At 66.7% G+C, this 55365-nt stretch carries 52 protein-coding genes and 11 pseudogenes (2 of these 63 only partly in view); 33 read left to right on the forward strand and 30 right to left on the reverse strand.

Annotated features, from left to right (window positions below; genetic code table 11):
• On the forward strand, nt 1-440 hold the 3' portion of the coding sequence (locus tag KZO24_RS15720; RefSeq protein ID WP_036525632.1) for a LytR/AlgR family response regulator transcription factor. 316 nt of this gene lie to the left of the window's left edge; the window shows 440 of its 756 coding nt (coding positions 317-756); its start codon lies off the left edge, out of view; the stop codon is at nt 438-440.
• Between the two features lie 65 nt (nt 441-505).
• On the opposite strand, the gene KZO24_RS15725 is transcribed toward KZO24_RS15720, so the two are convergent.
• On the reverse strand, nt 506-829 hold the full coding sequence (locus KZO24_RS15725; protein ID WP_008830926.1) for a UrcA family protein: 324 nt from the start codon (nt 827-829) through the stop codon (nt 506-508).
• A gap of 181 nt (nt 830-1010) precedes the next feature.
• Here KZO24_RS15725 and KZO24_RS15730 point away from each other — a divergent pair, with 181 nt between their 5' ends.
• Genes KZO24_RS15730 through KZO24_RS15740 form a run of 3 tightly spaced genes read left to right on the forward strand, consistent with a single transcriptional unit; the run spans nt 1011 to nt 3182 of the window.
• The gene (locus KZO24_RS15730) at nt 1011-1364 is read left to right on the forward strand and encodes a hypothetical protein (RefSeq protein ID WP_486486572.1); all 354 of its coding nucleotides are present in this window, start codon (nt 1011-1013) and stop codon (nt 1362-1364) included.
• 49 nt (nt 1365-1413) lie between these two features.
• Nucleotides 1414-2298 (forward strand): diacylglycerol kinase family protein, encoded by an 885-nt coding sequence (locus tag KZO24_RS15735; protein ID WP_271182608.1) that lies wholly within the window; start codon nt 1414-1416, stop codon nt 2296-2298.
• Entirely contained in the window at nt 2298-3182 is an 885-nt protein-coding gene (locus KZO24_RS15740; protein WP_285019624.1) for a metallophosphoesterase family protein, read from the forward strand. Before KZO24_RS15735 ends, KZO24_RS15740 begins: the two co-directional genes overlap by 1 nt.
• A 170-nt stretch (nt 3183-3352) precedes the next feature.
• On the opposite strand, the gene KZO24_RS15745 is transcribed toward KZO24_RS15740, so the two are convergent.
• The 5 genes and pseudogenes from KZO24_RS15745 to KZO24_RS15765 all read right to left on the reverse strand — a co-directional run bounded on the left by KZO24_RS15745 (nt 3353) and on the right by KZO24_RS15765 (nt 7892).
• Complete coding sequence (locus tag KZO24_RS15745) at nt 3353-3667, reverse strand: hypothetical protein (protein ID WP_271182610.1); 315 nt, start codon at nt 3665-3667, stop codon at nt 3353-3355.
• A 129-nt stretch (nt 3668-3796) separates the two neighbouring features.
• Nucleotides 3797-4330 (reverse strand): CarD family transcriptional regulator, encoded by a 534-nt coding sequence (locus KZO24_RS15750; RefSeq protein WP_008830931.1) that lies wholly within the window; start codon nt 4328-4330, stop codon nt 3797-3799.
• A gap of 330 nt (nt 4331-4660) precedes the next feature.
• Nucleotides 4661-4999, reverse strand: a complete 339-nt coding sequence (gene fdxA, locus KZO24_RS15755; protein WP_486486573.1) for a ferredoxin FdxA — start codon at nt 4997-4999, stop codon at nt 4661-4663.
• Nucleotides 5000-5017: 18 nt separating this feature from the next.
• Nucleotides 5018-5323, reverse strand: coding sequence for an RNA-binding S4 domain-containing protein (locus KZO24_RS15760; protein ID WP_008830933.1), 306 nt, complete (start codon nt 5321-5323; stop codon nt 5018-5020).
• A gap of 23 nt (nt 5324-5346) precedes the next feature.
• A pseudogene (locus KZO24_RS15765) lies at nt 5347-7892 on the reverse strand (helicase-related protein).
• Between the two features lie 167 nt (nt 7893-8059).
• Here KZO24_RS15765 and KZO24_RS15770 point away from each other — a divergent pair.
• The 7 genes and pseudogenes from KZO24_RS15770 (at nt 8060) to KZO24_RS15800 (ending at nt 15196) form a co-directional block, all read left to right on the forward strand.
• Entirely contained in the window at nt 8060-9697 is a 1638-nt protein-coding gene (locus tag KZO24_RS15770; RefSeq protein ID WP_285019620.1) for a M23 family metallopeptidase, read from the forward strand.
• A gap of 213 nt (nt 9698-9910) precedes the next feature.
• Nucleotides 9911-10906, forward strand: a complete 996-nt coding sequence (gene hemB, locus KZO24_RS15775; protein ID WP_271182613.1) for a porphobilinogen synthase — start codon at nt 9911-9913, stop codon at nt 10904-10906.
• A complete protein-coding gene (locus KZO24_RS15780; protein WP_271182614.1) occupies nt 10899-11462 on the forward strand; it encodes a GNAT family N-acetyltransferase in 564 nt (187 codons plus the stop codon). Before hemB ends, KZO24_RS15780 begins: the two co-directional genes overlap by 8 nt.
• 144 nt (nt 11463-11606) lie before the next feature.
• A pseudogene (locus tag KZO24_RS15785) lies at nt 11607-13845 on the forward strand (spermidine synthase).
• Nucleotides 13842-14402 (forward strand): gamma carbonic anhydrase family protein, encoded by a 561-nt coding sequence (locus KZO24_RS15790; RefSeq protein ID WP_271182616.1) that lies wholly within the window; start codon nt 13842-13844, stop codon nt 14400-14402. Before KZO24_RS15785 ends, KZO24_RS15790 begins: the two are co-directional and overlap by 4 nt.
• Nucleotides 14402-14683: a DUF167 domain-containing protein gene (locus tag KZO24_RS15795; RefSeq protein WP_271182617.1), complete on the forward strand. Its 282-nt coding sequence runs from the start codon at nt 14402-14404 to the stop codon at nt 14681-14683. The genes KZO24_RS15790 and KZO24_RS15795 overlap by 1 nt, the downstream gene beginning before the upstream one ends.
• A 123-nt stretch (nt 14684-14806) precedes the next feature.
• A complete protein-coding gene (locus tag KZO24_RS15800; RefSeq protein WP_271182618.1) occupies nt 14807-15196 on the forward strand; it encodes a pyridoxamine 5'-phosphate oxidase family protein in 390 nt (129 codons plus the stop codon).
• Nucleotides 15197-15236: 40 nt separating this feature from the next.
• Here KZO24_RS15800 and KZO24_RS15805 read toward each other — a convergent pair.
• From KZO24_RS15805 to KZO24_RS15830, 6 genes and pseudogenes are all read right to left on the reverse strand, one after another.
• Nucleotides 15237-15574 (reverse strand): annotated as a pseudogene (locus KZO24_RS15805) (globin domain-containing protein).
• Between the two features lie 99 nt (nt 15575-15673).
• Nucleotides 15674-17263, reverse strand: a pseudogene (locus tag KZO24_RS15810) (cisplatin damage response ATP-dependent DNA ligase).
• Between the two features lie 184 nt (nt 17264-17447).
• Nucleotides 17448-18451, reverse strand: a pseudogene (locus KZO24_RS15815) (ligase-associated DNA damage response exonuclease).
• 168 nt (nt 18452-18619) lie between these two features.
• A pseudogene (clpA, locus tag KZO24_RS15820) lies at nt 18620-20991 on the reverse strand (ATP-dependent Clp protease ATP-binding subunit ClpA).
• 173 nt (nt 20992-21164) lie between these two features.
• A complete protein-coding gene (locus tag KZO24_RS15825; RefSeq protein WP_036525606.1) occupies nt 21165-21383 on the reverse strand; it encodes a DUF1192 domain-containing protein in 219 nt (72 codons plus the stop codon).
• A 184-nt stretch (nt 21384-21567) separates the two neighbouring features.
• On the reverse strand, nt 21568-22536 hold the full coding sequence (locus KZO24_RS15830) for an MlaA family lipoprotein (protein WP_271182621.1): 969 nt from the start codon (nt 22534-22536) through the stop codon (nt 21568-21570).
• Nucleotides 22537-22725: 189 nt separating this feature from the next.
• Between KZO24_RS15830 and KZO24_RS15835 the strand changes: the two genes are divergently transcribed.
• Both KZO24_RS15835 and KZO24_RS15840 read left to right on the forward strand, forming a co-directional pair.
• Nucleotides 22726-23727 (forward strand): NAD(P)H-quinone oxidoreductase, encoded by a 1002-nt coding sequence (locus tag KZO24_RS15835; protein ID WP_271182622.1) that lies wholly within the window; start codon nt 22726-22728, stop codon nt 23725-23727.
• Between the two features lie 199 nt (nt 23728-23926).
• Nucleotides 23927-24634, forward strand: coding sequence for a DUF1013 domain-containing protein (locus tag KZO24_RS15840; RefSeq protein ID WP_486486574.1), 708 nt, complete (start codon nt 23927-23929; stop codon nt 24632-24634).
• A 167-nt stretch (nt 24635-24801) separates the two neighbouring features.
• On the opposite strand, the gene KZO24_RS15845 is transcribed toward KZO24_RS15840, so the two are convergent.
• Genes KZO24_RS15845 through KZO24_RS15865 form a run of 5 tightly spaced genes read right to left on the reverse strand, consistent with a single transcriptional unit; the run spans nt 24802 to nt 26402 of the window.
• Complete coding sequence (locus tag KZO24_RS15845) at nt 24802-25248, reverse strand: bactofilin family protein (protein ID WP_008831387.1); 447 nt, start codon at nt 25246-25248, stop codon at nt 24802-24804.
• A gap of 1 nt (nt 25249) precedes the next feature.
• Complete coding sequence (locus tag KZO24_RS15850) at nt 25250-25579, reverse strand: M23 family metallopeptidase (RefSeq protein WP_486486575.1); 330 nt, start codon at nt 25577-25579, stop codon at nt 25250-25252.
• Nucleotides 25495-25794: a hypothetical protein gene (locus KZO24_RS15855; protein WP_486486576.1), complete on the reverse strand. Its 300-nt coding sequence runs from the start codon at nt 25792-25794 to the stop codon at nt 25495-25497. Before KZO24_RS15855 ends, KZO24_RS15850 begins: the two co-directional genes overlap by 85 nt.
• Before the next feature lie 13 nt (nt 25795-25807).
• Nucleotides 25808-26065, reverse strand: coding sequence for a hypothetical protein (locus KZO24_RS15860; RefSeq protein ID WP_486486577.1), 258 nt, complete (start codon nt 26063-26065; stop codon nt 25808-25810).
• A gap of 31 nt (nt 26066-26096) precedes the next feature.
• Nucleotides 26097-26402: a hypothetical protein gene (locus KZO24_RS15865; protein WP_486486578.1), complete on the reverse strand. Its 306-nt coding sequence runs from the start codon at nt 26400-26402 to the stop codon at nt 26097-26099.
• A 243-nt stretch (nt 26403-26645) separates the two neighbouring features.
• Here KZO24_RS15865 and KZO24_RS15870 point away from each other — a divergent pair.
• The 11 genes and pseudogenes from KZO24_RS15870 (at nt 26646) to KZO24_RS15920 (ending at nt 36084) form a co-directional block, all read left to right on the forward strand.
• Nucleotides 26646-27936, forward strand: a pseudogene (locus KZO24_RS15870) (glutamate-5-semialdehyde dehydrogenase).
• Between the two features lie 8 nt (nt 27937-27944).
• Nucleotides 27945-28609: pseudogene (locus KZO24_RS15875) on the forward strand (nicotinate-nucleotide adenylyltransferase).
• Between the two features lie 113 nt (nt 28610-28722).
• Nucleotides 28723-29124, forward strand: coding sequence for a ribosome silencing factor (rsfS, locus tag KZO24_RS15880; RefSeq protein WP_008831383.1), 402 nt, complete (start codon nt 28723-28725; stop codon nt 29122-29124).
• Nucleotides 29125-29236: 112 nt separating this feature from the next.
• Nucleotides 29237-29662, forward strand: a complete 426-nt coding sequence (locus tag KZO24_RS15885; RefSeq protein ID WP_008831382.1) for a 23S rRNA (pseudouridine(1915)-N(3))-methyltransferase RlmH — start codon at nt 29237-29239, stop codon at nt 29660-29662.
• 109 nt (nt 29663-29771) lie between these two features.
• Nucleotides 29772-30149 (forward strand): reverse transcriptase-like protein, encoded by a 378-nt coding sequence (locus tag KZO24_RS15890; RefSeq protein WP_486486579.1) that lies wholly within the window; start codon nt 29772-29774, stop codon nt 30147-30149.
• Nucleotides 30150-30865: 716 nt separating this feature from the next.
• A complete protein-coding gene (locus KZO24_RS15895; protein WP_486486580.1) occupies nt 30866-31570 on the forward strand; it encodes a murein hydrolase activator EnvC family protein in 705 nt (234 codons plus the stop codon).
• Between the two features lie 305 nt (nt 31571-31875).
• Nucleotides 31876-33228, forward strand: a complete 1353-nt coding sequence (locus KZO24_RS15900; RefSeq protein WP_271182627.1) for a S41 family peptidase — start codon at nt 31876-31878, stop codon at nt 33226-33228.
• Between the two features lie 19 nt (nt 33229-33247).
• Nucleotides 33248-33733, forward strand: a complete 486-nt coding sequence (locus KZO24_RS15905; RefSeq protein ID WP_271182628.1) for a disulfide bond formation protein B — start codon at nt 33248-33250, stop codon at nt 33731-33733.
• Between the two features lies 1 nt (nt 33734).
• A complete protein-coding gene (locus tag KZO24_RS15910; protein WP_486486581.1) occupies nt 33735-34256 on the forward strand; it encodes a demethoxyubiquinone hydroxylase family protein in 522 nt (173 codons plus the stop codon).
• Nucleotides 34257-34418: 162 nt separating this feature from the next.
• A complete protein-coding gene (locus KZO24_RS15915; RefSeq protein WP_271182630.1) occupies nt 34419-34994 on the forward strand; it encodes a hypothetical protein in 576 nt (191 codons plus the stop codon).
• A gap of 235 nt (nt 34995-35229) precedes the next feature.
• Complete coding sequence (locus tag KZO24_RS15920; RefSeq protein WP_271182631.1) at nt 35230-36084, forward strand: sulfite exporter TauE/SafE family protein; 855 nt, start codon at nt 35230-35232, stop codon at nt 36082-36084.
• Nucleotides 36085-36270: 186 nt separating this feature from the next.
• Here KZO24_RS15920 and fabI read toward each other — a convergent pair whose 3' ends face one another.
• From fabI to KZO24_RS15935, 3 genes are read right to left on the reverse strand one after another with little or no spacing between them, the layout of a single operon-like run.
• Nucleotides 36271-37074, reverse strand: coding sequence for an enoyl-ACP reductase FabI (fabI, locus tag KZO24_RS15925; RefSeq protein WP_036525594.1), 804 nt, complete (start codon nt 37072-37074; stop codon nt 36271-36273).
• Nucleotides 37075-37095: 21 nt separating this feature from the next.
• The gene (locus KZO24_RS15930; RefSeq protein ID WP_271182632.1) at nt 37096-38037 is read right to left on the reverse strand and encodes a YihY/virulence factor BrkB family protein; all 942 of its coding nucleotides are present in this window, start codon (nt 38035-38037) and stop codon (nt 37096-37098) included.
• Nucleotides 38027-38962, reverse strand: coding sequence for a DnaJ C-terminal domain-containing protein (locus KZO24_RS15935; protein WP_271182633.1), 936 nt, complete (start codon nt 38960-38962; stop codon nt 38027-38029). Before KZO24_RS15935 ends, KZO24_RS15930 begins: the two co-directional genes overlap by 11 nt.
• 170 nt (nt 38963-39132) lie before the next feature.
• On the opposite strand from KZO24_RS15935, the gene pdxH reads away from it, so the two are divergent.
• Complete coding sequence (gene pdxH / locus KZO24_RS15940) at nt 39133-39756, forward strand: pyridoxamine 5'-phosphate oxidase (RefSeq protein WP_271182634.1); 624 nt, start codon at nt 39133-39135, stop codon at nt 39754-39756.
• Entirely contained in the window at nt 39753-40688 is a 936-nt protein-coding gene (locus KZO24_RS15945; protein ID WP_271182635.1) for a cation diffusion facilitator family transporter, read from the forward strand. Before pdxH ends, KZO24_RS15945 begins: the two co-directional genes overlap by 4 nt.
• Nucleotides 40689-41234: 546 nt before the next feature.
• On the opposite strand, the gene KZO24_RS15950 is transcribed toward KZO24_RS15945, so the two are convergent.
• Nucleotides 41235-41837: a hypothetical protein gene (locus KZO24_RS15950; protein WP_486486582.1), complete on the reverse strand. Its 603-nt coding sequence runs from the start codon at nt 41835-41837 to the stop codon at nt 41235-41237.
• 289 nt (nt 41838-42126) lie between these two features.
• On the opposite strand from KZO24_RS15950, the gene KZO24_RS15955 reads away from it, so the two are divergent.
• Together KZO24_RS15955 and KZO24_RS15960 are read left to right on the forward strand one after the other, a co-directional pair.
• Nucleotides 42127-43119, forward strand: a complete 993-nt coding sequence (locus KZO24_RS15955) for an adenosine kinase (protein WP_008830882.1) — start codon at nt 42127-42129, stop codon at nt 43117-43119.
• Nucleotides 43120-43132: 13 nt separating this feature from the next.
• Nucleotides 43133-43654: a 3'-5' exonuclease gene (locus KZO24_RS15960; RefSeq protein WP_271182637.1), complete on the forward strand. Its 522-nt coding sequence runs from the start codon at nt 43133-43135 to the stop codon at nt 43652-43654.
• Nucleotides 43655-43759: 105 nt separating this feature from the next.
• On the opposite strand, the gene KZO24_RS15965 is transcribed toward KZO24_RS15960, so the two are convergent.
• Both KZO24_RS15965 and purD read right to left on the reverse strand, forming a co-directional pair.
• Nucleotides 43760-44245, reverse strand: a complete 486-nt coding sequence (locus KZO24_RS15965; RefSeq protein WP_271182638.1) for a hypothetical protein — start codon at nt 44243-44245, stop codon at nt 43760-43762.
• On the reverse strand, nt 44238-45521 hold the full coding sequence (gene purD, locus KZO24_RS15970; protein WP_271182639.1) for a phosphoribosylamine--glycine ligase: 1284 nt from the start codon (nt 45519-45521) through the stop codon (nt 44238-44240). The genes KZO24_RS15965 and purD overlap by 8 nt, the downstream gene beginning before the upstream one ends.
• A gap of 5 nt (nt 45522-45526) precedes the next feature.
• On the opposite strand from purD, the pseudogene xseA reads away from it, so the two are divergent.
• From xseA to KZO24_RS15990, 4 genes and pseudogenes are all read left to right on the forward strand, one after another.
• Nucleotides 45527-47016 (forward strand): annotated as a pseudogene (xseA, locus tag KZO24_RS15975) (exodeoxyribonuclease VII large subunit).
• A gap of 27 nt (nt 47017-47043) precedes the next feature.
• Nucleotides 47044-47247 carry a DUF2093 domain-containing protein gene (locus KZO24_RS15980; protein WP_008830887.1) on the forward strand — a complete coding sequence of 68 codons (204 nt, stop codon included), beginning with the start codon at nt 47044-47046 and terminating at the stop codon, nt 47245-47247.
• Nucleotides 47248-47257: 10 nt separating this feature from the next.
• Nucleotides 47258-48148 carry a M23 family metallopeptidase gene (locus tag KZO24_RS15985; protein ID WP_271182641.1) on the forward strand — a complete coding sequence of 297 codons (891 nt, stop codon included), beginning with the start codon at nt 47258-47260 and terminating at the stop codon, nt 48146-48148.
• A gap of 482 nt (nt 48149-48630) precedes the next feature.
• A pseudogene (locus KZO24_RS15990) lies at nt 48631-49332 on the forward strand (esterase-like activity of phytase family protein); the annotation flags it as partial.
• Here the strand turns inward: KZO24_RS15990 and rpmB are convergent.
• Nucleotides 49310-49594, reverse strand: coding sequence for a 50S ribosomal protein L28 (gene rpmB, locus KZO24_RS15995; protein ID WP_008831830.1), 285 nt, complete (start codon nt 49592-49594; stop codon nt 49310-49312). The pseudogene KZO24_RS15990 and the gene rpmB overlap by 23 nt on opposite strands.
• 113 nt (nt 49595-49707) lie before the next feature.
• On the opposite strand from rpmB, the gene KZO24_RS16000 reads away from it, so the two are divergent.
• Nucleotides 49708-50163, forward strand: a complete 456-nt coding sequence (locus KZO24_RS16000) for a nucleoside deaminase (RefSeq protein ID WP_271182642.1) — start codon at nt 49708-49710, stop codon at nt 50161-50163.
• Nucleotides 50164-50194: 31 nt separating this feature from the next.
• Here the strand turns inward: KZO24_RS16000 and KZO24_RS16005 are convergent, their stop codons facing one another.
• The 6 genes and pseudogenes from KZO24_RS16005 to KZO24_RS16030 form a co-directional block, all read right to left on the reverse strand.
• Nucleotides 50195-50908, reverse strand: coding sequence for a ribonuclease T2 family protein (locus KZO24_RS16005; RefSeq protein WP_285019603.1), 714 nt, complete (start codon nt 50906-50908; stop codon nt 50195-50197).
• Nucleotides 50905-51765, reverse strand: a complete 861-nt coding sequence (gene nadC, locus KZO24_RS16010; RefSeq protein ID WP_271182645.1) for a carboxylating nicotinate-nucleotide diphosphorylase — start codon at nt 51763-51765, stop codon at nt 50905-50907. Before nadC ends, KZO24_RS16005 begins: the two co-directional genes overlap by 4 nt.
• Nucleotides 51766-52096: 331 nt before the next feature.
• Complete coding sequence (locus KZO24_RS16015) at nt 52097-52894, reverse strand: LytR/AlgR family response regulator transcription factor (RefSeq protein WP_271182646.1); 798 nt, start codon at nt 52892-52894, stop codon at nt 52097-52099.
• Between the two features lie 46 nt (nt 52895-52940).
• Nucleotides 52941-54103 (reverse strand): annotated as a pseudogene (locus KZO24_RS16020) (sensor histidine kinase).
• A gap of 36 nt (nt 54104-54139) precedes the next feature.
• Nucleotides 54140-54838 (reverse strand): DsbA family protein, encoded by a 699-nt coding sequence (locus KZO24_RS16025; protein WP_248006054.1) that lies wholly within the window; start codon nt 54836-54838, stop codon nt 54140-54142.
• Between the two features lie 181 nt (nt 54839-55019).
• Nucleotides 55020-55365, reverse strand: partial view of a M48 family metalloprotease gene (locus tag KZO24_RS16030; protein ID WP_271182648.1) — the final stretch only. The gene runs 1016 nt beyond the window's last position; the window shows 346 of its 1362 coding nt (coding positions 1017-1362); the start codon falls outside the window, past its right edge; it ends in the stop codon at nt 55020-55022.

Below are 55365 nucleotides of genomic sequence, written 5' to 3' on the forward strand. Positions count from 1 at the left end.
ATGCGGTGGACTATGTCCTCAAGCCGGTGGCGCCTGATCGCCTGCAGCGCGCCGTGACCCGCGTGGTGTCGCGCCGGGGCGAGCGGGCTCAGGTTCCGGCGCTCAGCCAGTGGCTCGACGAATTCTGGGTGCCGCACCGATCCGAACTGGTGCGCGTGCCCGCCGCCGAGGTCCAGCGCATCGATGCCGAGCGCGATTACGTGCGCCTGCATGTGGGGACGCAAAGCTACCTGCTGCTCCAGACCATCACGAGTCTGGAGGAGCGCCTCGACCCTGAGCGGTTCATCCGTATCCATCGCAGTTGCATCCTGCAGCGCAGCCACGTTTCGGGCTTGCGTCACGAGGGGCTTGGCGTCTGGTCGGCGGAAACGGCGGACGGAGAGGCCTTGCGGATCGGTCGAACGTATCTTCCCGGCGTAAAGAAAATGGCGGGCCGCTAAGCCCGCCATCAGGATTTTTCCGGGTCTTTTCTTCTTTTGGGACCTGGATTGATGGGGTTTAAGCCTTAGCCGCCGAGGCGGGTGTCGTCGGCCTTGTCGATCGCGGCGGCGACCTGCTGCTGCACGTTCAGGCGGGCCTGACGGTAGCACTCGGTGTCGACGTTGCTGTCGATGTGGGTGCCCGTCGTCGGGCGGCTGACGCGGCAGACGCTGCGGGCGGCCTTGTTGATACGCTTCTGCAGCATGCCCTGCCCTTCGACGGTGCCGAGGTCGAGGTCGGCGTAGCGGACTTCGACGCTCTTGGCGAAGGCGGCCGGGGCCGAGAACAGGCCGACGGTGCAGAGGGCTGCGGCGGCGAAGATGGCGGTCTTGGGTGCGGTCTTGAACATGGTATTTTCCTCCTCACGGTGTGAGCCGTGGGGAAGAACTGTGTTCCGTCCGGCTCGATGAGTGTGATGTGCCTCACATCCGGCACACGATCACGCGAAGGTCGATTGCGGGCAGAAGTGATCCGACGAAGGCGCAGGCGGACGGACCAACGACATTTGTAGTCGACGAACGACATGCAAGATGATGACGCGTCGTGCGCCACGGGCGATCAGATCGTGCGCAATGCGGTGGCGCTGCCGCCGCGCAGTCGATAGACTGGCCGCACATGACCCCCTGATCCTCGTATTCTGCCTCAGGATCGTCAATTTCGCCGCGCACAAGGCGCTGCTCGAAAGCAACCACCCGATGCTGATGCATGTGCCGTGGTTCTTCCAGGCGCTTGGCGGGCGGCTGAGCCTCATCGTCGAGTTCGTGATGCTGGTGGGTGTGATGATCGTCGCGGCGTCGGGATCGACCGGCTGGGCGCTGCTCTACGCGCTCTATACTGCCCTCAATGGCGTGTCCGCCTGGCTGGTCTTCAGCGGGCGCGTTTGAAGGGAACTTCGCCGGGGAACCCTGCCCCGGCTCGGGCGCTTGTGCGGGCATGACTTCAAACGGCACATCTTCGGCAAAGGTCTGGCTCGTCTGCAACGCGGCCAGCGGCAGCAACAACGACGCGGCGGTGGAGGAACTGCTCGCCGCCTTCGAGGCGGCTGGCCTCGGCTCTGACCGGGTGCTGCGCTTTCCCGACGATCCCGCCCCTCAGCCCGCCGATCTCGATGCGGCGGGCGTGGACATGCTGGCGGTATTCGGCGGTGATGGCACGACGCACTCGGTGGTCATGGAGGCCTATGGCTGGGGCGGTGCCGTGCTGGTGCTGCCGGGCGGGACGATGAACCTCCTCGCCAAGCGCATGCACGGCGACGTACCTGCGCCCGAGATCGTCGCGCGACTTTCCGGCGCGGCCCTGAGCACGGTGCGTCCGCCGGTGATCGTCTCCCGCCACGGCATCGGCCTCACCGGCGCGCTCGCCGGGCCGGGGACGGTGTGGAACGAAGTGCGCGAGGCGATGCGCGCGATGAACGTGATCGATTTCGTCGCCTCGACGCGCGAGGCGATCGCCCAGTCCGCGAACGGCCCGAAAGTCATGTGCGCCGAGGTCGGTAGTACGGAGGTCGACGGGGGACGAGAGGAAGGCTATGCCGCGATCACGGTTGTTCCCAAGGACGACGGCCTGCGAGCGAACGGCTATTATGCCGAGTCGCTGGGGGACTACGCCGGGCAAGGCATCGCCCTGCTCAACCGTAACTTTCGCGACGGCCCGCACGACGAACTGGGCCGTCACCCCAGGCTGCGGCTGGTCTGCCCCACGGGCGAGCCGATGGGCCTGCTGATAGACGGCGAGCCGTTCGACGGCGCCGCCGAGGAAATTTTCGAACTGGGCACCTGCGAGGTCGACCTGGTGACGACGAAGGAGTTCGACGGATAATGCACGGCAAGACGGCCTCGATGTACAACGGTCCGTTGCGGTTGTTCCATCTGAGCGACATCCATTTCGGGTTGGTCGATCAGCAGGCCATCGACTGGGCCAAGGCCTGCATCGATCGTGAGATGCCGCATGCCGTCGCGATCACCGGCGACCTGACCATGCGTGCCCGCCACCCCGAATTCCAGGCCGCGTGCGAGTGGATTCAGGGCTTCGACGTGCCGGTCACGGTCGAGGTGGGCAATCACGACATTCCCTACTTCAACCTCTACCAGCGTTTCTTCGACCCCTATCGCCGGTTCAAGGCGATCGAGCGGATGGTCGAGACCCAGCTGGACCTGCCCAACCTCGCCATCGTGCCGCTGCGCACGACCACGCGCGCGCAGTATCAGCGCTTCCCCTGGTCGAATGGCTGGGTGACCGATCATGCCCTGAAGCAGACGCTGGCGCAGATCGACGCCCTGCCCGAAGGCACGCGCGTCCTCGTCACCTGCCACCACCCGCTGCCTGAGCGCCGCGCGGACGGTAAGCTGCTGACCATCAACGGCACCCGCACGATGAAAGTGCTGGCCGGGCGCAAGGTCATGGCGGTGCTCTCGGGTCATATCCACGACCCGTTCGACCTGACCGAGCAGACATCCGCCGGGCCGCTTCGGATGATCGGTGCGGGCACGCTGTCGAAGCGCATTCGCTCCACACCGCCTAGCTTCAACGAGATCGTGATCGACGGCGACCAGATCCGGGTGACCGCGCGCAATCTGGAGAAGGTGCCGACCCCGGCGATGCAGATCGACGAAGTGCCGGAAAACGCTCTACCTCCGCGCGAACCGGGTGAGCCGGTGTCGCCGGTCGGCAAGGTGCCGCCGGTCGATCCGCCGGTGCATTGAGGCTCGACTAAATCGGGGCTCCGATACGGCGCATCCCCACCCCCTCGTCATTGCGAGCGTAGCGAAGCAATCCAGGACGGTTTGATACTGCCCTGTATTGCTTCGCTACGCTCGCAATGACGAAGTTTGTTGATGTAGTGACGGAAGAGCCACCGCCCTTCCCAGCGCGATCAGATCGCCTTTTCGCGCAAGTCCTGCATCGCGCCGTAATCGTTGCGCGCACGGTCGCAGGCGGCTTCGGAACCGCGCTGGCAGTCGCGGGTGTTCTTCTCGTAGCTGCGGTTGAGCTTGCCCAGTTCCTCATCCCGCTTGCGCAGGGCGCGGCCGCGCTTTTCGTCGGATTCGGACTGGCTGGTGGTGGTCCAGTCGACCGCCTTGCCCGCCACGCGTACCGGAGCGGTGACGATGCTGGCGGCGGTGCGAACGCAGCCCGAGAGCATCGGCAGGGCCATCAACACGGCGAAGGGGACGACAAGACGCTTCATACCGCCAGCTTCACACGCACCAGATGACAGCGCAATGAACAATCGTCTCCAAAACGCCGGACTACAAACGACAGGGGCCGCTCCCTTGCGGAAGCGGCCCCATGGTTCCACGTGGAACGCCTGAAAGGATCAGGCGGTCTCGGCGGTGTCGTAGTACTTGGGCGCGTGCTCGTTGAGGATCGCGAGGATCTTCTTGAGCGCGGCCTGCTCGTCGGTCTTTTCCATCGCCGCGAGTTCGCGGGCCAGGCGCGACGAAGCGGCTTCGAAGATCTGACGCTCCGAATAGCTCTGTTCGGGCTGGTCGTCGGCGCGGAACAGGTCGCGGGTCACTTCGGCGATCGACACGAGGTCGCCCGAGTTGATCTTCGCTTCGTATTCCTGGGCACGGCGCGACCACATGGTACGCTTCACCTTGGGCTTGCCCTTGAGGGTATCGAGCGCTTCGCGCAGGGTCTTGTCCGAAGACAGCTTGCGCATGCCGATCGATTCGACCTTGTTGACGGGAACGCGCAGGGTCATGCGCTCTTTCTCGAACCGCAACACGTAAAGCTCGAGCTGCATCCCGGCGATTTCCTGCTTCTGCAGCTCAATAACCCGACCAACACCGTGCTTCGGGTAAACGACGTAATCTCCAACATCGAATGCATCGATCCTGGTTGCCATGTATCGTCCTTTCACCTGCAGGGTTCCAGTTTGTTCAAATCGGGAGATAACCGGGGGTGCGACAGGGAGACAGATCGTCTCCGCGCCCGGTCAGATCACTCTCCCAACCGTCTGCTTTCGAACCCTGCCTCGCAATGAAAATGCCTGCCGAACGAGCAGAAGGCTCGGGCAGTTGAACGATTATATAGCAGCAATATGCCAAAAAATCCAGAGGCGCGTAAACGTTTCCGTTTCGCGCCTCATGGGTCTTCCGTGGCTCTGTTGCACAAAGCGCAAACCACGGGAATCTGCGGGTTTTGGTCGGCGAGCCTCAGGCCCGCCGCAGCAGGATCAGTCGCCTTCGCCGGGCTCGGGCGAGAAATACTTTTCGAACTTGCCTTCCTCGCCCTTCATCGCGTCGGCATCGTCCGGCGCGTCCTTGCAGGTGGTGAGGTTGGGCCATTCCGCCGAATACTTGGCGTTGATCTCCATCCACTGCTCAAGGCCGCTCTCGGTGTCGGGCAGGATCGCTTCCGCCGGGCATTCGGGCTCGCACACGCCGCAGTCGATGCATTCGCTGGGGTTGATGACCAGCATGTTCTCGCCTTCGTAGAAGCAGTCCACGGGGCAGACTTCCACGCAGTCCGTGTACTTGCACCTGATGCAGGCGTCGGTGACGACATACGTCATGAGTGCGGTATCCTTCCTTCAGGCGTCATTCGATTCGGGCGCAGCTATGGGATCGACGGGCCTGCCGTCAAGCACTCTGTAGCAGCTGACAGCTTCGCTATAGGGTCCGCGCCGTTCGGGCAAGGATAGGACTTCTATCACCCGCACGCCTCCAGCTATCGGAAGCGTCAGCACGTCGCCCGCCGCGATCTTCTGGTGGGCGCGGTCGATGCGACGGCCGTTGAGCCGCATGTGGCCCTCTTCGGCCAGCGTCTGCGCGACCGGCCGGGTCCTGGCGAGGCGCAGGAACCACAGCAGCTTGTCGACGCGCATCCCTGTCGCCATCGGTCCTCCCTACCGCACCCGGCCTACCGCACCATGTCCGCAAGCGCCGCGAAGGCGCCGTCGCGCCGCACCGGGGCCGCGCGCTCGGGCTCGGCCTGGCGGCGGGGCGGACGCCAGCGCCAGCGCACCGGGGCGGGCGGCCCGTGCTGTCCTTCCGCCAGCGCGCGCGGCATCAGCGGCTGGAATCCGCCGAGCCGGAGCAGCCGGGCATAGCTGGAGGTCGTCAGTCCCATCGAGACCGCCCGCGCCGGATCGAGCGCGAAGCTGCCGCGCTTTTCCGCCGCACGAAGTTCATGCGCCTCGCGCAGCAGCTTCTCGGCCATGTCGAGGCGTAGCAATTGCTTGCCAAGCGCGCGGTAGCCGGGCGGCGGGCGATGGTTTCCGGCGGGCAGCACCGGCGGCATGTCGGGAGCGGGCGCTCCGCCCTCTTTCTTGCCCGATACTTTCGCCAGCTGCCGCCACAGCGCAATGACCGGCGTGCGCAGCATGGCGGGCACGAAGAGGTCGAGCGCCCCTACCCGCACGCCCAGCCGCGCCAGCATCGTGCGGCGCTGCTTGTCGAGTCGGTCCAGCCCCGATTCCTCGCGCGCGGTCATGCCGCCGCGCTCGACCAGGGTGATGAGCAGCGCGCGCAAGTCCGACCCGGCGTCGGTCGCGCGGCTTGCCTCGTCCAATTTGGCGAGCGGGGCGAGTGGCTTCAGTGCCGCCTCCAGCCACACTTCCAGCGCGGCGACGAGCGCCTTGCGCGACACGTCGGGCACGGCATCGAGCGCACGGTCGGGCACCATCACCGGCGCCAGCAGCAGAGCGGCCGGGCGCGAGGCTCGCCAGCTTCTGCCCGTCCCAGACAAGCGCGCCGTCGGCCAAGGTGATCGCGGCGGTGCCTTCGTGAATGCCCGTGACCAGCGCATCGGCACGCGTGCCGAGCAGCGTGGACAAGTGCTTTTCCGCCGCCGCCAGCAGCAGCTTGCGATCAGACAGGCGCGCGCCGGGATCGACCTGGAAGGTGAAGCCGCGCAGCAGCCGATGTGCTCGCCCTCGACCAGCACTTCCTCGTCTTCCAGCCGGACCGAGAGCAGTCCGGTATCCGGTCCCAGCTTCTTCATCAGAACGGCCGTCCTGCGGTTGATGAATCGTTCCGTCAGCTTTCCGTGAAGTGCGTCCGAAAGTCGAGCCTCAACCGCACGGGCGCGGGCGGCCATTTCATCGCGCGCGAGTACCCAATCGGGACGCTGGGCGATGTAGGCCCACGAACGGATCGCGGCGATGCGGCCCTGCAGCGTGTCGATGTCGCCGCCGGTGCGGTCCAGTTGCGCGATCTGCCCGGCGACGAAATCGGCCCCGAGTTCGCCGCTGCGGAGGTCCTGCCACAGCCGCGCGACGAAGCGCGAATGCGTTTCCACCCCCTGCTGGCGAAAGTCCGGCAGACGGCACACGTCCCAGAAGCGGCGCACCTGCCCGAACCCGCGCACGGTGTCCGCCACCGGCCCCTCGTCCGCGAGGCGCTTGAGCACGGCGAGGTCGATCGCCTCGGGCGCAGGCGCGAGTTCGGGGCGCAGCGGCGGCGTTTCGAGGTCGGCGATTAGGGTGGCGAGGCTGTCGAAGCGGGGCTCGGGCTCGCGCCAGAACAGCTTGGTCAGGGGCGCGAAGCGGTGTTCCTCGATCGCGTAGATTTCTTCTGGGTCGAATTCAGGATCGTGGCCGCCGGTGCCGGTGAGCGTGCCGAAGCTGCCGTCCTTCTGGTGGCGCCCTGCCCGCCCGGCGATCTGCGCCATCTCGGGCGGCGTCAGGCGGCGGTGGCGACGGCCGTCGTACTTGGAGAGGCCCGCGAAGGCGACATGCTCGACATCGAGGTTGAGGCCCATGCCGATCGCGTCGGTGGCGACGAGGTAGTCCACCTCCCCGACTGGTAGAGCGCCACCTGGGCGTTGCGCGTCTGCGGGCTGAGCGCGCCCATCACCACCGCCGCGCCGCCCCGGAACCGGCGCAGCATTTCGGCGATGGCATAGACCTGCTCGGTCGAGAAGGCGACGATGGCGCTGCGGGGCGGCACGCGGCTGAGCTTCTTCGCGCCCGCGTGAGTCAGGGTGGAGAAGCGCGGGCGGGTGACGACCTCCACCCCGGGCACCAGTGCCTTCACCAGCGGCTCGGCGGTGGAGGAGCCGAGGATCATCGTCTCCTCCCTGCCCCGTGCGTGCAGCAGGCGATCGGTGAAGACATGGCCGCGCTCGCGATCCGCCGCCAGTTGCGCCTCGTCGATGGCGACGAAGGCCATCGAGCGTTCGGACACGGGCATCGCCTCGGCCGTGCAGAGCAGGTAGCGGGCGTTCTTCGGCTCGATCCGCTCCTCGCCAGTGATGAGCGCGACGCTGGCCTCGCCCTTGATCTTGACTACGCGGTCGTAGACCTCGCGCGCCAGCAGGCGCAGCGGGAAGCCGATCATGCCGCTGGAGTGGGCGCACATCCGCTCGATCGCGAGGTGTGTCTTGCCGGTGTTGGTCGGGCCAAGCACCGCCTTCACCGCGCCGGGAGCGTCCTTTAATGCCGAGCCGTTCCGGTGCTGAACCATTATGCCGGTGAATGTGGCACCGCAGCCCGCCGCTCGCAAGACTCGGGGTATCCCGCAGACCCCCTGAATCCACAGTCTTAGGATGTTCGTAACCTTGTTCGGGCAGGGAAATTGCGCGAGGTCCGCCGCCGCGGACCAAAGGGTTGCAACGAGGGAACCGCGCGAAGGTGTTCAAGCCGCAGCAGCGCGATCGCGACGATCGCGCTGAAACTCAGAACCCGGACGGGCTGACGCCTGCGGCCACGCGGCGCGACGATGCCGTGCTTCTGGTGTTTCCCGCAGAGCAAGGCCGTTCTCGGCCAGCGGTCCCGGATCAGGTCCGGGACGACGAAGCTTCACCCCGCCCTTCCCTGCGCGCCCGGGTCGAGAACTGGTGCCACCGCATCGAACTGGCCCCCGACCTTGCCGCCGACATCGGCAGCCGCAAGTGGCTGCGCGGGCTCGCCACGATGCTGGGCCTGAGCGGCGCTGCGCTGGCGCTGCTCCCCGGTTTCAGCGCGGTCGAGGCTGCGGCGACGATGCCGCTCGACGCCAGCCAGCAGGGCGAATTCCGCAGCCAGTCGATCGCCCCGCTCGCGCTGGGGGCCGACACCGGCCGCCACATGGGTGCGACGCCGCTGGTCAGCCCGCTGACCGGCGCGCCCGAGCGACCTACCGTGCAGCTGACCTCGACGCTGGGACAGGGCGACACCCTCCCCGGCCTGCTCCAGCGCGCCGGGCTGGGATCGGCCGAGGTGGCGCAAGTGACGCAGCTTGTCGGCCAGGTCGTGCCGGCCGGAGAGATCGGTTCGGGCACGCAGTTCGACATCACGCTGGGCCGCCGTCCCGCCGAGGGCGCGGCGCGGGCACTCGATTCGCTGTCGTTCCGGGCGCGGTTCGACCTCGATCTTTCCATCGAGCGCGGTGCCGGTGGTCTTATGGCGGTGCGCCATCCGATCCGGGTCGACGAGACCCCGCTGCGCATTCGCGGCACCGTGGGCTCCAGCCTCTACCGCTCGGCGCGCAATGCCGGGGCGCCGGTGGCGGCGATCCAGTCGTACCTGCGCGCGGTGGACAAGTACCTCAGCCTCGACAGCGATCTGCGTTCGGGCGACGAATTCGACATGATCCTGTCCTACAAACGCTCGGCCAAGGGCGAGCGCGAGGTGGGGGACCTGCTCTATGCAGGCGTCGCGCGGGGCGGGAAGCCGCAACTGCAGCTGATGCGCTGGGGCAATGACGGGCAGATGTTCGCCGCCAGTTCCATCGGCCAACCCCGCGCCGTGCCGATCGGCCAGCCGGTGGCGAGCACGCGGATCACGTCGCCCTATGGCGGGCGGCGCCATCCGATCCTCGGTTATGTGCGGATGCATGCCGGTATCGACTTCGGCGCGCCTTATGGAGCGCCGATCTATGCGGTGGCGGACGGCGTGGTGACCTTCGCCGGGCGGCATGGCGGGCACGGCAACTACGTGCGGCTGCAGCACGGCGGCGGTCTCGGCACCGGCTACGGCCACATGAGCCGCATCGCCGTCAGCAATGGTACGCATGTGCGAGCCGGGCAGGTGATCGGCTATGTGGGCTCCACCGGGCTCTCGACGGGACCGCATCTCCACTTCGAGGCCTATCGCGGTGGTCGCACCATCAATCCGGCGGGAATCGCGGTGATGCAGCGGCCCGAGATCGACGGGCGCGAGCGCGATGCCTTCAAGGCGCGGCTCAATGCACTGCTGGGCGTGACTCCGGGTGCGGCGCTGGGATCGATCGAGCCGGTGGCGAGCGATCCGGTCGAGACCACGCGCGAGATCGACAAGCTGGGGCGGTGATGCCTTATCCTCCCCGTTGCGCAGCAATGGGGAGGGGACCGCCGACGAAGTCGGTGGTGGAGGGGAGCCGGCCCCTCCGTCAGCCCTGCGGGCTGCCACCTCCCCATCGCTTCGCGACAGGGAGGATCAAGGCAGTCCCGCGCACCCCAACCCGCGCAAATCGCAACCCTCCCCCGATTGCCCCCGCCTTCGTTTTCCGGCAAGCACCCCGCCATGACCGGCACATATCCCCACACCCGCCTCCGCCGTACCCGCGCCACCGCCTGGAGCCGCGCGCTCCATCGCGAGACGGTGCTGACCCCGGCGGACCTCATCTGGCCCCTCTTCATCACCGAGGGCGAAGGCGTGGAGCAGCCCATCGCCGCGCTGCCGGGCGTGTCGCGCTGGTCGGTGGACCTCATCGTCGAACGGGCGAAGGAAGCGGTGGACCTCGGCATCCCGGTGCTCGCGCTGTTCCCGCACACCCAGCCCGATCGCCGTAGCGAGGGCGGGGCCGAGGCGCTCAACCCGGACAACCTGATGTGCCGCGCGATCCGCGCGATCCGGGCGGAACTGGGCGATAAAATCGGCCTGCTCACCGACGTGGCGCTCGATCCCTATACCAGCCACGGACAGGACGGGCTGATCGACGATGCGGGCTACGTCCTCAACGACGAGACGGTCGAGGCACTGGTCGGCCAGTCGCTCAACCAGGCCAACGCGGGCGCGGACATCATCGCGCCTTCAGACATGATGGACGGCCGCATCGCCGCGATCCGCGACGCGCTGGAGGACGCGGGCCACATCAACGTCCAGATCATGAGCTACGCCGCCAAGTACGCCTCGGCGTTCTACGGCCCGTTCCGCGACGCGGTCGGTTCGCGCGGGCTGCTCAAGGGCGACAAGAAGACCTACCAGATGGACCCCGGCAACACTGAGGAAGCGCTGCGCGAAGTCGAGATGGACCTCGCCGAGGGCGCCGACACGGTGATGGTGAAGCCGGGTCTGCCTTACCTCGACATCATCCGCCGGGTGAAGGACACGTTCGAGGTGCCCGTCTTCGCTTATCAGGTCTCCGGCGAATACGCGATGATCGAGCACGCGGTCGCGGCGGGCGCGGCGGATCGCGACGCCATGGTGCTGGAGACGCTGACCGCCTTCAAGCGCGCCGGCGCCTCGGGCGTGCTGACATACCATGCGGCCCATGCGGCGCGGCTGCTGCGTGGTTAGGATCGAGACCGACCGCCTGATCCTGCGCGACTGGGGTGAGGGCGACATTGCGCGTTTCGCAGAGGGCACCAATACGCCCGCCGTCATGCGCCATCTCGGCGGCGTGATGGACGATGCCAAGGTGGCGCTGTTCGAGGAGCGGGTGCTGGGTTTCCAGAACCGTCTCGGCCACACCTTCTGGATCGCCCAGCGCAAGGACGACGGCGAAGTGCTCGGCTTCTGCGGCCTTAAGGTTATCGATGCGCCGGGGGCGACGTTCCCCGGCGAGATGGAGATCGGCTGGCGGTTTCGTGAGGATTCCTGGGGGCAGGGCTATGCCAAGGAAGCTGCCATCGCCTCGCTCGATGCCGGGTTCGAGCGGTTCGGGGCGGCGGAGATCTTCGCCATCACCAACCTCGAGAACACCGCCAGCTGGGGCCTGATGCTGCGCCTCGGCATGGTGCGGCGCGCGGAACTGGACTTCGTCGATGCGCGGTTCGAGCCGCCGGTGGGCGATACGATCGTCCATTCGATCACCGCCGAGGCGTGGCGGAGCATTGGGCGCGCGGGGCGCTAGCCACAGGGCACCACATTTCGTCATTGCGAGCGTAGCGAAGCAATCCAGGGCAGTCTTGAGCCGCCCTGGATTGCTTCGCTGCGCTCGCAATGACGAGTGAAGGTCTATCCTTCCCTGCCGGCACCACGTACCTGTCTTGCCGCAATGACCGACACCGCCGAGCACATGCTGCAAACCGCCCGGACAACCCCGCCGCGCCGCGGGCTTTTCGTCGCCACCATCCTCGTCGGCAGTTTCCTGCTGTTCCTCGTCCAGCCGATGGTGGCGCGCATGGCGCTGCCCCGGCTCGGCGGCGCGCCGAACGTGTGGAACAGCGCGATGCTGGTCTATCAGGCGCTGTTGCTGGCGGGGTACGCCTATGCGCACTGGCTCGGCCGGTTCGCGCTGAAGCGGCAGGCGATGATTCACCTCGCGCTGCTGCTGGTCGCCGCGCTGACCTTGCCGGTGGGCCTGATCGACATGCCGCGCATCGCCGGGCTGCCGGAGGCCGCATGGGTGCCGCTGCTACTGGGCGCGAGCATCGGCCCGGTATTCTTCGTCGTATCCGCGCAGGCGCCGCTCATGCAGCGCTGGTTCGCCGCTGCGCCCGAAGCGGGTGCACCTTGGGCGCTCTACGCCGCCTCCAACCTCGGGAGCTTCGCGGGGCTCATCGCCTATCCGCTGCTGGCCGAGCCGCTGCTGAGCGTCCGTCTGCAGAGCCTCGCGTGGTCTGGCGGCTTCGCCGTGCTGGTGCTGCTGATCGCGCTGGCCGGATTCAGCCGCCGCAATACCCCCGCGCCGATCGCACAGGCCCACGCTTCGGAGCGCATCCCCGCCCGCACCATCGGCCTGTGGCTGGCGCTGTCGGCGGTGCCTTCGGGGCTGATGCTCTCGACCACCACGCATCTCACCACCGACATCTTCGCGATGCCGCTGCTCTGGGTGATCCCGCTGGGGCTCTACCTGCTGAGCTTCGTGATCGCGTTCTCCGACCGGCGCGGGTCGGCTACCTTCGTCAGCCGCATCGCGCCGGTGGTGGTGCTGTTCATGGGCAGCTACGCGATGCTGTCGAATGGCTCGGGCACCCTGTGGGCCGTGGCGGGCACCTGCCTGCTGCTGCTCTGCGTGGCGACGACGCTGCACGCGCGGCTCTACGACCTGAGGCCGGGAGAGGCGCAGCTTACCCGCTTCTACCTCGTCATGTCGGCGGGCGGAGCGCTGGGCGGCGTGTTCACCGCGCTGATCGCGCCGCTGGTGTTCGACTGGGCCTGGGAGCACCCGCTGCTGGTCCTCGCCGCCGCGCTGCTGATGCCGCTGCGCCCGCTGCTGAACTGGCGCGACAGCACCGATATGGAGCCCGGCATGGCGCGCATCGCGCTGACCGTGGTGCTGCTCTTCGCGGGCTTCCTGGGCTGGGAACTGCTGCAGACCGTGCTGGACCCCGAGGAGGCGCTGTTCAGCCTGATGCTGACGGTGTTCCTCGTCGGCGTGGGGGTGATGGTCATGGCATGGCGCGGGGCCTTCGCGCTTGTCCTGCTGATCGGCATGGTCGGACAGGGCGGCCTGTGGACCGTGCGCGCCACTCTGGAAGGCGAGCGCACCCGCAGCTATTTCGGCATCTATACCTTGCGCGACGACGCGGAGGGACGCTTCCGCACGCTGGCGCACGGCACGACGCTACACGGCATGCAGGCGCTCGATCCCGCGCGCACGCACGATGCGCTGACCTATTACGGCCCCGGCTCGGGCGTCGCCCTCGCGCTGGCGGCAGTGCCCGCGATCGAGGGCCGCAGGCGCGCGTGGGCGTTGTCGGGCTCGGCACCGGCTCGCTCGCCTGCCGTTCGCAGCCGGGGCAGGACTGGACTTTCTTCGAGATCGACCCGGTCGTGCTGCGCTTCTCCACGACGCGGCAGTTCACCTTCCTCAAGGACTGCACCCCGAAGGCCCGCGTGGTGATCGGCGATGCCCGGCTGGAACTGGCACACGTCGCGCCGCGCAGCTTCGACGTGCTGGTGATCGATGCCTTCTCCTCCGATGCCATCCCCATGCACCTGCTGACGACCGAGGCGCTGGCGGTCTACCGCCGCGCGCTGACCCCGGGGGCCTGCTGATCCTGCACATCTCCAACCGCTACATCGACCTTGCGCCGGTGGTCGGCGCCAATGCGCGAGCGAGCGGGCTCATGGCGCTTTCGCGGCTGGACTTTCCCGAAGACGAAGTGCGTTACACCCCCTCGCGCTGGATCGCGCTTTCGGCGGATCGGAGCGTGCTCGACAGGCTTGCAAGGCAGCGCCCCGATGCCCCATGGAGCAAGCTTGAAGAACGGGCGCCGGAACCCTGGACGGACGATCACGCTTCCATCCTGCCGTATGTCCGCTGGAGCAGGCTGACGGGGAATCCATGACCGACCGTAACGACATCACAATCGCCGCCTTCAACGGCAAGGCGCCGCGCATCCATTCCAGCGCCTTCATCGCGCCCGGCTGCCGCATCATCGGTGACGTCGAGATCGGCGCCGACGCCAGCATCTGGTACAACTGCGTGATCCGCGCTGACATCAACCGCGTGGTCATCGGTGCGCGCACCAACATCCAGGACGGCACCGTCGTCCACTGCGACAGCCCCAAGCCGCACCGCCCCGAAGGTTACGCCACGATCATCGGCGAGGACGTGCTGATCGGCCACATGGTCATGCTGCACGGCTGCACGCTGGAAGACCGCGCCTTCATCGGCCTCGGCGCGATCGTGATGGACGGCTCCTATGTCGAGAGCGACGGCATGCTGGCGGCGGGCTCGCAGCTCACCGGCAAGCGCATCGGTGCTCGCCAGCTCTGGATGGGCCGCCCGGCAAAGTACTTGCGCGATCTGACCGACGAGGCCGTCGTCGCCAACCAGTCGGGCGTGAAGGGCTATGTCCTCAATGGCCGCCTGCATGCCGAGGCGCTCGGGCTGAAGGGCTGATGGCGCGGCCCAGGGCGATGCTGCCGGATGCCGAGGCGCTGCGGGCCATGGTCGATGCCGACGGTGCGCTGGCCTTGCGGGTAACGCCGGGCGCAAAGGTCGAGGCACTGGAAATCGTAGAGGGCCGCCTCACTGCCAAAGTCCGCGCTCAGCCGGAGGACGGCAAGGCCAACGCCGCCGTGCGCGACCTGCTCGCCCGCGCGCTGGGCGTGGCGCCCTCGCGGCTGGAACTGCTGCGCGGCGCAACATCGCGTGAGAAGCAGTTCAGGGTATCCGGCTAACCGCTTCGCCTTTGTTCTGCATGTTTATTGCAATTGAGAATCAATATATAATATGCCATGCTGCGCCGCACCACGCTTGCGGGCCCGTGCCCGCTTTCCTTCCGACAAAAGCAGAAAGACGACATGCTCAACGAAGAGATGAAGCGCATCCTCTCGGTCCAGCTTCCGATCCAGGCCACCGTCAGCAAGGACGGCCTGCCCGACATCGGCCCCAAGCGCTCGCTGCGGGTCTATGACGAGGCCACGCTGATCTACAACGAGAACACCGGCGGCCAGACGCTGCAGAACATTCGCGACGGATCGAAGATGGCGATCGCCGTGATCGATCGCGAAGCGCTCGACGGTTACCGCTTCGTCGGCAAGCCCGAGATATTTTCCGAAGGCGCGGCCTTCGAGAACGCCGAGGCCTTCGCGGCGACGGCGGGCATGAAGACCCCCAAGTTCGCGGTGCTGATCCACATCGAGGACATCTACACCCTGCGCTCCGGCCCGACGGCGGGCACGAAGCTCTGAATTCACAGCCGCGATGGTCCTCTCCCGCCAGTGGAAGGGGCTATCGCCCCATGCTGCGTGCGATCCGCGCCAGCGTTTCGCTCATCGAGCGGGCGATGTCTGTAGGTTCGGGCGCCACCTCGGCGATGGCGCGCTCCATCGCCTCGGCCCACTGGTCCGCCGTCAGCGGTTCGATGGTGAAGGGCGCGTGCAGGCTCACCATGCAGCGGCCGGGGTTCTCCTCGAACCAGTCGCGCGGGCCTCCTGCCCATCCGGCGAGGAACTTCGGCAGCGAGGCCCGCATCGCGCCAGATCGGCCGCGTGCATCGCGCGAAGTTCGGCATAGGCCGGATCGCTTACCATCAGATCGTAGAAGCGGTTGGCGATCGCCTCGAACACCGGAGCGCCGCCGAGGCGGTGGTAGGGGTGTCCGGCACGGGGAGGGCTGTTCCATGCTGCCCCTCTAGCGTATCGTCCGCACGCACGCATTGATCGCGGTCAATCGCGGATCAGGGCGCGCAAAGTCTCGATGCGGTCGGCCTCGTGCGCGGGCTTGTCGGCGCGGATGCGGCTGATGCGGGGAAACGCATGGCTACGCCGGACTTGTGGCGCTTGCTGGCGTGGACCGAATCGAAAGCCACCTCGAACACCAGCGACTTGTCCGTCTCGCGCACCGGGCCGAAGCGGCCCACGGTGTGGTTGCGCACGTGGCGATCGAGCCACTTCAGTTCCTCGTCGGTGAAACCGAAGTAGGCCTTGCCCACGGGCAGCAGTTCCGCGCCGGTATCGGGATCGCCGTCCCAGCAGCCGAAGGTATAGTCCGAATAGAACGAGCTTCGCTTGCCCGAGCCGCGCTGGGCATACATCAGCACGCAGTCGATCAGCAGCGGGTCGCGCTTCCACTTGTACCACAGCCCGGTCTTGCGCCCCGCGACATAGGGACTGTCCCGCCGTTTGAGCATCACCCCTCTATCGCATCGTCGCGCGCGCGTTCGCGGATGGCGGACAGGTCGGCGAAGTCGGCGGCGGGGATCACGGTGGAGATGTCGAACCGGTCGGCGGGCAGGCGCGGCAACAGCGCCTCCAGCGCGGCGCGGCGCTGACTCCAGGGAGGGGGCGCAAGTCCTGCCCCTCCAGGATCAGCACGTCATAGAGGCGCACGAAGGCGGGATATTCCTCGCGCATCTTCTTCGAGACAGTCTTGCGCCCGAGGCGCTGCTGCAAGGCGTTGAAGCTGGCCGCGCCGCCCTCTTCGCCGCCCTGATGGGCACCGCGCACCAGCAGTTCGCCGTCCAGCACGCCGTCGATATGCAGCGCCTCGGCGACCTCGGGAAAGGTGGCGGAAATGTCATCGCCGGAGCGGGAGTAGACGCGCGTTTCTCCGCCCGCCCGAACCACCTGCACGCGGATGCCGTCCCACTTCCATTCGGCGGCATAGTCGGCCAGATCGACCTCCGTGTCCTCCAGCCCGTGCGCCAGCATGAAGGGGCGGAACAGCGGCAGATCGTCGGAATTGGGAGGCTCGGCGCCGTGCGCGGCCCAGTCGAACAGCGGGGCATAAGGCGGCGTCTGGCCGTGCCAATGCTCCTCCACATCCTCCACCGCGACGTCGAAGGCCTGCGCGAAAGCCGTCTTGGCGAGACGCGCCGAAATGCCGATGCGCATCGCCCCGGTGGCCAGCTTGAGCAGGGCATAGCGGCCGTTCGCATCCAGCCGGTCGAGCAGCTTCGGCAGTTCCACCATGACATTGGCGCGCGTCATGCGGGAAAGCGCATCCACCGCCTCGGACACCGTGGGCGGGGAGGGTGCCTCCGCCGGTTCGGGCCAGAGCAGGCTGGCGGTCTCGGCGGAATCACCCACGTATTCGCGGCTGAGCGTCCAGAGCACCGGGTCGATCCGCTCGGTCAGCAGGTTGCGGATGGTGGAACTCTTCACTGCCGGGAAATCGAGCCCATCGGTCAGCGCGGCAAGCGCCCAGCCGCGATCCGGATCGGGCGTGTCGCGCAGGTAGTCGGCCAGCAGCTTGAGCTTGGCGTTGCGGCTGCGGGTATAGACCAGCGCGTCGAGAAGAGCGGCGAACGCTTCCATTTAGAAAGTAGAAGTCCTGGGGCCATCGCCCCAGACCCCCATACCGTCGAGGTCGTGCGCGCAGCCTCGTTTCGCGCTCACTTCCTTTTTCGTGTCATCCCCGCGAAGGCGGGGACCCATCTGATGACCGCGTAATACGGAGCCGCAGGAGATGGGTTCCCGCCTTCGCGGGAATGACGGAAGGTCAATCATCTTCATCCTCATACCCCACCAGAGCCAGCGCCCGCGCCTTCCTCTGGTTCAACTCGCACCACCGCAGCATGGCTTCCTCGCGCCCGTGCGTGATCCACGTCTCGGCGGGGTTCACGTCCACCACGGTCTGCGTCAGTTCGTCCCAGTCGGCGTGGTCGGAGATCACCAGCGGCAGTTCCACCATCCGCTGCCGCGCGCGCTGGCGTACCCGCATCCAGCCGGAGGCCATTGCCGTGATCGGATCGGGCAGGCGGCGGCTCCACCGGTCGTTGAGCGCCGAGGGCGGGGCGACGATCACCGCGCCGGCCAGTTGCTCTTTGCTGGCGTCCGACACCAGCCGCAGGTCGCCCAGATCGACGCCCCATTCTTCATACAGTCGGCACATCCGCTCCATCGCGCCGTGGAGCCAGATCGTGTCTTGGTGCCCGGCGCGGCGCAGTTCGGCGATCAGGCGTTGTGCCTTGCCCAGCGCGTAGGCGCCGACCAGCACGCAGCGCTCCGGATTGGCGGCGAGGGCGGAGAGCAGCTTGGCGATCTCCTCCTCCACCGGTGGGTGGCGGAAGACAGGCAGGCCGAAGGTCGCCTCGGTGACGAGCACGTCGCAAGGGGTGACCTCGAAGGGCGGGCAGGTGGGATCGGCGCGGCGCTTGAAGTCGCCGGTGACGATGATCCGCTCGCTCGCGTGCTCCAGCAGGATCTGTGCGGAGCCGAGGACGTGTCCGGCGGAATCCACGTGGCGTGGACATCTCCGGGCAGGGCGATGCGCTCGCCGTAGGGGACGGGCACCGCGCCTTCCTCGGTGGCGTAGCGCAGTTTCATGATGGCGAGGGTTTCGGGGGTGGCGAAGGTCTCGCCGTGGCCGCCGCGTGCGTGGTCGGCATGGCCGTGCGTTACCAGCGCGCGATCGACCGGGCGGGCCGGGTCGATCCAGCAGTCGGCGGGGACGACGTGGATGCCCCAGGGTTCGGGTCTGATCCAGGAGAAATCGCGGGGCATGTCATGAAAATGGGGCGGGAACCGCGTGGTTCCCGCCCCAATGTCTCAATGTGGCGCAGACCCTTCGACAAGCTCAGGGTGAGCGGTGTTGGTGTAAGGCCGCTATCCCCTCCTCCCGCTCAGGCTGAGCTTGTCGAAGCCCCTGAGTCGGGAAGTGAGCAATGACCCTCAATCGTCCGCGTTGGTATCCGCCTGCGGACCGGGCTTCTTCGCCCGCTTCACCGGCACCTTCTTCTTCGTCTTGGACACCTTGGGCGCCGAGGAGTCAGTTCGAAGTTCAGCGCGTTCTCCTTGACCGAGACGTGCACTTCGCCGCCGTGGGCCAGCTTGCCGAACAGCAGTTCTTCCGCCAGCGGCTGCTTGACCTTCTCCTGGATCACGCGGCCCATCGGGCGCGCGCCGTAGAGCTTGTCATAGCCCTTGTCGCCCAGCCAGCTGCGTGCGTCCGAGTCGAACTGGATGTGGACGTTCTGGTCGGCCAGCTGCAGTTCCAGCTGGAGGATGAACTTGTCCACGACCCGGCTGATGGTGTCCTTGGCGAGGTACGCGAAGGGCACGATCGCATCGAGGCGGTTGCGGAATTCGGGGGTGAACATCTGCTTCACCGCTTCCTCGCCGGCATCCTCCTTCGAGGTGTCGCCGAAGCCGATGCCCTGCTTGGCCATGTCCGAGGCGCCCGCGTTGGTGGTCATGATGAGCACCACGTTGCGGAAATCGACGGTCTTGCCGTGGTGATCGGTCAGGCGGCCGTTGTCCATCACCTGCAACAAGATGTTGAACAGGTCGGGGTGTGCCTTCTCGATCTCGTCGAGCAGGAGGACGCAGTGCGGGTTCTGGTCGATCGCGTCGGTCAACAACCCGCCCTGATCGAAGCCGACATAGCCCGGAGGCGCACCGATCAGGCGGCTGACCGAGTGACGCTCCATGTATTCGGACATGTCGAAGCGCTTCAGCTCGATGCCCATGATGCTGGCGAGCTGACGGGCCACTTCGGTCTTGCCGACGCCGGTAGGACCGCTGAACAGGAACGAGCCGATCGGCTTGTCCGGATCGCGCAGGCCAGCGCGGCTCAGCTTCATCGCGGTGGCGAGGAGGCCGATCGCCTTGTCCTGGCCGAACACCACGCGCTTCAGGTCACGTTCGAGGTTCTCCAGCGCCTTCTTGTCGTCGGACGAGACGGACTTGGGCGGGATGCGGGCCATCGTCGCGATGACCTGTTCGATCTCGCGCGCGGTGATGGTCTTCTTGCGGCGGCTGGGCGGCAGCAGCATCTGCATCGCGCCGACTTCGTCGATCACGTCGATCGCCTTGTCGGGCAGCTTGCGGTCGTTGATGTAGCGGGCCGAAAGCTCCACCGCCGTCTTGATCGCGTCAGGCGTATACTTGACGCGGTGGTGATCCTCGAAAGCGGTGCGCAGGCCCTTGAGGATCTTGATGGTATCCTCGACCGTGGGCTCGTTCACGTCGATCTTCTGGAACCGGCGCAGCAGGGCGCGGTCCTTCTCGAAGTGGTTGCGGAACTCCTTGTAGGTGGTCGAGCCGATGCAGCGGATCGTCCCGCCCGACAGCGCCGGCTTGAGCAGGTTCGAAGCGTCCATCGCCCCGCCGCTGGTGGCGCCCGCGCCGATCACCGTATGGATCTCGTCGATGAAGAGGACCGCGTGCGGCATCTTCTCCAGTTCGGAGACGACCTGCTTCAGACGCTCTTCAAAATCGCCGCGATAGCGGGTGCCGGCCAGCAGGCTGCCCATGTCGAGCGAGTAGATCACCGCCTCGGTCAGCACTTCAGGCACTTCGCCCTCTACGATCTTGCGCGCCAGGCCTTCGGCGATGGCGGTCTTGCCCACGCCCGGATCGCCCACGTAGAGCGGGTTGTTCTTGGAGCGGCGGCACAGGATCTGGATCGTGCGGTCCACTTCGGGGCCGCGGCCGATCAGCGGATCGACCTTGCCCGCCAGCGCCTTCTCGTTGAGGTTGACGGTGAACTGGTCGAGCGCGGAGTCCTTCTTGTTGGCGGACGCCTTTGCCTCCGCCTTGTCCTCGGGCGTGGGCGGGGTCTCGTCGGACGAGCCCTTGGCGGTGCGATCCTCGATCCGCTTGCCGCCCTTGCCGATGCCGTGGCTGATGTAGCTGACGGCGTCGAGGCGGCTCATGTCCTGCTGCTGCAGGAAGTAGACCGCGTAGGAATCCCGCTCGGAGAACAGCGCGACGAGGACGTTGGCGCCGGTCACGGTGTCCTTGCCGGACGACTGCACGTGCAGGATCGCGCGCTGGATCACCCGCTGGAAACCGGCGGTCGGGGCGGGATCGCCCTTTTCCTCGGTCTTGAGCGACTGGTATTCCTGATCGAGATACTGGCGCACCACGTCGCCGAGGTCGCCAAGGTCCACGCCGCAGGCCTGCATGACCTGCGCCGCGTCGGTGTCGTCGATCAGCGCGAGCAGCAGGTGCTCGAGCGTCGCGTACTCGTGGCTCCGCTCAGACGCGTGAGACAGAGCCGAGTGCAGGGTCTTTTCAAGGCTTTGGGCGAAACTTGGCATTTAGGCGACCTTCATCGTGAGGGACGGCTCTCCCGGGAGGTTCCCGGCCCGCAGGGGAGATTGGCGGGTCAGGGTTACGAGGTTGATATAGGGACGTTCAGGATGGTTGCGAGGGTGGCCATGGGGGTAAGCGCCCGAGGTCGCCCGAAGGCTGCCAGAGGAGGCTGCGATTCTCAAGATGATCGCGGCCTGAACAGGGCGTCCGCCGCGAGGCGGTGAGCCGATGATGCGTTCCGGTGCGCGCGGATGCGGGCGATCTCGATTTCGAGAAGCGCAACCCGCGCGTCGAGTTCGTCCAGCGAATAGCGATCGAGGCTTTCACCGGCGAGGTGGCTGGCGGCTCCGAAGTCGCCCTCGGATGACCGCCGCAGAGGTCGGTCTTCTTCGTCCATTGCGGTGCAGCATCGGACTGGAATGCGAGGCTGTCAATGGGTCCTTCGACAGGCTCTGGAAGAGCGGGGGATATGACCCACGGTGGAACTGTTTTCGTCATTGCGAGCGCAGCGAAGCAATCCAGGGCAGCACTACGCCGCTCTGGATTGCTTCGCTGCGCTCGCAATGACGAAGGTGGGAAGGTTACGGCTTTTGGGCACTCGGCTCGGGCAAGGGCTTTTCATCACCCACCACCGGCTCCGCAATGCCCTTGCGCGCGCGGTATTCCGGGCTGTGCAGTGCGTCCACTTCGGCCTGGCGACGCTTGAGGTAGAAATCGCGCGTGGCCACGTAAGGGTCGGCGGCGGCACGGTTGGCCTTGATCTGCTCGTCGAAGGCGACTCGGTCGTTCATCGACTTCACTATGCCGGTGGAAAGCCCGTAGACCGGCTTGTTGAACGGCTTGCCGACCAGCGTGGGCAACACTGCCAGATCGAGCACGCGCCCGACGAGGTCGCGCGCCGTCGTCGGACCCAGCACGGGCACGAACAGGTACGGCCCGTTGCCGATGCCGTGATAGGCGAAAGTGTTGGCGAAACCGTTCTCGCGGTAAGGCAGGCGGAACGGCTTGCGTTTGGCCATGTCGAACAGCCCGGCGACGCCGACCGTACTGTTGATGACGAAGCGGCCTGCCGTCTCCATCGCCTTGCCCGGCTTGAACTGCAGCAGGTAGTTCACGAAGACGATCGGCTCCGCGAGGTTGATGAGGAAGTTGCGCAGGCCGTTGCGGATCGGCTTGGGCACGACCCGCTCGTACGTTCCCGCGACCGGGGCGACGACCACCTTGTCCACCGCCTCAACCACCGCGAAGCTGGCCGCATTGACGCCCGAGAACGGGTCGGCCTCTATCTGGCGGGGGCTGGAACTGACGATGATGACATTCTCGTCCTCCGCCGCAGGCACGCTGCCGGGCGGGGGCGTTCCCGCAGGCGGGGCCGGAGCGTGAATGATCGGCGCGTGGTCGGGCAACGGCTGTGCCGCGACGTTCGGCAACGGCTGCGCCGCCACTTCCTGCACAGGAGTCGTCACTGCGCCCGGCGTCCCGATCGCCGGGTGATCCTGAAGGTTGGCTCCGCCGCCCGCCAACAGGACGGACAGAGCTATAGTCGACACGCCCACTTCCGTACTTCCTCTGATGAACCCATCCGCACGGTACGGCTGCGACCCGAAGTGGAGTGAACACCACTATCATCATAAAATCGAGAGACTTTGTCAGTGCGACTGCATGCACCGTTCCACTTCGGGAGGCAGGGCCAAGAAAGGGAGTTCCCCACCCCTCCATCCTGTGGCACAGGGAGGTTCATGTTAGCTGACCTTCCTGTCACCATGACCGCCGTGGGTTACGATGCACCCGGCGGCCCCGAAGTCCTGCGTCCTGAAACGGTCCCGGTGCCCCGGCCCGGTCCCGGCGAAGTGCTGGTCAAGGTCGCCTTCGCGGGCGTCAATCGCCCCGACGTGGTGCAGCGGCTTGGCAATTATCCGCCGCCGCCGGGCGCCTCGCCGATTCCGGGGCTGGAGGTTTCCGGCACCATCGCGGCATTGGGCGAAGGTGTGAGTCAGTTTCTCCCCGGTCAGGAAGTCTGCGCGCTCGTTTCGGGCGGGGGCTATGCGCAATACTGCATCGCCAAGGCCGGGCACTGCCTGCCGGTGCCCGAGGGCTTGTCCCTTGCGGAAGCCGCGGCGCTGCCGGAAACTCTTTTCACCGTTTGGCACAACGTCTTCGAGCGCGGCCTGGCGCGTGAGGGCGAGTGGCTGCTCGTCCACGGCGGCACCAGCGGTATCGGCACGATGGCGGCGATGCTGGGGCGGCACTTCGGGCTGACGGTCATCGTCACCTGCGGCTCGCCCGACAAGTGCGCGGCGGCGCTGAAGATCGGCGCGCATCACGCGATCGACTACAAGGCCACCGATTTCGTCGAGGAAGTCGCGCGGATTACCGGAGGGCGCGGCGTCGACGTGGTGCTCGACATGGTCGCGGGCAGCTACGTCGCGCGCAACCTCAAGTGCCTCGCGCCCGATGGCCGCCACGTCACCATCGCGGTGCAGGGCGGCGCGAAGGCGGAGGTGAACATGGCGGTGGTCATGACCCGGCGCTACACGCTGACCGGCTCGACCCTGCGCCCGCGCACGGACGCGTTCAAGGAAGCGGTTGCGCAGGAGATCCTCGAATGCGCCTGGCCGCTGGTCGAGGAAGGCCTGCTGCGCCCGGTGATGGACACGCGCTTCCCGCTCGCCGAAGCCGCCGCCGCGCATGCGCGGATGGAGGCCGGAGACCACGTCGGGAAGATCGTGCTGGAGGTGTGAAGGTGCACTTATGGTACCCTTGAGTGCCTTTGAGTGCCGTCAAATCATGCCCCAAATTGCGTTCCACGTGAAACGCATCGACGGAATGACGCAATTTTCGGCCCCTTTTGCTTGCTCCTTCGGCAAAAATTCCCTAAATCGAAACCGTGAGGCCGCTCCGCGAAGGGGCGGCCCTTATTGTTTCCGCCGGAGATAGAGAATGAGCCAGCCCACTCCGCTGATGCCGCACGCGACCGCCTCGTGGCTGGTCGACGTTACCTCGCTGACTTTCGAGCAGATCGCAGAATTCTGCGGCCTGCACATGCTCGAAGTGCAGGCGATGGCCGACGATCTGGCGTCCAGCAAGTATACCGGCCGCGACCCCGTTCGCTCGGGCGAGCTGACGATGGAAGAGATCGAGAAGGGGCAGGCCAACCCCGAGTACAAGCTGCGCATGCGCAAGGTGCCGCTCGCGCAGAACCGTACCAAGGGCCCGCGCTACACCCCGGTGTCGAAGCGCCAGGACAAGCCTGACGGCATCGCCTGGATCCTGCGCAACCACCCCGAGGTTTCGGACGCGCAGATCGGCAAGCTGATCGGCACCACGCGCAACACCATCGCGGCGATCCGCGACCGTTCGCACTGGAACATCGCCAACATCACCCCCAAGGACCCTGTCACGCTGGGCCTGTGCTCGCAGCGCGAGCTGGACGCCCTCGTCGCCAAGGCCGCGAAGAAGGCGGGCATCCAGGACACCGGCGAGGGTGATGAGCGTCTGGTCGATGACCGTCAGGCCCTGATCGACGAACTGCGCGCAGAGCGTCAGGCGCAGGTTCAGGCCGCGTCGGAAGCCGCGCAGGAAGCCGAAGTCGCCGCCTGGCTCGAAGCCAAGCGTGCTGCCGAAGCCGCCGAGGCCCGCGGCGAGTAACTTTGCTTCAGCCTGACGGCTGAATCGAAAGGGGACATGGGAGTTGATCCCATGTCCCCTTTTTCGTGTCCGCTCTCGGGGGCTTCGACAAGCTCAGCCTGAGCGGGGTTTGAGGTTTACACTACTTCCGCTCACCCTGAGCTTGTCGAAGGGTCACGGCTGAGCCCTCACTCTGCCGCTGCGGAAAGCTCCTCTTCGTCTTCCTCGGCGATGACCTCGATCGGCGCCGAAGCGGGCAGGCGAGCGATTGACGGCGGCATCTGTCCGCCATTGGGCGACAGGCGCCCTTCGAGGCGCGCGCCCTGTTCGATGGTCAGCGTGTCGTAGGACACGTCGCCCTCGATCCGCGCGGTCTTGAGGATCACGACCTCGCGCGCCGAAACCGATCCGCGCACGAGCCCGGCGACGCGTACCGATTCGGCCCGCACCGCGCCGTTGATCTCGCTGCCTTCGCCCTGGATCAGGGCCTTGCAGGAAATGTCGCCGTTGACGCTGCCGTCGACGTGCAGGTCGGCGCTTGCCGAAATGTCTCCGCTGATGACGGTGTCGCCGCCCAGCATCGAGAAGCTCGAACTGTTGATGCTCGCACGCGAGCTTATGAAGGCCTTGGCCATGTCAGTGGTTCTCCTCCTGGCCCCTGTTGCTGCTGTTGTTCGCCCCCTGAAGACGTGCCGCTTCGAGGAACGGACGCGGGTTGACCGGACGGTCGTTCACGCGAACCTCGAAGTGGAGATGCGGGCCGGTCGAGCGCCCGGTGCTGCCCATTGCACCGATCAGCGCCCCGGCATCGACGTCCTGACCCACGCGGGTGCGGAAGCCGGAAAGGTGCCCGTAGCGGGTCATCAGCCCGTTGCCGTGCGTCACCTCGATGCAGTTGCCGTAACCGGACTTCTGCCCGACGAACGTGACGCGCCCCTTGGCGGCGGCGTAGATCGGCGAGCCCATCGGCCCCGGGAAGTCGAGGCCCGCGTGGAACGCGGCGCCGCCGGTGAAGGGTCCGAACGATAGCCGTAGCTGGACGAGACGTAGGCGACGTGCGCCGGGCTCACCTGCGGGATCGAGGCGAGGCCGTTCTCCAGCGCGTCCATGCGGGCAAGGCTCTTGCCCATCGTCAGGAAGCGCGGATCGACGCTGCCGTCGGCCCCGGTCGCCAGCTTCACCAACGGACCACCCTCAGCCATGTGCGCGCGCGAAATCATCGCATTGGGATTGAGCCCCAGCTTGCGAGATCGAAGCCATCGCCGCGTCCGAACGCTGGTCGGCGTAGCGGGTGAGGCGATCGACGAGCGCCAGTTGCTTCGCCTCGATGTCGGCAAGGTTGCCGACGCCGGGAACGGCGGCGCTGACCTTCTTGGCGGTCGCTACGGTTCGGGCCGTAGGTTGCCCCTCATCGGCCTCTTCAGGGACATCGTCGATATGGGCATCGACCACCTGGGTGATGAATTCCTGGCGCCGCTGAAGGTCAGCGACTACCGAGATCGACGTTGCGGCGGTACTGCGCGACGCTCTTCTCGGCCTTGGCGACATTGGCCGCGCGCTCGGCGAGGGCAGCGCTTTCGCTGCCGACGGATGCCTGCGAGAGCGCCAGAGCGCCGACCGATGCGGCCCACATGCCGAGCACGCCGACGGCTGCACCCGCAGCGATCTTCTGTGCCCGCGCGGAAACGCGGATGAAACGGACCTGTCCCTGCGACCGCATGATGAACTCGCGGTCGGGGAACGCCGTCCTGAGGCGCTGGATGAACGCCCCGGTTGACTTGGAAAGCAAAACGACCCCGCTTGAAATCTATGTCTCAGTCCCGGATCGCGCCGGTAGCAGGCGGTAGTTACCAAAGCAGATCGGCTTGGCCCGAACCTCTGCGGAATCGGGGCGAGTCGAAAACAGATAGCGGTGAGCCGAGGAACCTTACCTTGGCGCGACCGTGAGACGACATACGAGATCGATTGCATGCGTGCATTTTGGCGGCTGCATTCCGGTGACAACTGCACGCTGGAATGATAGGCCGCGCCCATGACTTTGCAGAGCACCCTGACCGCCGAACCTGCAGCGCTCTCGCCCGAGGCGCTTGTCGAGCAACTGGCCCGCGACGGCCGGGCCGCGCAGCGCGTACTGGCGAAGCTGACGGACGCCGATAAGGCCGCCGCCCTGCGCGCCGCCGCCACGGCGCTGCGCGAGGCTGAAGGGGAAATTCTCGAAGCCAACGCGAAGGACATCGCGGCTGGCGAGGCTAAGGGACTGTCAGGTGCGATGCTCGACCGCCTGCGGCTCGATGCCGCGCGGCTGGCCGGCATTGCCGGTGCGGTCGATCAGGTCGCGGGCCTGCCCGACCCGGTGGGCGAGGTGATCGCTTCCAGCGAACGCCCCAACGGCCTCAAGCTGTCGCGCGTGCGCATTCCCATCGGCCTGATCGGCATCATCTACGAAAGCCGCCCGAACGTCACCGCCGACGCTGCCGCGCTGTGCCTGCGCTCGGGCAACGCGGTGCTGCTGCGCGGCGGCAGCGAGGCGATCCATTCCAACCACGCGATCCGTGCCGCCTTCGCGAAGGGTCTCGCCACCGTGGGTCTGCCCGAGGCGGCGATCCAGCTGGTCCCGACGCAGGACCGCGCGGTGGTCGGCGCGATGCTGACGGCGGCGGGCCTCATCGACATGATCGTGCCGCGCGGGGGCAAGAGCCTCGTCGCGCGGGTGCAGGCCGATGCGCGGGTGCCCGTGCTCGCCCACCTCGATGGCATCTGCCACACGTATGTCCACGCCTCGGCCGATGCCGGGATGGCGCGCGACCTGACGCTCAACGCCAAGATGCGCCGCACCGGCATCTGCGGGGCGATGGAGACGCTGCTGCTCGACACCCAGTTCCCCGAGAGCGAGATCGGTCGTTGCCGGCCTGCTCGACGCGGGCTGCGAACTGCGCGGCGATGCCCGTGCGCAGGCGCTCGACCCGCGCGTGCTGCCCGCCAGCGACGAGGACTGGGACACCGAATACCTCGACGCCGTGCTGGCCGTCGCCGTGGTCGACGGCATCGAACCGGCACTTGAGCACATCGCCGCGCATTCCTCGCACCATACCGATGCGATCGTTACCGAAGACGCGGAATCGGCCGAGCGCTTCCTTGCCGAAGTCGACAGCGCGATCGTGATGGTCAATGCCTCCAGCCAGTTCGCCGACGGCGGCGAGTTCGGCCTCGGCGCCGAGATCGGTATCGCCACCGGCCGCCTGCACGCGCGCGGTCCCGTCGCGCTGGAGGGCCTGACGACCTACAAGTGGCAGGTGCGCGGAACCGGGCAGGCCCGGCCCTGAATCTGGTTCTGAGGCGGACCCGAACCCGCCCCGGCCCCGTCACGGGCCTGCTCGGCGGCAGTTTCAACCCGGCCCACGGTGGACACCGCCGCGTCACCCTGTTCACCGTCGAGGCGCTTGCGCTCGACGAAGTGTGGTGGCTGGTTTCGCCGGGCAATCCGCTCAAGCCCAAGGCCGGGATGGCCCCGCTGGCCGCGCGGATGCGTTCGGCGCAGCGGCAGGCGCGGGGCGCCCGCATCCGGGCCACCGCGATCGAGCGCGAACTGGGCACCCGATACACCGTCGACACCCTCCGCGCGCTCCTTCACCGCTACCCGAAACGGCGCTTCGTATGGCTGATGGGGGCGGACAACCTCGCCCAGTTGCACCGCTGGAAGGACTGGCGGACGCTGTGCCGACTCATGCCGATTGCGGTAATCGCGCGTCCGGGGTATGATGGCGCTGCCCTCGCGAGCCCCGCGATGGCCTGGCTGGGGAAATTCCGGAGACCCTGACCAGTCTTCGCGGTCCGGAAGAGTGGAGCGCACCCGCGCTGGTGACATTGCGATTCGACCCCGATACGCGGTCGGCAACGGCGATACGCCAGGCCGATCCGGACTGGGCACGAAGGTTCTCAGATCGACCTTCGCGTGACGCGGTCACGTACCACTTGATCCCCGGAACGGCGGAATGATCGGCTTTCAGGCCATCTTCCCGCATACCCGGCTTACACGGCAAACGATCGAACGCGGCAGGATGGCCTTCATCCTGCCCGGTCGGTTTTGAAAGGAGCAGAACCCAACCAAGATGCCACAGGCAGAACTACAGCCGGAATCAACCGGCGCCACCCCGCTTCCGGTCACGATCGAAAGCGATGATCCGTTGCTGAACCTCGTGCTCTCGTCGCTGGACGACGATCAGGCGCAGGAGCTGGTGACGATCGACCTCGACGGCAAATCGAGCATCGCCGACTTCATGGTGATCGCCTCGGGCCGTTCGACCCGCCAGGTTGCGTCCATGGCGCAGAAACTCGGCGAGCGACTGAAGCAGAACGGCTTCGGCCATCCGCGTATCGAGGGCCTTCCGGCGGCCGACTGGGTGCTCGTCGATGCGGGCAGCGTGGTCGTCCACCTGTTCCGTCCCGAAGTGCGCACGTTCTACAACCTCGAGCGGATGTGGGGCTTCGACGGCCCGTCCGGGGCAGCCTGATCGCTGCCTAGAGGATGATCCTCCGGTCGCGACGGTGACCGGAAAATCGCAAGGAAATCACGCGGGGGCCCTGCTCCGTCCCCGCGTTCCGGCCTGATTGCACCCTGAACCCATGCTGCTGCACATCATTGCTCGCGGAAAGATCGCCCGCTCGCCTGAGGGTGAGATGCTGGATCGCTACGCGAAGCGCATCACCTGGCCGTTCAGGCACAGCGAGCTGCCCGATGTCGGCGGCAAGGTGCCTCCTCCCGCCCATACCCCGGTCCGTGAAGTCCTGCTCGACGAGCGGGGCAAGCTGATGAGCTCGGAAGAGTTCGCCGCGCTGCTCGGCCGCTGGCGCGACGAGGGCGTGCGCGAATGCCGCTTCCTGATCGGCGCCGCCGACGGCCACGGCGACGAGGCGCGGGCGCAGGCCGACCACCTTCTGTGCTTCGGCCGCATGACCTGGCCTCATCTGATGGTCCGCGCGATGCTCGCCGAACAGCTGTGGCGCGCCACCGCGATCCTTGCCGGGCATCCTTACCACCGCTCGGGCTGATGAAGCGCCGACTCATCCGTCATTGCGAGCGCAGCGAAGCAATCCAGGGCGGTTTACGCGGCCCTGGATTGCTTCGCTGCGCTCGCAATGACGAAACCGGGGAGATGGGATGAAGCGCCTGAAGGCCTTCTTCGACGGCGGCTGCCGCCCGGATCCCGGCCCCATCGAGGTCGCCGTGGTGATCCGCGGGGTGGCGCATGTCTTCGAGGATTGCGGCTGCGGCACCAACAGCGATGCCGAGTGGCTGGCGCTGATCCATGCACTGGAACTCTGCCGGGAGCAGGGGCTGGAACAGGTCGAGCTGATCGGCGATGCGGTGGAGGTTGTGCGTCAGGCCAACCGGGCCTTGCGCGACGGGCATGGCCCGGGGCGGCACGCGGCGCGCTTCCTTGCGCTGGCGGCTCAGGTTCGTCCTGCGCGCATACGGTGGATCAAGCGTGAGCAGAACCTTGCCGGAATTGCGCTGGCCGCGCGCCATCCAAGGTGAAGGCATTTTATCCTCCCTGTTCCGCAGGAATGGGGAGGTGGCAGCGCGAAGCGCCGACGGAGGGGTCTTCTCCCTTCCACCACCGACTTCGTCGGCGGTCCCCCTCCCCATTCCTGCGGAACAGGGAGGATAAAGGCGCATTTCGTCTCTTCCCGCGTGACTCCGGCTGTCCTAACACGACGCCGTGAAGCCAGCCCACCGCATTCTCCTGACCGTCACCGCGCTGGGCTCCGTTGCGTTTGCCACGCAGGCGCTGACGCAGCAGGGCGGGCTTGCGGTGCTCGACCCGGCGGTCGATGCGCGGCAGGCGCAGGCGGACATGATCGCCGCCCGGCGCGAAGGTGCAGCGGCTCGCAAGCGGGCGGAAAAGCTGGAAGCGCGTGCCCGCGAAGTCACCGAGCAGGCCGAGACCACTGCGCGTGAGGCCGCCGCCATCGCCGCGCGGATTCAGGAAACCGATGCGCAGATCGCCGTGCAGCGCGCGCAGATCCGGCTGATCGCTTCGCAGCGGCAGGGCCTGAGGGCGCAGTTAGCGCAGAAGCAGGGGCCTCTGGCGCGACTCACCGGGTCATTGCAGCGGCTGTCGCGGCGGCCTCCGTTGCTGGCCCTGTTGCGGCCGGGATCGGTGCGCGATGCGGTTTACATGCGGGCATTGCTCGACACGATGCTGCCCGAGGTGGAGGCGCGCACGGCGGGCCTGCGGGTAGCGATCGAGCGTGGGCGGGCGCTGGAGCAGCAGGCCAAGGCCGCCGCGGCCGGGCTCTCGCAGGCGCAGGCGCAGATGCGCGAGCGGCGCGGGCAACTCGCCGCCATCGAGATCGCGCCAGCGGCTGGCCGGGCGCGAAGCCAGCGGTATCGCCGCGCGGGAAAGCGACCGGGCATTGGCGCTGGCGGAGAAGGCGCGCGATCTGGGCGATCTGGTGGTGCAGGTCGGCCGGCAGGGGGAACTGCGGGCGAGCCTCGCGGCGCTGCCGGGGCCGATCATGCGGCCCGCCCGGCCGGAGGATGCGCAAGTCATCGGCGCCGGGCAGTTCACGCCGCTGCCCGAGGGATTGTCCAGCTACATGCTGCCGGTGACCGGGCGGCTGGTAACCGGATTCGGCGAGGATGCGCCGGGGCAGGCGCGCTCCAACGGGCTGGTCATGGCCCCGCGCGCGTATGCGCAGGCGGTCTCTCCGGCGCCGGGGCGAGTGGCTTTCGCGGGGCCGTATCGCGGCTTCCAGAGCATCGTCATCATCGAGCACGACGGCGGCTGGACCTCGCTTGTCACGGGCCTGGCGCGGCTGGACGTGGCAGTGGGTGCGCAAGTGGTCGCCGGGTCTCCGATCGGCGTGACCGGGCCGGGCGATCCGCGCGTGATGGTCGAGCTGCGGCAGGGCGGGGCGCCGGTCAATCCGCTTCAGTATATCCGGGCATTGTAAGGCGTCGTTCCGCATCAGGGCTGATCGTAGCCTTGTGCGCAGGAGGATATTCGTCATTGCGAGCGAAGCGAAGCAATCCAGGGCGACGCGAGACTGCCCTGGATTGCTTCGCTTCGCTCGCAATGACGAAAGTAGAGGGTGGAGGACGACGATGCCGCTTTTTCGGGCAATTAGCCTGATGCCTCCTATATGAACGCAAATCCTGCCGTTCCGCTGGCGTTCACGGTCATCGGACGATAGGATGACGGTCATGAACCCCGCCGGCCACCGCGCCGGACCGACGCATTGAAGAGGCATCACGCCCGATGAAGATTGCCCCGCTAATCCGCGCTACCCTGCTGGTTTCCGCCGTGGCCGTGCTGCCTGTGGCGACCTCTGGCCTGTCGGCGGTGGACACGCGCACCAGCCATGAATTCGACAAGCTTTTCACGATCTACCAGATCGTGAAGGACAATTATGTCGACCAGGTGAGCGACGACAAGCTGCTCAAGGGCGCGATCGACGGCATGCTGGCCAGCCTCGATCCGCATTCGAACTACCTCGACGGCCAGTCGCTGCAGCGGCTGGAGACGATGATCGACGGCAAGTATACCGGCCTCGGCCTCTCGGTGGTCGAGGATGACGGCGCGGTGAAGATCGTCTCGCCGTTCAAGGGCAGCCCGGCGGAGAAGGCGGGGCTGAAAGCGGGCGACTACATCACCCACCTCGATGGCGTGCTCTATTACGAGCGCGATCTGGACGAGGCGGTATCGAAGATGCGCGGCGAGGCTGGCTCCTCGATCCGCCTGACGATCTTCCGTCCGGGCCGCGACGCGCCGTTCGACGTCACCGTGACGCGCGGCGTGATCGAGCTTGAGCCGGTGACCTGGGAATTCAAGGACAACGTCGGCGTGATCTCGGTCAACGAGTTCTCGCGCGATGTCGGTAACGACGTGAACAACGCCATCTCCGACCTCAAGAAGCAGGCGGCGGTGAAGGGCGGCAAGCTGACCGGCCTCGTGCTCGACCTGCGTTCCAACCCCGGCGGTTCGCTGGACGAGGCGGTGGCGCTGTCCGACCTGTTCCTCGACCATGGCGACATCGTCTCGCAGCGCGGGCGCAACGCGAACGAGAACCAGTTCTACCGCGCCGAATCGGTGTTCAAGGGCGACGTCGCCAAGGGCCTGCCGGTCGTCGTGCTGGTGGACGCGGGTTCGGCCTCGGCTTCGGAGATCGTCGCTGGCGCACTGCAGGACCAGCACCGCGCGGTGATCATGGGCGAGCGCACGTTCGGCAAGGGCTCGGTCCAGTCGTTCCTGCCGCTCGACCAGAACAGCGCGATCAAGATCACGACGGCGCGCTACTACACGCCTTCCGGCCACTCGGTGCAGGAGGGCGGCATCGCCCCCGACATCAAGGTTCCGCAGCTGTCCGATCCCGACGCCCGTGCCCGCGCCGAACGTGCGGTGCGCGAGTCCGACTTGCGCGGCCACCTCATCAACGAGGCGGCGCTCAAGGACAAGGATCTGGAAACCGACAAGCAGGATGATCCGCGCTTCAAGGTGACCGCCGCCGAACTGGAAAAGCAGGGCATCAAGGACTTCCAGCTGCACTACGCGATCTCCACGCTGCAGCGTACGGCGGGCAAGCCCGCGCTTGCCGCCGTTTCCAAGAACTGACGGCAGGGGCACGAAGGGCATGGCCGTTTCCGCCGCACCGTCCGTGCGCGCCGCGCGTATGCTGGCGCTTGGCATTCCCGTTATCGCCCTCGGCGGGGCGCTGGTGAGCCAGTACGTGTTCGGGCTCAACCCTTGCGAGATGTGCTGGTGGCAGCGCTATCCGCACATGCTGGCCATCGTCTTCGCGCTGCTGGCGTTCTTCTGGCGGCCGGTGCGCCCGCTGGTGGCCGTCGCGGCGCTGGCGGTGCTGGTGTCCGGGCTGATCGGCGGCTTCCACGCCGGGGTCGAATATAAGTGGTGGGAAGGCGTGACCGCCTGCACCGCCAGCCCCTTCGCGGCAGGCGGCGATCCGCTCGACGCGATCATGAAGGCGCCGGTGATCCGCTGCGACGTGGCGCCGTGGAGCCTCTTGGGCATTTCGCTGGCGGGCTTCAACTTCCTGTTCTCGACGCTGGGCGCGCTGGCGGTCTTCGCCCTCATCGCCCGCAGCGACCGAAAGGCTTGAGATGAACGCGATGAGCAAGCGCAGCGAACGGATGTTGCGGGTCGATCAGGCGGGCGAATTCGGCGCCAACCAGATCTACGCGGGCCAACTGGCGGTGATGGGCACGCGCGGTCCGCACTCGACCGAGATCGCCGGCATGGCCGCGCAGGAGACCGAGCATCAGGCGAAGTTCGACGCGATGATCGCGCAGCGCGGCGTGCGTCCGACGCTGCTGCAGCCGGTGTGGTCGGCCGCGGGCTTTGCGCTGGGCGCGGCGACGGCACTGATCGGGCCGGAGGCGGCGATGGCCTGCACCGCCGCGATCGAGACCGAGATCGACCGCCACTATACCGAGCAGCTCGAGGAACTGGGCGACGAAGACCCCGAACTGGGCGCCGCAATCCTGAAGTTCCGCGACGAGGAGCGCGAGCACCGCGATGCCGCGCTGGCGGCGGGCGCGGAGAAGGCCCCGGCCTATCCGCTGCTGTTCCACGCGATCCGCATGGGCTGCCGCGTGGCCATCAAGCTGTCGGAACGGATCTGACCTCTCGCGGGTTGTCTGGTTGTATTTGCCGCGTTTTCCGAGTCATCGGGTGTTTCCACCCGATTAGAAAACGCTCTTAAGCTGTCATTCAACCCGTAGCCTGCCTATATCGGGTGCGACCCGATCATGACGCCTCCGGGCCGATACCTGCTGGAGCCACCGATGACCCGCCTTCTCCTCACTGCTGCAGCTGCCGCTCTTTCGCTAGCCGTCGCGCCCGCCGCATTCGCACAGGACGCCGGGCTTACCGATCCGGGCGGGGAGAAGGTCAACCAGCTGATCATCTACGGCGACGATCCGTGCCCGCAATCGGCCTCGGGCGACATCACCGTCTGCGCGCGCAAGCCCGAGGAGGAACGCTACCGCATCCCCGAGCCGCTGCGCGGCATCGACCAGCCCCAGTCCGAGGCATGGGCGAACAAGGTTCAGGCTTACGAAACCGTGGGTCGATTCGGCACGCAGAGCTGTTCGCCGACGGGTTCGGGCGGCTGGCTGGGCTGCACGCAGCAGCTCATCAACAGTGCCTACGCGGAGAAGGCGAACGGTTCCGAGGTCCGCTTCAGCGAACTGATCCAGGCCGAACGTGAAAAGCGCCTCTCCACCATCGATGCCGATGCAGCCGCCGACCAGGCGCGGGTCGAGGAAGCGGAGAAGGCCTACTTCGAGCAGCGCCAGCGCCAGGAGGCGCAGCAGGATGCGGCTGCCGGCGCTACCCCGCCGCCGCCAAGCGTCAAGTAACGCGCCAGACCTTCGTCATTGCGAGCGTAGCGAAGCAATCCAGAGCGGTTTCATACTCCCTGGATTGCTTCGCTACGCTCGCAATGACGAGTTGAGGAGGGTTCCGGTTTTGCTGGGGCAGACGCCTCACAAGCCCCTCTTCACCCCCTGAAACCCGAATTCCGCTTGTCTTGGGCGGGCAAACCGGCTGGAACGGCGCCCGACAACATAAGCCAGGCAAGGATACGGGTTCGCGATGGGCGTGACGGGTTCGATCGATTTTTTCCATGCCATCGCGGGGCTGCTCGTCGGTCTGCTGGTCGGATTGACCGGGGTGGGCGGCGGCTCGCTGATGACGCCGCTGCTGGTGCTGCTGTTCGGCGTCAGCGCCAAGACGGCGGTGGGCACCGACCTGCTGTTCGCCGCCGTGACCAAGATCGCCGGATCGGCGGTTCACGGCTCGCGCGAGAGCGTGGAGTGGAAGATCGTGCGCCGCATGGCCATGGGCAGCGTGCCCGCCGCCGTGGTGACATTGCTGGTGATGGCCCGGATGGGTTCGGTCGGCAAGTCCACGGAGCACGTCATTCTCCTCTCGCTGGCCTGCCTTCTGGCGCTGACTTCGCTCGCGGTCATCGGGCGCAAGTGGCTGTTCCGCCATGCCCATGACGGCGCCGCACAGCGTTCGCCGATGGTGGAACTCGGCGGCACGATCGCCCTGGGTGCGCTGATCGGTGTGGCCGTTTCGGTGTCCTCGGTGGGGGCGGGAGCGATCGGGGTCACCGTGCTCTTCGTGCTCTATCCCCGCCTGCCGGTGGCGCGCATCGTCGGGTCGGACATTGCCCATGCCGTGCCGCTGACGCTGATCGCGGGCACCGGGCACTGGATCATGGGTGACGTCAACGGAACGCTGCTGACCAACCTGCTGATCGGCTCGATTCCGGGCGTGGTGGTGGGCAGCTACCTGTCCTCCCGCGCGCCGGACAAAGTGCTGCAGCCGCTGCTGGCGGCGGTGCTGGCGGTCTCGTCATGGCAACTGTTCGTGAAGGCCGGCACGCCGGAGAAGGTGAAGGTGGACGTGATCGCTCCGGCCAAGGCGGCGGAGGTTCGCTGAGACTTCGTCGTCCCGGACTTGATCCGGGACCGCTGGCCGAGACCGACCCGGCCCACGGCAGGGTGCCTTGCCTATCGCTTACTTCTAAAGACAGCCACCGGTCCCGGATCAAGTCCGGGACGACGAAAATGGAAAAGGCCGGAGCATCAGCCCCGGCCTTTTTAATTTCAACGGATCGTCCAGCCCTCAGGCCAGCGCGATATCCGGTGCGTCTTCCTGCTTCATGCCGACGAGGTGGTAACCCGAGTCCACATGATGCGTCTCGCCGGTCACGCCCGAGGACAAGTCCGACAGGAAGTACAGGCCCGAGCCGCCCACGTCCTCGATCGTGGTGTTGCGGCGCAGCGGCGAGTTCAGCTCGTTCCACTTGAGGATGTAGCGGAAGTCGCCGATGCCGCTGGCGGCCAGCGTCTTGATCGGGCCGGCCGAGATCGCGTTGACGCGGATGCCTTGCGGGCCGAGGTCGTTGGCGAGGTACTTCACCGAGGCCTCGAGCGCCGCCTTGGCCACGCCCATGACGTTGTAGTGCGGCACGACCTTCTCGGCGCCGTAGTACGTCAGCGTCAGGATCGAGCCGCCATTCGGCATCATCGCCATCGCGCGCTTGGTCACGGCGACCAGCGAGTAGGCCGAGATGTTCATCGTCATCAGGAAGTTGTCGAGGCTGGTGTCGACATACTTGCCGCGCAGCTCGTTCTTGTCCGAGAAGCCGATGGCGTGGACCACGAAGTCGATCGTCTCCCAGCGCTCCGCCAGAGTGGCGAAGGCGGTGTCGATCGCGTCCATGTTCGACACGTCGCAGTCGATGAGGAAATCGGAGCCGAGGCTTTCCGCCAGCGGCCTCACCCGCTTGGCCAGCGCCTCGCCCTGATAGGCGAAGGCCAGTTCGGCCCCCTGTTCGTGCAGCTTCTTCGCGATACCCCAGGCCAGCGACTTGTCGTTGGCGAGGCCCATGATGAGCCCCCTCTTGCCGTGCATCAGACCGGTCATTCGTTTCTTCCTGTAACCACTTTAATCGTTGGGCCCGTTCGCCGGGCCGGAACCCGCGCCGAATTCCACGGGGACACCTGTACCCTCGTTCGCCTGCGCGAGCGCCGCGTTCAACTCCGCGCCTATGACCATCCCTAAGCCGACAAGCCAGAAAAAGAAAAGCGCGATCATCACTCCGGCGAGGCTTCCGTACGTCAAATCGTACATGAGGAAACTCTGCAACACTTTCGGCAGCGCCCAGGCGACCAGCAGCCACCATAGCGTGACGAACGCCGCTCCGGGCCATTTGCGGTAGCGCCGCTTCTGGTATGCCGAAGGGGTGAGCAGATAGAACAGCAGATAGATCGAGACGAAAATGCCGCCTCCGCTCATCGCCGTAGTGAGCGCCATTTGCTCGGAGAGGCTGTCGAGCCTGGGGAACAGCGTCGCCAGCACCGTCTCGGCGGTCGAGAGCAGCACTTGCGAGGACAGTGAGATCAGCAGCAGCAGCACCGAGCCGAAAATCACCGCGCTCGACACCAGCCGGGATCGCCAGAAGCGGTGGCGCTTCTTCGCGTCGTAGGCGCGGTGGAGAATGTCGCGGATGGTCTCGATCAGGCTGCCAGAGGTCCACATGCCGAGGAAGCCGCCGATCCACAGCAGCCAGCCATGGCGCGCGGCGGCGACGTCGTGGGCCACCGGGCGCAGCACGTCGCCCACGCGCGGAGGCAGGGCGCGCAGGATGGTGTCGATCGAGGCGCCCATCTGGTCCTGCTCGCCCAGCGCCGAGAGGATCGCGGCCAGCGCGATGAAGAAGGGGAACAGCGACAGCAGGCTCATGTAGGCAAGGTTGCCCGCATGGATGAACCCGTCGTCCCAGGTGCCCGACACGACGCGGCCGATTACGCGGAAGGTCCGGGTGCCCGGTCCCGCCTTGCGCCGCAGCTTTTTGCTCAGCGCCTCATGGTCAGGATCAGACGCCAAACTTCCCGCGCACGTCGCGGCTGTCATGCCAGCCTTCGAGGCGGGCGGCGAGGTCTGCGTCCCCCTCGGGCAACGTGATCTGCAGGGTGATCAACTGGTCGCCGCGCGTGCCGTCCTTGCGCGTCATCCCGCGTCCCTTGAGACGCAGCGCCTTGCCCGAGCTGGAGCCCGCCGGAACCGAAAGCATCACCGCCCCCGAAGGCGTCGGCGCCTTGACCTTGGCGCCGAGCAGCGCTTCGTCCAGCGTGATCGGCAGGTCGAGGCGCAAGTCGTCACCGTCGCGCCGGAAGAAGGCGTGCGGCTGGATGTGGACGGTGACGGTGGCATCGCCATTGCCGCCGGGGCCGGGCTCGCCCTTGCCCGCAAGGCGCATCTGGGTGCCGTCCTCGACGCCCGCAGGCAGCTTGAGGTCGATGGTCTTGCCGTCGGACAGGGTGATGCGCTGGGGCTTGAGTTCCGCCGCGTCGGTCAGCGGCACGGCAAGGCGGTAGTTCACGTTGGCGCCCTTGGGCGCGGCGCGGCGACCGCCGCCCATGCCGCCCATACCGCCGCGCGCACCGCCGCCGCCGAAGATGCCGCCGAAGATGTCTTCGAGGTCGATCCCTTCCTCGGCTCCGAAGCCGCCGCCAAAGCCGCGCTGGCCGCCGGGACCGCCGCCATAGCCGCCTCCGCCGAAGCCGCCGCCGAAGGGGCTGGCCGGGTTGCCCTCGGCGTCGATCTCGCCCCGGTCGAACTGGGCGCGCTTGGTCTTGTCGGACAGCAGGTCGTAGGCGCGCGTCACGTCGTTGAAGCGCGCGGCCGCCGCCGGGTTGTCCTTGTTGGTGTCGGGGTGGAGTTCCTTCGCCAGCTTGCGGTAGGCGGACTTGATGTCCTTTTCGCTCGCACCGCGGGGCACGCCAAGGGTGGTATAGGGATCTGCTGCCATGATGCCCCTAGCTAGGTTGCGTGGCGGGTTTGGACAAGCGCTCTCGCAGGTTGCGCGGAACGTTTGCGTTCCCTAGTTCGCACAGGAGACTTGTCCGCGATCAAGGCCATCTCCCGTGCAACCGGGCATCCGCGCAAGGGTTCCCATCTCGAAACGCAGGAATTCGCACAGTGACCATAGCGCATCCTTCCGAAACCGACGCCCGCGAGGTTATCCCGCATGGCGATCCCTTCGCGCTGTTCACGCAGTGGTACGATGAAGCGCGCGAGACGGAACCCAACGATTCCAACGCAATGGCGCTCGCCACCGCGACGCCGGACGGCCAGCCCTCGGTGCGCATGGTGCTGCTGAAGGGCTACGACACCTCAGGCTTCGTGTTCTACACCAATGGCCACAGCCGCAAGGGGCAGGAGATCGCCGCCAACCCGCAGGTCGCGCTGCTGTTCCACTGGAAGAGCCTGCGCCGCCAGATCCGCATCGAAGGCACGCTCTCGCCCGTCAGCGAGGCCGAGGCCGAGGCCTATTTCCATTCGCGCGCCCGCGACTCGCAGCTCGGCGCAGTGGCGTCCGACCAGTCCGCCCCGCTCGATTCGCGTGAAACCTTCCTCGCCCGCTATGAGGACGTGCGTGCCCGCTTCGAGGGCGGCGAGGTCGAGCGTCCCGCGCACTGGGGCGGCTGGCGCGTGCGCCCGCAGGCGATGGAGTTCTGGCACGACCGCCCCTATCGCCTCCACGAGCGCCGCCGCTTCGAGCATGGCCCGGACGGCTGGGCCAGCAGCCTCCTCTACCCGTGAGCGACGCCTCGGCCTCTTGGGGCGCTCTGAACCGCAGCGCAGCCTTCGCCAGCATCGGCGCGGCAACGTTGCTGATCGCGATCAAGGGCTGGGCGGCATGGTCCACCGGCTCCACCGCGATGCTGGGGAGCCTGGCCGACACCGCGCTTGACCTCGTCGCCAGCGTGGCGACCTTGCTGGGCGTGTGGATCGCCGCACACCCGCCCGACGACAAGCACCGCTTCGGTCATGGCAAGGCCGAGGCGATCGCGGCGCTGTTCCAGATCGTGCTGATCTCGATCTCGGCGCTGGGCATCGCCGCGCGGGCGGTGGAGGATTTCTTCGCGGGCGCAAGGGTCGAGGCGGCGGGCACCGGCATCGGCGTCTCGCTGGCGGCGATCGTGGTGACGTTCGCGCTGATCGCCTGGCAGCGCCATGTGATCCGCCGGACCGGCAGCCTCGCGATCGCGACCGACAGCGTGCATTATCAGTCGGACCTGCTGCTCAACGTCGCGGTGATCGCGGCGCTGGTGATCGACCAGTACCTCGGCGTTTCGGGCGCGGACCCACTGTTTGGCCTCGGCATCGCGCTGTGGCTGGCCTGGGGCGCCTGGAAGGCGTCCGAGGAGGTGCTCGACCAGCTGATGGACCACGAGTGGCCGGCGGAAAAGAAGGAGCGCTTCCTCGAGGTGCTCGCCCGCAACCCCGACATCACCGGCGTCCACGACTTGCGCACGCGCACGTCGGGTAACCGCGATTTCGTGCAGTTCCACGTCTGGGTCGACGCGAACATGACCGTGCGCGAGGCGCACAAGGTGATGGATGCTCTGGAAGCGCGGCTGAAGGCGGAATTTCCCGGCACCGAGATCCTGATCCATCCCGACCCGGAAGGGCTTGTGGACGAGGCTGGGGATGCGGGGCTGGACGTGCTGCCGCCGATCCGGGTGGGTTGATGCAATTGTGGCGGCTTACGCCCCATTGCGGCCGTTTGATGCCACTGGCATGTGTGCGGCATGCGAGGTTTAGACAATTATCCAATTAGCGTTTCGGTCACAGCGGGCTGCTTAGCTTTTGTTCTGGCCTTATTTGCCCAAGCGACCATGGGCGCATTTGGGTCGATGCTCGGCCTTGCGCTCGCAATCGTCTCGGTCAGCCTGTTCACATCAGCAATCAAGCGCTCGAGGAAGCAGTAACGCTTCGGCGGAGCGGCAACTATCCACCCAAACCCACCGTCACCCTGAACTTGTTTCAGGGTCCATCAAGCCGATAGTTCAGGTTCCCGATCAGCAAACCGAGATAGCAGTTTGCGACTCAATATCACCGGCACCAACCGCCCGATGGATCCTGAAACAAGTTCAGGATGACGAAGCCTATCGGGAAAAGTACACTTTCCACCCAAATCAGCCTGAGCGGTCAGGGTGGGGTGATCGCAAGTCACCACCCAATCCCGGGGTAGCCCTGAAACACTTCACGAATAAGGGCATCGGCAGAACCGATCCTCACCTCTGTCGCAGCGCCGCCACGCACGCCGCCCGGTCCACGTTCTGCCCGTCCGAGGAACGCCGCGTTTCCACGTAGGTGGCGTGCGGCTCTTTCGACGTCGTGCTGGGATAGAGGAACACGTCGAGCACGCAGGCGGTGCCGGTGAACTGCAGCTTGCGCGCGTCACCTTCCCACACGTCGAGGCGGGGCTCCCCGAACATGCGGGTGAGCTGGCCCTGGTTGGCGCCGATCACGCCTTCGAGGCCCGGCGCCATCTGCACGGCGGCGTCGCGCGGTGCGGCGCGGGTCGGCTGGCGGGTGACGGGGACGCCCTTGATCCGTTTGCCGGGTGGCGGCGCGGGCGTGCTCGCCACGCTGCCGCCGGTCGACGAACAGGCCGACAGGGCAAGCGCCAGCGCAGCCGCACCGAGCGGAAGAAGGAAGCGGGGCTGCAGGGGGAAGACGTCGTGCTCATGATCGCCTGCGGCATCGCCCGGCGGCGCGGCCGAGTCAACGGGCCAGCGCCCGGAGCGCTTGCACCTGCGGGGAACGGCGGCTTTCCTACAAGTGCGGGGCCCGGGTATCCTGACGCCATGTTTCGGATTTCCCCCATGCCACACCTGTCAACTTGCGCCGCGCGCAAGGTTACACTTTGCGCCTGCAAGGTGACACATCGCCTGCACAAGGTGACACCTTTGCGGCACAAGGTGACACATCGGGGCTTACAAGGTGACACTTTCGGGCCCGAAATGGCTCAAAATCGCCGCAAGGTGACACCTTTTCCCTCTGGACCGTGTCAACCGTGTAAACCTGCGTCACCTTGCAGCGCATCCGGCCGCGCGCTAGTCGCTCGGGCAATCGAAATTCCCGGACCTGTTTCCGGCCTCCACTGAAGGACTTACCCACCCCATGACGCAACCCCGTCTGGACGTCATCGCCATCGGCAACGCCATCATCGACGTCATCGGCAACTGCTCGGACGCGCAGATCGAGGAACTCGGCCTGGTGCGCGGCGGCATGCAGCTGATCGACGGCGATCAGGCCCGCACCCTCTATGACGCGATGGGCCCGGCCCGCGAAGTCTCGGGCGGGTCGGCCGCCAACACGTTGGCGGGCCTCGCCGCGCTGGGCGCCAAGTGCGGCTTCATCGGCCAGGTCGCCGACGACCAGCTGGGCGAGGTCTTCACTCATGACATCCGCGCCGGTGGCATCGAGTTCGACGTTCCCGCCCGCGCCGGCGAGACGCCGACCGCGCGTTGCCTGATCTTCGTCACCGCCGATGGCCAGCGCACGATGAACACCTTCCTCGGCGCCTCGCACCTGCTGTCCGCCGACATGGTGGCCGACGCGACGATCGCCGAGGCGGCCGTGCTCTACCTCGAAGGCTACCTGTGGGACCCGGTCGAGCCGCGCGCGGCGATGCGCAAGGCGATCGCGGCGGCGCGCGCCGCCGGCCGCAAGATCGCCTTCACGCCGTCGGAATCGTTCATCATCGATATGCACCGCGGCGATTTCCTGTCGCTGATCGACGATGGCCTGATCGACCTCCTCTTCTGCAACGAGACCGAGCTGGCGACGCTGACCGGCCTGTCTTCGTTCGAGGACGGCATCGCGATGCTGGCGGCCAAGGTTGCGGTGCTGGTCGTCACCAAGGGCGCCGAGGGCGCCGTGGCGCTCTCGGGCGGCGAGCGTGCCGAAGTTGCCGCGCAGCCGATCGAGCGCGTGGTCGACACCACCGGCGCGGGCGACCTGTTCGCGGCGGGCTTCCTCTACGGCCACGTGCGCGGCAAGGGGCTTGAGGAAAGCCTCAAGATGGGCGCAATCTGCGCGAGCGAGATCATCTCGCACTACGGCGCACGTCCTGAGTGTGACCTCGCGGACTTCGTCGCTGCACGTATGTAAGGAGATACCCGGTTTGAGCTGTCCCGCGCTGATCGACTTCGAAGCGAGCTGCCTGCCCGAATATGGGCAGTCCTATCCCATCGAAGTCGCGGTGGCGCGGATCGACGGCTCGAACCGGGCCTGGCTCATCAAGCCCGCCGAGGCCTGGCGCTACTGGGACTGGTCGGACGAGGCCGAGGCGCTGCACGGCATCAGCCGGCAGATGCTCGACGACGAGGGCCTGCCACCCGCGCAGGTTCTGGCGGAAATGGCCGAATTCGTGGCCGGGTGCCCGGTCTATGCGGACGCCGATCTCGACGAATTCTGGCTCGAAGTGCTGTGTCAGGCGGTGGGCGCGAAGTTGCCGTTTCCGGTGTACTACCTCGGCGAATTCCTCAAGGACGGCGGCTATTCGCGCCCACAGGTGGTCGCCGCGCTGGAAGAGGCGAAGCGCCTGCTCCCCAAGGAACATCTGGCACGCGAGGATGCCAAGCGGCTGGCGATGGTGGTCAAGCTGCTGGTGGACGGCGAGGTGGAACCGTCGTCCCGGACTTGATCCGGGACCGGTGGCTGTCTTTAGGCTAGGGCCATCGCCGAGGCGCCCCGTCGATGGCAAGGCTGTTCACGGCTAGCGGTCCCGGATCAAGTCCGGGACGACGTTTTACTGCCCACTCCGCTGCGCTGCCTGCAACTGGCCCGCGCACTGCGCCTTCCTCTGATCCCGCGCCGCCGACAGCGACTGCGCCGCCTGCGAAGGCAGCGCGCAGTCCTGCGCCGGGCGGATCGGGTGCTTGGCGAGGCAGCCGCTGCGGGTGCTGAACAGGTCGTCGGCGCAGTCGTCGAAGGCGGCCTGGTCGGCGTCGTGCATCGCCTGGCAGGCCTGCGTCCAGCGCTGGCGATAAGCGCTTTCGGCCAGATCCGTGCATTGGTCGTAGGCCGCCTGGGCCTCCTGTTCCCGCCGCGCGCGTTCGGCCAGTGCGCGCGATTGCTCGGCGGCCTTCGACTGCTTCTCCGCCATCGCCAGCGTCTGCTGGTGGATGTCCTGCGCGGGCAGGTAGATGCCGTAGTAGTACCCCACGCCCGCCCCGCCCATCAGGGCGCCGAGCGCGAGGCACAGCTTCAGGATCGGGTCGGCGTGCTTAAGCATGGCTCTTTTCGCGCGCCACTTCGCGCCAGCCGATGTCGCGGCGGGTGAAGCCGGTGGAGAAGTCGATGGCATCGACGGCAGCATACGCCTTGGCCTGCGCTTCGGTCACGCTACCCGCACGGGCGGTGACTGCCAGCACGCGCCCGCCGCTGGCGACCAGTTCGCCGTCCTTCAGCGCGGTGCCGGCGTGGAAGACTTTGGCGCCCTCCGCCTCGGCCTCGGCCACGTTGCGGATCGCGCCGCCCTTGGCCGGGGTGCCGGGGTAGCCGTCGGCGGCCATCACCACCGTCAGCGCGACGTCGTCCGAGAAGCGCGGCGGCTCGATCGCGGCAAGACGGTTCTCGGCGCAGGCGTGCAGCAGTTCGACGAGGTCCGATTCGAGCCGCATCATGATGACCTGGCATTCCGGGTCACCGAAACGGCAGTTGTACTCGATCAACTGCGGCCCCTTGGCGGTCAGCATCAGGCCGAGGAACAGCACGCCGGAATAGGGCATGCCCTCGTTGGCGAGGGTGCGCACGGTCGGCGCGATGATCTTCGTCATCGCCTCGGCCTGCAGTTCGGGGGTGAGCACCTTGGCCGGGCTGTAGGCGCCCATGCCGCCGGTGTTGGGGCCGGTATCGCCGTCGCCGACGCGCTTGTGGTCCTGCGCCGAGGCGAAGGGGACGATGGTGGAGCCGTCGGTCAGCGCGAAGAAGCTGGCTTCCTCGCCCTCGAGGAATTCCTCGATCACCGCTTCCGCGCCCGCTTCACCGAAGCGCCCGGCGAAGATGTCGCGCACGGCGGCTTCGGCCTCGTCCATGGTCATCGCCACGGTGACGCCCTTGCCCGCCGCGAGGCCATCGGCCTTGATGACGACGGGGGCGCCGAACCTGGCCAGTGCGGCCATTGCGGCCGCTTCGCTGGAGACGCGCTCGTAGCCGCCGGTCGGGATATTGGCGCGGGCGCACAAGTCCTTGGTGAAGCCCTTGGAGCCTTCGAGCTGCGCCGCTGCCTTGCTGGGGCCGAACACCGCGAAGCCTTCGCCGCGCAGCGAGTCGGCAAGGCCGTCCACCAGCGGCGCCTCGGGGCCGATGACGACGAGGCCGATGACGTTCACCTCGCAGAAGGCCAGCACGGCGGCGTGGTCGGTCGCGTCGAGGTCGATGCACGTCGCGAGGCCCGAAATGCCGGGGTTGCCGGGGGCGGCCCACAGGGTATCGCAGCGCGGGGATTGCGCCAGCTTCCAGGCCAGCGCATGTTCGCGGCCGCCCGAGCCCAGTAGCAGGATGTTCATTTCCCGTGCCTTCCGATCAATTCTACGACGATGATTACAACGACGGTCGTTCGGGGGGCTGGTAGCGAAGGAGTCGGCCGGGGACAACGCCGCGCCGCTCTCGATCAGCGAGATTTCAGATCTCCTCAAGCGCACGGTGGAGGACCGCTTCGGCTTCGTGCGCCTGCGCGGCGAACTGTCGGGCGTGAAGCGCGCGGCCTCCGGGCACCTCTACTGCGCGCTCAAGGACGACAAGGCGGTGATCGACGGGGTGATGTGGAAAGGCGGCGCCCAGCGCCTCGCCTTCCGCCCCGAGGATGGCGTCGAGGTCATCGCCACCGGCAAGCTGACGACCTATCCCGGCCGCTCGAAATACCAGATCGTCATCGAGACGATGGAGATCGCGGGCGAAGGCGCGCTGCTGGCGCTGCTCGAAAAACTGCGCGCCCGCCTCGCCGCCGAGGGCTTGTTCGCGCCTGAACGCAAGCGGCCGCTGCCCTATCTGCCGCAAGTGATCGGCGTCGTCACCTCGCCCACCGGCGCGGTGATCCGCGACATCCTCCACCGTCTGGCCGACCGCTTCCCCAGCCGGGTGCTGGTCTGGCCGGTGCTGGTGCAGGGCGAGGGCGCGGCGGCGCAAGTGGCGAACGCGGTGCGCGGCTTCTCGGCCATCGAGCCCGGCGGGCCGGTTCCCCGCCCCGACCTCGTGATCGTCGCGCGCGGCGGCGGTTCGATCGAGGACTTGTGGAGCTTCAACGAAGAGATCGTCGTGCGCGCCGTCGCCGATTCGACGATCCCCGTGATCTCGGCGGTCGGGCACGAGACCGACACGACCTTGTGCGACCATGCCGCCGACCGCCGCGCGCCGACGCCCACCGCCGCTGCGGAAATGGCGGTGCCGGTGCGTGCCGAACTGGTGAACCAGATCGACGAGATGGGCTTGCGGATGCGCCGCTGCGCGCTGCGCCCGGTGGTGCTCGGCCGCGAGCGGCTTGAGGCGCGTGTCCAGCGCCTGCCCAAACCCGAGGCGATCCTCGCCGCCAAGGCCCAGAAGCTGGACGAATTGTCCGAACGCCTGCGCCGGGGCCTGCAGGACCGCGCCACCGCCAAGGGGCGTTCGCTGCAACAGGTCGCGGGCCGTCTGTCGCTGCCGCTGCTGCGCCACCGCGTGCAGGTCTGTGACGAGCGGCTGGCGCGCATCGGCCTCACGCCGCGCCTGCTCGAACGGCGCTGGACACTGGCGCGCGACGCCCTCGCCCCGGTCAACCGGGTGCTGCCACAGCTTGACCCGCGCCTGCCGCTGCAGCGCGGTTACGCGCTGGTGAAGTCCTCTTCGGGCGCCGCGCTGACCACGCGCGAAGCGGCGGAGCGCGAGGGCAGTCTGGTGATAGAGTTCCGCGACGGCGAACTGCCGGTCACCACGCGAGAGGGCACCGAGGCCGCCACGCCGCGGCCAGCACCGGCCAAGCCCGCGCGACAGTCTTCAAGCCCACCACGACAGGGCGATTTGTTCTGAGGCGGCGGCTCTGCTAGGATCAGGCCCATGTTGATGTCCTCCGCAGACCGCCCCGCCAAGCTCGCTTACGGCCCGAACGGCTTTCGCGTGCTCAGCCCGGGCCACTACGTCACGTGCGCCGTAACCGGCGAGCAGATTTCGCTCGAAACCCTCCGTTACTGGAGCGTCGAGCGCCAGGAAGCCTACGCGACCGCCGAGATCGCGACGAAACGTCTCCTCGGACAGGTCTGAGCCCGCCACCATGACGCGCCGCGTGAAGGGGCTCGTATCGCTGGCGGTGATCGCGGTCGCTGCGGCCGTGTCGCTGCCGCTTGTGGCCCTGCGCGCCGCACAGCCCGTAGCGCCGGTGGCCCCGGCCGCGCCGCCGCGCGCCGTGACCCTCCCGTTCGTTGGCGAATTGACGCAAGGCGGCTGGCTGCGCGGGACTTTGCCCGCCGGAGTGCGCTCGCTCTCGCTGGACGGCAATCCGGTGAAGGTGGCGCCTGACGGTGGCTGGTTCGTCGCCTTCGACCGCGATGCCGGGCCTCAGGCGGTACTGCGCATATCCTATTCCAACGGCACGCTCGGCGAGCAGCGTCTCTCCGTGGCGCCGCGCGCGTGGCAGATCGAGAACGTCAACATCCCCCGCAAGCCCGGCGGTCCATCCGAGGCGTTCATGGCGCTGCGTCGCCCCGAACTTGCGCGGATCGAGGCGGCGCGTGCCCTCGTCAATGACGCGCAAGGCTGGCGGCAGCGCTTCGTCTGGCCGATCAAGGCGCGCATTTCCGGCCGCTTCGGCTCGCAGCGCATTTATCGCGGAGAGCCCGGTGCTTATCACTCCGGCCTGGACCTCGCACCGGGCGGCAGCGGGGCGACCTTCGTGGCTCCGGCGGACGGCGTCGTGATTCTGGCGGCGGAGAAACCCTTCACCTTGGAAGGCAACCTGCTGATGCTCGACCATGGCATGGGCCTCAACAGCGCGTTCCTGCACTGCTCCGAAATCCTCGTGAAGGAAGGCGAGCATGTGAAGCAAGGGCAGATAATCGGCCGCATCGGCATGACCGGCCGCGCCACTGGGCCGCACCTGCACTGGTCGATCAAATGGAATGACGTGCGGCTGGATCCGCTGTTGTTCACAGGGCCGATGACTTGATCGTCGAACGGCCGGTTGCCATTCCGCAAAGATGACCTAAGCACGCTTGGTGCGCCGCAGCATTCCCCTCCTGGCCCTCGCCGTTCCGCTTTTATGGGTGACCTGGGGGCGGACGGCCGTGCCGCCGGGCGGGCATACCCCGATAGCGGGCCTGGAAGTCGAGCGACAGGTCCTGCCGTCAAATAAGATCCTTGCACGTTACCTCGGTCCATTCCGAATGGAATCAGCCTGGCAATATCGATCGAAGAATCCCAGGGTAGCGGGCTATTCGGCCCTTGTGGCGAAGCCGGGCGGGAGGCTTCTTGCCTTTAGCGATGCAGGCGGGGCTCTTTACTTCGCCCCTCCTGGCGAACGGTCGGTAAAAGCGCGAGCTTTGTGGCTGATGTTCAGTTCTTCCGGAGAGGAAAAAGCGGGTCGGGACGTCAGAATCCGTCGCGACCGATCCTGCCACCGGTCGCTATTGGGCCGCGCTTGAGGGCAGCAATAGAATTGTCCGGCTTTCCCCGATCCTGAAAGAAACGGACCAGGTCGCTCCCCGCGCCATGGCTTTGTGGGGCATCAATACCGGTGCCGAAGCCATGACCCGCCTTCCGGACGGGCGATTCGTCGCGATCCGGGAGATACCGCCTTCGTTGGGTGAACCTCGTCTCCACGAAGCGGTGCTGTTCTCGGGCGATCCGATCGAGCATCCGAATCCCCGGAAGTTTTTCTTCGATGGGCCAGACAACTTTTCGGTCGTCGACATGACTCTACTACCCGACGGACGTGCACTGATCCTGATGCGACGGCTTATCTGGCCGTTGCCGATGCGATTCGCCGGGCGGATCGTCATTGCCGACACCGCCCTGATCCGGCCGGGCAAGGTCTGGCACTCGGTGCCTCTTGCCTCGCTAGCTTCCGTTCTGCCGGTCGACAATTTCGAGGCGATCGCGGCGGTGCCCCGGCCTGACGGACGAGATCACCGTGTGGCTGATGTCGGACGACAATGCGATGCGGGTGCTTCAGCGCACCCTGCTGTGGAAGCTTTCGGTCGATCCGAAGCAGTTGCCCTGGCCGAAGTAAGAATCCAAATAGAACGCGAAAAAGCGCGCGAAGCAGAGCTTCGCACGCTTTTTCAAAACCCGTATTCCCGATGCGCTCCCCGTCAGGAGGAGCAGGCAATCAGGCGGCCTGGGTCTTCTTGAGGTCGCGCTTCACCTTGGCGGCGCGCGGCGACAGCTTGGCGTCCGAGGTCTTCAGCAGCCAGTTGTCGAGGCCACCGTTGTGCTCGACCGAACGCAGGCCGTGCGTCGAGACGCGGAACTTGAAGCTGCGGTCCAGACCTTCCGACATCAGGGTGACGTTCTGGAGGTTGGGCAGGAAGACGCGCTTGGTCTTGTTGTTCGCGTGGCTGACGTTGCAGCCAACCTGGCGGCCCTTGCCAGTCAGTTCGCAGATGCGGGACATAGTCTTTCTCGCTCGAAAATTGCTTGCCGTTAAGTACGGGAAGGCGCGCCCTTACCGATTCCCCTACCCAAGGTCAAGTTGCACACAGGTTTTTGAAGGGCTAGCGCGGACGAATGACTCGCTGGCCTCTTCCCGAACCCATGGCGCTTGCCCTGCAGGAGGCGCAGGCTGCTGCCGATTCCGGCGAAGTGCCCATCGGCGCGGTGATCGTCAAGGACGGCCGTGTGATCGCCACCGGCCGCAACGCCCCGCGCGAACGCCACGACCCCACCAGCCATGCCGAGATCGAGGCGATTCGCGCGGCTGCTCGGCTTCTCGGTAACGAACGGCTGGAAGGGTGCGAGCTGTGGGTAACCCTGGAGCCCTGCGCGATGTGCGCCGGGGCGATCGCTCAGGCCCGGATCGCGCGGGTCTATTACGGTGCGTCCGATCCCAAGGGCGGCGCGGTGGAGCATGGCGCGCGGGTCTTCGAGCACCCGCAGTGCCTGCACCGGCCCGAGGTCTATGCGGGGATCGGCGAGGCGCAGGCGGCGGAGATGCTGCGCGGGTTCTTCCGGGCCAAACGATAAACGTCGTCCCGGATCAAGTCCGGGACGACGTTTATAACCCGCGCCAGATCTTCAGCGGAGCTGAATCGGCCGGACCAAACTGCCGCGCCCCGCACCGCGCTGGGCGGAAATCCTTGCCGTAGCAAAGCTGAACCTCGCGCAGCCATCCGGTGCGACTGATCTGGACCCCCACCGCCTCGCGCGGCCAGCCCCGATTCGCCGCGACGAATTCCTCGCGCAGGTCGCCCACCGTGAGGTCGCGCCTGCGGGAGAGTCGATCGGCGTCGGGCCAGTGGATCGAGCGCCACAGGATCGCACTGACGCGGAAATACTTCTGCGGGCTGGCGACCATGCAACTGCCGTGTTTCGCCCACTCGTGCACGAGCAGGCCGGGCGAGGGCGTCATGCACAAGTTCTCGCGCAGGACCTGCGGCGACGGTACGGTCTGCGCCCCGCACCATTGCGGGGAAGGACCGCGCGCCGCTTCAGGCCAAAGGCCATGCAGAATGAAGCCGAAGCGGCCACTGGCGCGGTTGCACTGCATCGAGCGGGTATCGCCGCTGGTCTTGCAGTGGTCGGGCGACCAGCTGGCGGACAGCGTGTAGCCCGCGATCGCCGTGCGGCGTATCGGGCCATCCGGTGTCAGTGGCTTCACCGGCGCAATCTGGCGCGGGACGGAGCATTGGTAGGCCTGTGCCAGCGCCGGAGCCGGAAGCACGGTCAGCGCCGCTATGAAGGCGGCCGCCAGCTTTACGACCCGGCTCACAGGGGCGTGAAGTCCAGCCCGATGTCGGCGGCAGGGGCGCTCTGGGTCAGGCGGCCCACCGATACGTACCTGACGCCGCTGGCGGCAATCGCGCCGATGGTCCTGAGGTTGACGCCGCCCGATGCCTCGGTGGGCACCCGGCCCGCCACCAGCGCGACGGCCTCGCGCAGCACGTCCGGTCCCATGTTGTCGAGCAGCAGGTGATGGGCGCCTGCCGCGATGGCCGGCTCGATCTGGTCGAGGTGGTCGACCTCGCAGATGATCTGCGCCACGCCCGCCGCCTTCGCCCGGGCCACCGCCGGGCCGACACCGCCGGCGACAAGGACGTGATTGTCCTTGATCATCGCCGCGTCCCACAGGCCCATGCGGTGGTTCTGCGCGCCGCCCATGCGGGTTGCGTACTTCTCCAAATGGCGCAGGCCGGGGATCGTCTTGCGGGTGTCGAGCAGGGTCGCGTGCCCGGCCATGGCGTCCACGTACTCGCGGGTCATCGTGGCGATGCCCGACAGGTGCTGCACGGTGTTGAGCGCGCTGCGCTCAGCCGTCAGCATGCCGCGGGCGTTGCCGGTCAGGCGCATCAACTGCGTTCCGGGAGCGACCCGCGCGCCTTCCTCGATGAGAATCTCGATCTCCATCGCCGGGTCGAGCTGGCGGAAGAACGCCGCTGCGATTGGCAGGCCCGCGACGGTGATCGCATCGCGCGAATCCATCACGCCGGAGAACCTCGCGTCGGCGTCGATCACGCTTTCCGAAGTGACGTCACGGCCGCCGCCGGGAAGACCTTCGCCAAGGTCTTCGGCCAGGGTGGCGGTGACGAATGCGGTAAGGTCGAAAGCCGGAAGCGCGAACTGGGTCATGGCCGGGTTATTTGCGCTTTATCTGCAGGTTGTCGAGTGAAGAAAAGGGAAGTCCTGGGGCCATTGCCCCAGACCCCGGAACTGTCGTCGTCGCGCGTGCAGCGGCGTCTGGGGTGATGGATGGGAGATCACATAGCCTGCGGCGCCTCCAACTCATTTCGTCATTGCGAGCGTAGCGAAGCAATCCAGAGCAGTTGAAGGCCGCCCTGGATTGCTTCGCTACGCTCGCAATGACGAAGGTTGAGGTCAGCACCCCACGAAGCGGCGTGCACGACGACGACGGTACTGGGGGTGCAGGGGGCTATGCTCCCCTGCTTCTACCCTTCAATTCTCAGTGAACGAACCGCGCGATCACGTCCCGATATGAACGCGAAACCTTCACCTGCGCGCCCGAATCGAGCACGAGGAAGCATTCGCCGTTCGTATGCGGCTTCACCTGACGCACCTGATTGAGATTCACGATCGTCGAGCGATGCACGCGCTGGAACACGCGCGGGTCGAGGCGGCGTTCGAGGTCCTTCATCGTCTCGCGCAGGATCAGCGAGTTGTCTGCGGTGCGGATGCACATGTAGTCGCCGGCGGCTTCGATGTGCTCGATCGAGTCCACGTCGATCCGGAAGATCTGGCCGCGATCCTTGATGTTGATGAGTTTTTCGTAGCGGTCGGCGTTGGGGTCGGTTTCCTCGGGCATGTGATCCACCGCGTCGGGGGCGACTTCCGCGAGGACGGTCTTGAGCTTCTCCGCTTCCTCGGAACTGCGCTTTTCGGAAAGGCGCTGGCGCACACGGGCGAGGGTGTCGTCCAGCTTGCTCTCGTCGACCGGCTTCATCAGGTAGTTCACCGCGTTCGCCTCGAAGGCGCGGACGGCGTGTTCCTGGTAGGCGGTGACGAAGACGAACAGCGGCGGTTCGATCTCCATCACGCCCTTCACGACGGAGAAACCGTCGAAGCCGGGCATCTGGATGTCGAGGAAGACGAGGTCTGGCTTCTCGGTCTTGATCTTGCGGATCGCCTCGCGCCCGTTCGCGCAAGTGTCGATGATCTCGACGTCGGGGTACTTCTCGAGCCGCAGTTGCAGACCCTGGATTGCGAGTTTCTCGTCGTCGACAAGAATCGTGCGGATTGTCATAGGTGCTTTTCTCCGGTGCGGCTAACGCGCACGGGGCCAGATTGTTTCATCGCGCCATCTGAACGGGCTGACGCGCTGGTTCGGACATGTCCTCGGTGGTTTCGCGGCGCTCGAAAGGGAGTTCTATCACGACTGCGAAGCCGCCTTCCAGCGGTTCGATCGTTTCAAAACGGTGGTTCTCGCCATAGGCCTGCGACAGGCGGTCGCGGATGTTGGACAATCCCACGCCGGTGGAAACCGGCTCCCTCCATCGTAGGTCATGCCCGATAGCCTGTTGTCGGTCGTGGGACTTTGCAAGCCCGGCCCGGTGTCCGAGACGGTGATGCGAAGCATCGGCCCGATGAGTTGCGTGTCGACGGTGATCTCGGCCCCGGCTTCCTGCTGGCTGACGGCGTACTTGATCGCATTCTCGACCAGCGGCTGGAGCAGCAGCGAGGGCAGCAGCCCGGCTGTAGTGGCAGCATCGATGTTGAAGGTGGTGCGCAGTCGTTCCTCGAAGCGCATCCGCTCGATGTCGAGGTAGAGCTGGAGGGTCTCGACCTCCTGCTCCACGGTGACGCGCGCGGAGGGCTTGTTGATGAGCGTATAGCGCAGGAACGACGACAGGCGCGACAGCATCGCGTTGGCTGGCTCGGTCTGCTTGAGCAGCACCAGCGTCGAGATCGAGTTCAGCGTGTTGAACAGGAAATGCGGGTTCAGCTGGTAGCGCAGCATCGCCAGCTGGGCGCTGGTGGCCTGGTTCTCCAGCCGGATCAGCTGGTCGTTCTGCTCTTCGACCTGAAGGTAGAAGTTCACCATGTAATAGAGCGCAGTCCAGGCGCCGAGCAGCGTCGCGTCGAGGTAGAACACGCCCACGAAGATCTGCGCGAAACTGGTGTCGGCATCGACCCGCCATAGAGAAATGACCCAGCCGTCGATGAACGCATGCAGCGCCACCGCTACCGGCAGCGCCAGTACCGTCAGGCCCCACGTGACCAGCGCCCGCTTCCTGATGAGCGTGCGGTAGATCACGGAGAGCACCAGCGAGATGGAGAAGCCGGTGATGGTGGCGATGACGGGCTGTACCAGCGCGGTCAGCGGCAGGTTGTTGGCCAGCAACGACATCGAGCGCAGGATCAGTGCGCCGCCCCAGCCGATCAGCTGCAGGCGCCAGAACGCGCGGTCCTTGTTGGCGAAGAAGGGGATGGGCTGGATCGGCAGGACGCTCATGCGGAAGAGCCTAGACGATCTTGCAAAGGTTTCAAATCATGCGCCACGTGCGGCCTTCACGGCTTCCGACAACTGATCGAAGCCGACCGCGCCGGGAATGAGCTTGTCGCCCGCGATCCAGCTGGGGGTGCCGGAGAAGCCGAGGCGCTGGGCCATTTCCATGCTGCGACCAAGCTCGGCCTCCACCGTCGGGCTGGCGGCGATGCGGCGGGCGCGGTCCATGTCGAGGCCGATGGACTTGGCGACTGCCTCGATGGTGGGCGCATCGACCTGCCCGGCCTTGTACATGGCATCATGGAACTGGGCGTACTTGCCTTGCTCGGCGGCGGCCAGGGCCATCTTCGCGGCATCGGGGCTGTGCGGGCTGATGATCGGCAGTTCGCGCACGACGATCCGCAGGTCCGGGTTCTTCGCGATCAGCTGGGCGACGTCGGGCAGGCTCTGGCGGCAGTAACCGCAGGCATAGTCGGAGAACTCGACCAGCGTGACCTTGCCGTTCGGATTGCCGAGCACGGCGCCGGGGAAGGGCGTCTCGACCGCCTGACGGACTCCGCCGAGCGCCTTGGCGGCCTCGCGGCGGCGCAGTTCGTCCATGGCTTGTGGCAGGATTTCGGGGTTTTCGAGGATATAGTCGTGGACCACGTGCTGCACGGCGATGCGGCCGCCGTACCAGCCTGCGCCGCCGACGACGGCCAGTCCCACGATGCCCATTGCGAACTTGCCGGCTGTACTCATGATTCCAGAACGTTTCCGTAGTGCTTGGGGGCAGCCAACTCGGCCGACGCCTGTTTCTGACAACACTTCGTCATTGCGGGCGCAGCGAAGCAATCCAGGGCAGCGCAAACCGCCCTGGATTGCTTCGCTGCGCTCGCAATGACGAAAGGGTGGGGGATAAAGGGGAGCATTTCGAAGCCATCTAGCGCCGCTTCTTGTCGCGTTCCAGTTCGGCACGTGCCTGCATCTCGATGTCCTGCGCGCGGATCCAGTCGGGCGAGCCTTGCGGGAGGCCCGCTTCGGCCGCCTGGGCGCTGCGCAGCGCTTCCTCCATGCGGTCGGAAAGCACCTGCTGCTCGGCGCTGGCGAGGTAGGCGCGGGGCATGTCGCCGTTGGCGGCGTAGATCATGCCCAGCTGATACCAGGTAAAGGGGTTTTCCCGGTCGCGCGCGGCGGCGGTCTTGAGGACTTCCTGCGCTTCCTTGTAGTTCGCCCGGTCCTCGGTCGCCATCAGGGCGTGTCCGAAAAGGGTGGCGATCAGCGGCGTG

The sequence above is a fragment of the Novosphingobium sp. NFX11 genome (assembly GCF_057376415.1).

Excerpts from the sequence above, each read along its gene's own strand:
- rpmB (WP_008831830.1), bottom strand. The coding sequence starts at position 49,594 with ATGTCCCGCATCTGCGAACTGACTGGCAAGGGCCGCCAGGTTGGCTGC.
- KZO24_RS15835 (WP_271182622.1), top strand. The coding sequence starts at position 22,726 with ATGTTAGCTGACCTTCCTGTCACCATGACCGCCGTGGGTTACGATGCA.
- KZO24_RS15730 (WP_486486572.1), top strand. The coding sequence starts at position 1,011 with ATGATGACGCGTCGTGCGCCACGGGCGATCAGATCGTGCGCAATGCGG.
- fdxA (WP_486486573.1), bottom strand. The coding sequence starts at position 4,999 with ATGACGTATGTCGTCACCGACGCCTGCATCAGGTGCAAGTACACGGAC.
- KZO24_RS15745 (WP_271182610.1), bottom strand. The coding sequence starts at position 3,667 with ATGAAGCGTCTTGTCGTCCCCTTCGCCGTGTTGATGGCCCTGCCGATG.
- KZO24_RS15955 (WP_008830882.1), top strand. The coding sequence starts at position 42,127 with ATGACGCAACCCCGTCTGGACGTCATCGCCATCGGCAACGCCATCATC.
- KZO24_RS15915 (WP_271182630.1), top strand. The coding sequence starts at position 34,419 with ATGACCCGCCTTCTCCTCACTGCTGCAGCTGCCGCTCTTTCGCTAGCC.
- KZO24_RS15795 (WP_271182617.1), top strand. The coding sequence starts at position 14,402 with ATGGCGCGGCCCAGGGCGATGCTGCCGGATGCCGAGGCGCTGCGGGCC.
- KZO24_RS15725 (WP_008830926.1), bottom strand. The coding sequence starts at position 829 with ATGTTCAAGACCGCACCCAAGACCGCCATCTTCGCCGCCGCAGCCCTC.
- KZO24_RS15980 (WP_008830887.1), top strand. The coding sequence starts at position 47,044 with ATGTTGATGTCCTCCGCAGACCGCCCCGCCAAGCTCGCTTACGGCCCG.
- KZO24_RS16015 (WP_271182646.1), bottom strand. The coding sequence starts at position 52,894 with ATGACAATCCGCACGATTCTTGTCGACGACGAGAAACTCGCAATCCAG.
- purD (WP_271182639.1), bottom strand. The coding sequence starts at position 45,521 with ATGAACATCCTGCTACTGGGCTCGGGCGGCCGCGAACATGCGCTGGCC.
- KZO24_RS15920 (WP_271182631.1), top strand. The coding sequence starts at position 35,230 with ATGGGCGTGACGGGTTCGATCGATTTTTTCCATGCCATCGCGGGGCTG.
- KZO24_RS15910 (WP_486486581.1), top strand. The coding sequence starts at position 33,735 with ATGAACGCGATGAGCAAGCGCAGCGAACGGATGTTGCGGGTCGATCAG.
- KZO24_RS15825 (WP_036525606.1), bottom strand. The coding sequence starts at position 21,383 with ATGGACGAAGAAGACCGACCTCTGCGGCGGTCATCCGAGGGCGACTTC.
- KZO24_RS15840 (WP_486486574.1), top strand. The coding sequence starts at position 23,927 with ATGAGCCAGCCCACTCCGCTGATGCCGCACGCGACCGCCTCGTGGCTG.
- KZO24_RS15885 (WP_008831382.1), top strand. The coding sequence starts at position 29,237 with ATGCTGCTGCACATCATTGCTCGCGGAAAGATCGCCCGCTCGCCTGAG.
- KZO24_RS15790 (WP_271182616.1), top strand. The coding sequence starts at position 13,842 with ATGACCGACCGTAACGACATCACAATCGCCGCCTTCAACGGCAAGGCG.
- KZO24_RS15750 (WP_008830931.1), bottom strand. The coding sequence starts at position 4,330 with ATGGCAACCAGGATCGATGCATTCGATGTTGGAGATTACGTCGTTTAC.
- KZO24_RS15965 (WP_271182638.1), bottom strand. The coding sequence starts at position 44,245 with ATGCTTAAGCACGCCGACCCGATCCTGAAGCTGTGCCTCGCGCTCGGC.
- KZO24_RS15760 (WP_008830933.1), bottom strand. The coding sequence starts at position 5,323 with ATGGCGACAGGGATGCGCGTCGACAAGCTGCTGTGGTTCCTGCGCCTC.
- KZO24_RS15985 (WP_271182641.1), top strand. The coding sequence starts at position 47,258 with ATGACGCGCCGCGTGAAGGGGCTCGTATCGCTGGCGGTGATCGCGGTC.
- KZO24_RS15735 (WP_271182608.1), top strand. The coding sequence starts at position 1,414 with ATGACTTCAAACGGCACATCTTCGGCAAAGGTCTGGCTCGTCTGCAAC.
- KZO24_RS15905 (WP_271182628.1), top strand. The coding sequence starts at position 33,248 with ATGGCCGTTTCCGCCGCACCGTCCGTGCGCGCCGCGCGTATGCTGGCG.
- KZO24_RS15740 (WP_285019624.1), top strand. The coding sequence starts at position 2,298 with ATGCACGGCAAGACGGCCTCGATGTACAACGGTCCGTTGCGGTTGTTC.
- KZO24_RS15800 (WP_271182618.1), top strand. The coding sequence starts at position 14,807 with ATGCTCAACGAAGAGATGAAGCGCATCCTCTCGGTCCAGCTTCCGATC.
- KZO24_RS16000 (WP_271182642.1), top strand. The coding sequence starts at position 49,708 with ATGACTCGCTGGCCTCTTCCCGAACCCATGGCGCTTGCCCTGCAGGAG.
- nadC (WP_271182645.1), bottom strand. The coding sequence starts at position 51,765 with ATGACCCAGTTCGCGCTTCCGGCTTTCGACCTTACCGCATTCGTCACC.
- hemB (WP_271182613.1), top strand. The coding sequence starts at position 9,911 with ATGACCGGCACATATCCCCACACCCGCCTCCGCCGTACCCGCGCCACC.
- KZO24_RS15845 (WP_008831387.1), bottom strand. The coding sequence starts at position 25,248 with ATGGCCAAGGCCTTCATAAGCTCGCGTGCGAGCATCAACAGTTCGAGC.
- KZO24_RS15890 (WP_486486579.1), top strand. The coding sequence starts at position 29,772 with ATGAAGCGCCTGAAGGCCTTCTTCGACGGCGGCTGCCGCCCGGATCCC.
- KZO24_RS15935 (WP_271182633.1), bottom strand. The coding sequence starts at position 38,962 with ATGGCAGCAGATCCCTATACCACCCTTGGCGTGCCCCGCGGTGCGAGC.
- KZO24_RS15900 (WP_271182627.1), top strand. The coding sequence starts at position 31,876 with ATGAAGATTGCCCCGCTAATCCGCGCTACCCTGCTGGTTTCCGCCGTG.
- KZO24_RS15850 (WP_486486575.1), bottom strand. The coding sequence starts at position 25,579 with ATGGGCTCGCCGATCTACGCCGCCGCCAAGGGGCGCGTCACGTTCGTC.
- fabI (WP_036525594.1), bottom strand. The coding sequence starts at position 37,074 with ATGACCGGTCTGATGCACGGCAAGAGGGGGCTCATCATGGGCCTCGCC.
- KZO24_RS16025 (WP_248006054.1), bottom strand. The coding sequence starts at position 54,838 with ATGAGTACAGCCGGCAAGTTCGCAATGGGCATCGTGGGACTGGCCGTC.
- rsfS (WP_008831383.1), top strand. The coding sequence starts at position 28,723 with ATGCCACAGGCAGAACTACAGCCGGAATCAACCGGCGCCACCCCGCTT.